Origin of the sequence: Sapientia aquatica (genome assembly GCF_004358105.1) — a bacterium.
GTDB lineage: Bacteria > Pseudomonadota > Gammaproteobacteria > Burkholderiales > Burkholderiaceae_D > Solimicrobium > Solimicrobium aquaticum.
The window spans coordinates 230,685-288,355 of sequence record NZ_SMYL01000005.1 but is presented as its reverse complement, the minus strand read 5'-3'; the positions used below and the strand labels follow the sequence as shown (position 1 = coordinate 288,355).

Below are 57,671 nucleotides of genomic sequence, written 5' to 3'. Positions count from 1 at the left end.
GCCTATAACGGCTACATTGATCGTTATCAGGCAACGCCTGGCACGGAAACCGTTGCAGTTGCCACGGCACGCGGCTGGACAACCAATGCCAACGGCGTTAGCCCGTTAGTGTTAACACCCGCAACTACTTTCGCACCAGCGGGAAGTCAACCCGCATTTTGGCAAGTGTTAAGAGCCGCTGGCTTTTTTACTGGCGCGTCCACCTCAGTCACTAACCCACCATCTGCCACGGGCGGATTAATTGGTGTCGCACTGACTCCGTACACCGGTATTCCGGGAATATCGGTTTGCTTATCTGGCTTAACCGGTGTGCAAGCCGAAGGTGTGGATGTGATTTTAGACGGTCCATTACCAGCGACCAATATTGGCTCTAACATAGGCAGCGTGCGCGGTGCATCGGCGGTTGCCAATCCACTAGAACCAACTGGCGGTGCAGCTCCGGCAACCGCTTTCAACGAAAACTTAGGTACATTCTGGACTTTGTGCCGCGTTTTGTAAGGAGCGCTATTCGTTAGACGGGTAATAATTCATCATTCCCCGCACTCCCGACTTGGCAAAGTATAAAAGGGCATCCACTTCACTGTGCGGATGCCCTTATTTTTTCCCTCCTCAGTCCTGACAAGGCGCGCAGCCAGCCCAATAGCGCCAAATCACACTGGCAGCGATCGTCCCCTTGCTCATCTCCCTATTGAAATTCCCTCGGCCCTGTGCCAACCAAAACGTGTAGCCGATTTAGCGCTAGCGACTTTGGTACAACACCCTCAATAATCAAATCTGTGGGACTTTTGCGCGGTTTATGCAAAAATAACAAAATATTTGCTTTTCAGACACAATTAAGTCACGTTACCGCTGGTATGCGTATCGTTTCTAACAATGCTTTAACTGAACGCGCTTCGCTGAGCCAACCATTTTTACTTTCACTTTAAAGACTATTTATGATCTATCCGGTTATTCTGTCAGGCGGTTCAGGTACGCGGTTGTGGCCTTTGTCGCGCGAAGCACTACCTAAACAATTTCTCAAGCTAACTTCCGAAAACACACTTTTTCAGGAATCGCTGCTACGCCTAAACGGCCTACCGGATATTGCCCAGCCTATCGTTGTTTGCAATAACGGTCATCGATTTTTAGTGGCAGAGCAATTACTGGAAATCAATAAGCCGCCATTAATTGAGATCCTCGAACCAGTCGGCCGAAACACCGCACCAGCGGTGGCCATCGCCGCCTTTGCCGCGCAAGAAAAAGACGCCGAAGCGGTGCTCTTAGTTTTACCTGCCGATCACCTCATCAGTGATGTGCCCGCGTTCCATAAAGCGATTCAAGCAGCAGAAAAATTAGCGCAGCAAGACATGCTGGTCACGTTTGGAATTGAACCGCATGAACCAGCGACTGGTTTTGGTTATATCGAACGTGGCGCGGCATTGAATGTTGACCACGCCGCTTTTGGCGTTGCGCGTTTTGTCGAAAAGCCCAATTTAGAAACGGCTAAATCGTTTCTCGAATCGGGCAATTTTTTCTGGAATAGCGGCATGTTTGTGTTTAAGGCGTCGGTCTATCTTAGCGAGCTAAAAGCCTTGCGCCCCGAAATCTACCAAGCCTCACAACAAGCGTGGCTTAACAGCACACGCGATCTCGATTTTTGCCGCTTGGATGAAAAATCCTTTAACGCCTGCCCGTCCGAATCCATCGATTACGCCGTCATGGAACACACCCGCTCCGCAGCAATGGTGACGGTCAATATGGGTTGGAGCGATATCGGCTCGTGGTCATCCTTGGCGCAGTCTAGTGCCTTTGACAGCAAAGGTAATTCGCTCCGTGGCGACGTGTACGCCGACCAAACTAGCAACTCCTATATTCGCGCTGAATCGCGCATGGTGGCGGTCATCGGTGTGAGCGATTTGGTGGTAGTAGAAACCTCGGACGCGGTGCTGGTGATGCATAAAGATCAGGCGCAAGAAGTGAAACACACCGTGGATTATTTGAAGAAAGCCAAACGCTCCGAGCATCTGGTGCATCCGCGGGTTTATCGGCCTTGGGGCTATTACGAAGGCATCGATTCGGGCGAGCGCTTTCAGGTCAAACGCATCATGGTAAAACCGGGCGCTAAGCTGTCGTTACAGATGCACTATCACCGCGCCGAACATTGGATTGTCGTATCGGGTACCGCAAAAATCACTTGCGGCGATCAAATCAAATTACTGCACGAAAACGAATCCACTTACATTCCCATCGGCCAAACACATCGACTCGAAAATGTTGGCAAGCTGCCGTTATTTTTAATTGAAGTGCAATCCGGCAGCTATTTGGGTGAAGATGACATCGTGCGCTTTGACGATGATTACAAGCGGGTTTAGCAGGTTTAAGCCTGCTTAATTGACGGCTTTATCCGTCAATCTCGGATGCCGAAATTGAATCAGCATCAACAGCAAATAAAAAATCATGCTCATACGGGGAAAATCGAACAGGCTGTCGATTACCCCAATCAACAGGAATCCAGTTAATGCCGCCGCATAAAGTGGCGCAGGATAATCCGCTTCATTACGCCGCCGAATCAAAGTAGCAAAGCTATAAATTAGCGCGGCTAACATCAATCCTAAGCCAAACACGCCCTGCTCAAAATACAGCTGCAATAACAGATTTTTGAAATGCCACGGCAAATGATTGTCGGTCGAAAAAAACCAATAGCGCGAGCCCTGGGCAAAGTCGCCATTACGCACCAATTCGCGCTGATCCGCTCCTTTGAGCGATACCGAGGCAACGTCCACTGTAGTACCGTCTTGATCATTTTCTAGCGCCAGCTTGATATCTGGCCGCACGTACCACGGCGCGGGTTTAATCCGATTCAAGTTCACATTAAACGCATAGGTTTGCCAGCTTGCTGATGGATTTAAATTTATCCGAAACCAATCGCATTGCGACGGATACAACATCCATTTTCGGCAGATCGACAGGTACATTTCCGACGCACTGGTTTTATTCCGCGCGACGACTTCAATCTGATACGTCTGGCTAGGCTGCAAGTCCACAACCTGTTCGTAATACAGCGGGTCACCGCCAGTTAGCTGAAAATAATTTTTACCCTGCTCGGTCACAAACTGATATTCCGATTGTTGCTCTCCCTTTGCGCGGGTGGCGTACATGGCCGGCAAACGACCTAGGCCTTGGCCAAATAACTTCACTGGCCAACCTTGGTCCATGATTCCGATTATTTTTCCCCAATGCTGCACACGCAGCGATTTATCGTAGCCGAGTTGATTAAAGCGCTTATGCATGGGCGTAGCTTGGTAAGCAAAAATCAGCCACGCGAACGAGATTAAGGCCACAATGGCGGCGCTGCGAACATGGGCTTTTTTAACACTAGCCCAATTGCGTGCTAACAAGCCCAAAAACAAAACCAAACAAGACAACATAAATGCGACATAACCGCCCCGCGCATAGGTCACCAACAAAGCGTAACAACCGAGCAAAAAAATCACCATCGCGGCCAATTTATTGAGCCAATGTTTGCTTTGAATTTCCCACCAGATTACAAACGGCAAAGCGGTGACCAAATAGCCTTCCACATAGGCACCACCGGTATGCATGCCAGAAAACAATCCCACGACGCGGTAGCCAGAGTCGAAATTGAATAGCCCCGTAGAACTTAGCCTTTCCCACACCACACCCAAGCTCGCTCCCAGCACGCCCAAGGTCATGCCCAGCGTTAGCCTACGCAGTGTTTTGTGCGCGTCGTGGGCCATGTCAAGCACCAACAGGAGTAATAACAAGTAGGCAAAAACTACGCCTTTGGCAACCCGCAAGGCGTTGTACGGACTCAGATAATTGTTAAACGAATTAACGTCGATGGCAGGAAATGGATACGCGCCAAGCAGCGCCGAGACCAGCACGGAAAACCCAAGGCCAGAAACCAACAAGAGTGAAGTACGCGACCAACCGGTCTGTACTCGCGTCCAAAATTGTGACCTGCGTTGCAGTAATACGGTAACAATTGTTAGACATAATAAACCGTCGTACTCGTCGAAAAAGAATTGTCCGGTCCACGGAGCAAAGTCCAAGATCGGCAGCAACGCCAAGATCACTGTCAACCAAGAATTAGGAAATCGATATAGCAGCAGCGCATAGGCAATGCCAATCATGAAAAGCCAAAACATCACGCTCTGGGGCGTTGCGGAGATCATCGAAATCATTAACGGATACCTGCCTCTGGCTGCGGAACTGTCTTGAAGGTGGAAATAATACTTTGTAACAACTATATCGCCACGCTTTATAAAAAATAAATAAAGCAGCGAATTAAATTTAGCTAGATGTGTTGTCAATTATTAACATTAAATTATTGTTTATTCACATTTCAATAACTTAACCATTTGGAATAATGCACACAATCAATTCGATGTGGTATAAAAGCAATCAATTTACTTACAATCAACATTAACTAGGGTCAACAACGCGATGGATATTACTGTAGGTATCGTTGGTTTAGGTTACGTCGGACTGCCTTTGGCAGTCGAATTTGGCAAAAAAGTCCGCACCGTAGGATTTGATGTTTCCAAGAAAAAAGTCGCGAGTTACCAAGATTTTATCGACCCGACTGGCGAGATTTCTGGCGAAGAACTGCGTAGCGCCATCCATCTGACCACCAGCACCGACCCACACATTTTGGCGCAAGCCGATTTCATCATTGTCGCCGTCCCCACGCCGGTCGATATTGCCCACAACCCCGATTTCAAACCGCTCATCAGCGCCAGTGAAACCGTCGGCAAAGCGATGAAGCGCGGGGCGATTGTGGTGTACGAATCCACTGTCTATCCCGGCGCGACCGAAGAAGTCTGCATTCCGGTTTTAGAAAAATTATCTGGCTACAAATGGAAGCAAGACTTCCATGTGGGCTTTTCTCCCGAGCGTATTAATCCGGGTGACAAAGAACATACTTTGACGACAATTCTTAAAGTGGTCTCGGGCGACGATGCTCAAACCTTAGACCAAATCGCCAAACTGTACGAAACCATCGTCACCAAAGGCGTCTATCGCGCCTCCAGCATCAAAGTCGCGGAAGCCGCCAAAGTGATCGAAAACACCCAGCGTGATTTAAACATCGCGTTGATGAATGAATTAGCCATCATCTTCGACATGATCGGCATCGATACCTTGGAAGTACTCAAAGCCGCTGGCACCAAGTGGAACTTTCTCAACTTCCGCCCCGGTTTAGTCGGCGGCCACTGCATCGGCGTTGATCCGTATTACCTAACCCACAAAGCCGAAATGATCGGTTATCACCCGCAAGTCATTTTGGCCGGTCGCCGCATTAACGATGGCATGGCCAAATTCATTGCGGAGAAAACCGTCAAAGAAATCATCCGCGCCAATCATCACGTCAAAGGCTGCGTGGTCAACGTCATGGGAATTACTTTTAAAGAAAATTGCCCCGATATTCGCAATTCCAAAGTGGCAGACATGATTACCGAATTGCAGTCTTTTGGCCTTGATGTGCACATTCACGACCCGTTGGCCGACGCCGACGAAACCCAGCACGAATACGGCTTTAAATTAGATAGTTGGGAAGAATTACCAAAGGCGCAAGTCACGATCGCCGCCGTGTCACATAAAGAATTGATCGCGCGTCCACTGTCGGACTACCAATCCAAATCGTTACCTAACGCCTGCTTTATCGATATCAAATCCCAGTACAACCCCGATGAATTAACCGCAGCTGGTTTCCAACTTTGGCGTCTGTAAACTTCCACCAAGAATAACCAAGAGCACACATGAAAAACTTTAGCGAACTGCAGTTGCAACTCAACGAACAACAATCCAACTGGGTCATTACCGGTGTGGCGGGTTTTATCGGCTCCAATCTGCTGGAATTTTTACTTAAGCACAATCAAAAAGTCGTTGGCCTTGATAATTTTTCGACCGGCTATCAACACAACTTAGATCAAGTGCGAGAAATCGTCGGCTCGCAAAAATGGGCTAACTTCAGCTTTGTCCAAGGTGACATTCGCGATTTGGACACCTGTCAACAAGTATGCAAAGGCGCCGATTATGTCTTGCACCACGCTGCTATCGGCTCGGTACCGCGCTCCATTGAAGATCCCTTATTGAGTAATGCCAATAACGTCACCGGCTACCTCAATATGCTCGTCGCTGCGCGCGATCAAAAGGTGCGTCGCTTTGTGTACGCCGCCTCTAGCTCAACCTATGGCGATCATCCCGATTTGCCTAAGGTCGAATCGGTGATCGGTAAACCGCTCTCCCCTTACGCGGTCACTAAGTATGTCAATGAATTGTATGCCGACGTATTCCACCGCTGCTACGGTTTGTCGTCGATTGGTCTGCGCTATTTCAACGTATTTGGCCCGCGCCAAGATCCTAACGGCGCGTATGCCGCAGTGATCCCCATTTGGATTGCCGCGTTAATCCGCAATCAAGAACTCAAAATCAACGGCGACGGTTCGATCACGCGTGACTTTTGCTACGTTGAGAATGTCATTCAGGCCAATGTGTTGGCAGCATTGTCCACCAATGAGCACGCCGATAATCAAATCTTTAATGTGGCGCTCAGCGACCGAACCAGTTTGCTCGATTTGTACAAAATGATCCGCGATGTCTTGGTCAATGACTATCCGCACTTGCAACAGCATCAACCGACTTTTTTGCCCTTCCGCACCGGCGATATCCCGCACTCGCAAGCCGATATTTCCAAGGCTCAAACACTGCTGGCGTATGCGCCGCAGTACAAAGTCGATCAGGGTTTGCAAAAAGCGATTAACTGGTACAAGCAAGACTTAACATAATGGGCTTAGCTGGCGCTGACTCGATCAATTCCAAAGCCTTGGTTCGCGTTTATTCCAGTTTCGATAAACTGCCCTCAGGCTACGCCACATTATTTCAAGAGTCAGGTCAGCAGCGCAGTTTTTTCTTAAGTCAGCCGTGGTTTACGCATTTGCATCAAGCAGGTTTGGATGCGGCAGTTGAGCAGCATATTTATGGCCTTGAATTCGAGGAAGCCGCTTTGGCAGCGCTTCCGATGTGGCATCGCCCTTCCCCGTTTGCCGCACTGCGACCAAAAGTATTAACGGCTGCTGCCAATTTTTATTCCGCCTTGTTTGGCCCAGTGCTCAGTGCCCACCATGCCCAGACCGCGCAGTTGCAACTCGATGTATTGATTCAGGCAATGGCCAGCGCCAAGCCACGTTGGGACGTCATTGATTTGCATCCGCTAGAAAAGGAATCGGAACATTACGCAATGTTGCTCAAAGCGTTCGCTCATGCGGGCATGCCAACAACGAGTTATTTTTGTGCTGGAAACTGGTTTTTAAAAGTCAACAACCGCTCGTATCAAGAATACTTTAGTAGTCTGCCGTCACAGCTTAAGAACACCGTCAAACGCAAATCAGAAGCACTACGCAAGTCAGATCGGCTGCAACTAGTGATAGCTAAAAAACCGGACGACGTAGCCGCGCTGATTGAGAGCTACCAACAGATTTATCGCAAGAGTTGGAAGCAGCCAGAACCGTTTCCTGAATTTGTACCGGGATGGATTGCACAAAGCGCTAAACAAGGTTGGTTGAGGCTAGGAATTGCCACCATAGACGGGCAGCCAGCGGCGGCGCAAATTTGGTTGGTGCATCAAAACAAAGCATCGATTTATAAGCTCGCTTATGACGAACAATTTGCTCACTTTTCCATCGGCTCGATTCTCACGGCGCATTTATTCGCCCATGTCATCGACAATGATCGGGTCAGCGAAGTCGATTTTCTCAACGGCGACGAACGCTACAAACAAGATTGGATGTCGGACCGCAGAGAGTATTGGGGCATTGTTGCTTACAACACCCAGACGTGGAAAGGCCGCTCGGCGTACCTGATTGAGAAGTCAGCCGACTACGCAAAACGAATAATTAGACAATCAAAACGCATCACAACTCGCAGTACCTAGTGTTACGAATCAGTACTTCTTTATCCGATTACGCTTACCGAACAGGGAAAAAATATGGCTCCGAATAAAACAAACCAAGGCCGCGTCAAATTAACGTTGACGGCATTAATGCTATGCACGGGCTTAATTGCCTGCACCCGCTTTTATTCGGCGGATAAATTCGTTGAAGAAGCTAAGAGCTACATCGCCAAAGGCGACGATAAATCGGCCTTAATCCAACTCAAAAACGCGTTACAAAAAGATCCTCAGCACAAAGAAGCGCGTATTTTGATGGGCAATATTTATTTAGAAACCGAAGATGGTACGTCGGCGGAGAACGAATTTAGAAAAGCGCTAAGTGCCGGCGCGTCAAAAGAGCAAATCCAAACCAAACTGGCTAAATCGTTGCTCCTAGAAGGCAAATTTAAAAAATTAATCGAAGAAACCGAAGCCAATGGCGCACCGGTTTCGGCTGAGATTCTCGCCATGCGCGGTGATGCCTTTTTAGGTTTGCGCGACAAAGATCAAGCAAAGATCGCATTCGATCAGGCGCTAAAAAGTGAGCCAAATAATTCTGCTGCCTTGATCGGCCTAGCTCGATTGTCTTTAGCGGATAACGACTTAACCACCGCTAAGGATTATGTCAACCAAGCCACGAGCGCCAATCCAAAAGATCACAAAGTCTGGTTATTCAAGGGCCAATTGGCAGCGGCGCAATCGGATACGACTGGCGCGATGACGGCGTTTGATACCGCCTTGCAGCTCCATCCAGCCGATATTGCAGCCCATCTGGAAAAAGCCAATCTGGAAATCAAACTAAAAAAATTCACCGAAGCGCAGGCAGATATTAAAGCTGCCACAGATCTACGCCCACAAAACCTGAACGCGATTTTTGCTCAAGCAGTGCTCTACATGAGCCAAGAAAAAAACCAAGAGGCATTAACGGCACTAGCTCCGATTCTGAAAAACGCGCCGAATTATTTACCTGCCGTTTTATTGTCAGGCGTGGCAAATTTCGCGCTCGGTTCAACCAAGCAATCGGAAGTAATCCTAACCAAATATTTGCAAGAAGTGCCAGACAACTTGTACGCACAAAAATTACTGGCGCAGTCGCAACTCAAAAATGGTAAGCCGAAATTAGCGTTGGAATCCGTCGAGAAAATACTCAGCACGGGCAAAGTAAAAGATGCCCAATTATTAGGTTTGGCGGGCGAAGCAGCCTTGGCAGCAAAAGAATTTAATAAGGCTAATTCGTATTTTGAAAGCGCGGCGGCAGCAACTCCGCAAAACTCGGCTTACCTGACCCAAATGGCGATCAGCAAATTAAACATGGGTAATACCGGCGCTGCAATTTCTGAACTTGAAAAAGCAATTAGCCAAGGCGACAAAACTACTTCGTTGAAGTCTGGCGTTATTTTGGCGATGACTTACGCCAATAACAATCAATACGATCAAGCCTTGTCCACGCTGCAGTCCATTGAAAAGCAACAAGCGCCAAATCCATTGCTGCACAATTTAAAGGGCTATATTTATCTCAAGAAGAATGACGTAGCGAGTGCCAAAGCGAGTTTTAATGAAGCGCTGAAATTACAAGCAAACTACTTCCCTGCTATTTCCAATTTAGCTCACTTGGATATTCAAGATAAAAAGTTTGACCAAGCTAGAGATCGCTACATGGCCTTGCTCAAGGACGACAAGAAGAACCTGGAAGCCGAACTTGCCTTGGCTAATTTAGCCGAGATTCAAGGCAATAAAAAAGACACCGAAAAATGGCTGCAACAAGCCTACAGTGATCATCCAGAAAACGCCGTTACCGCGCAAAATTTGATCGCCTTCTATTTCAAATCGAATGAAGCTCCTAAGGCGCTGACATTAGCGAAAAATGCACACAACAGCTTGCCAGATAATGTTGATTTTTTACAGTTACTTGCACGCACGCAGCAAGCAGTTAAGGACTGGCCGGGCGCTATCGACAGTTACGCCAAGTTAGCGGCCTTGCACCCTGAATCGCCGGATGAGCAATTCCAACTTGCGCTGACCTATTTGAGTGCCAACGATAATGACAGCGCCGTTGACGCATTGAAAAAAACCTTAATCATTGCGCCAACCTATGCCAAAGCGGCAATTGCGCTGGCTGATCTGGAATCAAAGAAATCGAATTTTACCGATGCTTTACAAGTGGCCAAACAATTGCAAATTCATGACCCTAAAAATGGTCAGGGCCTTTTGTTGGAAGGCGATGTGTTAGCGCGTCAAGGCAAGCTTGATCTGGCAGTGAAAGCCTATGATGCGGCCTTCCGTCTACAAGAAATCGGCGTCGTAATTAAACGGATACACGCGACGTTAATTAAGGACAAAAAAGAAAAAGAAGCCAACGAGCGGTTAAACAACTGGTTAGCCAAACATCCCGATGACACTGGCACGCGCATCTACTATGCCGAATATTTGTTAGCGCAACCACAAGCGAGATCACAGGCTATTGGGCAGTTCTTGACCATTTTAAAAACCGAGCCAGCGAACCCTATCGTGCTCAATAATTTGGCGTGGGCCTACTCGCAAGACAAAAATCCAGCCGCTAAAGGTTATGCAGAAAAAGCCTACCAAATCGCTGGAGAATCACCGCAAATCTTAGATACCTACGGCTGGATTTTGGCAGAACAAGGCGAATATCAAAAAGCCCTGCCGCTGCTGCAAAAAGCCGACAAGCTCAAACCAGCCGACGCCGAGATTCACGCGCATTTGGTCAGTGTCATGGGCAAAGCCGGCACTGGTCAATCGGCCGTTAAGTAATGGCGAAAGAGGTAATTTTGAAGCGTGGGATAGGTTCAGGGGATTGACCGCGCATGCCAACACGGCGGAAATGAAAAGGAATCTTAAAAAGCGACTAGCTTCATTGCTTTTTAAGATTCCATCAAGTCAAACGAGCGTTCGTTCGAAGCAAAGCGCTAAACTGCACAACGAGTACCAAGCGCTTTCAAACCACACTTAAGATCAGAACAAACTTTGCGGGATAACCAAAATATCGCCAGGTTTTACTGGGATATTGGCCGTGATGTCGCCTTCTTTGAGTAAGGAGTTCAAGCGAACGTTGATTTTGACTTGTTGACCGTTGACTTCACGAATGATGTTGGCTTTGTTACCCGCAGCGAAATCGGTCATGCCACCCACCGCAATAATGACATCCATCAACGTCATGCCTTGGCGATACGCCAGAGCCGAAGGTTTGGCGGCTTGACCAATGACGCGCACTTGCTCTTGATACGGGCCAGAAAAGGACGTGACCACGACGGTAACGACCGGCGCTTGGATAAATTTGGATAATCTGGTTTCAATTTCGCGCGCCAGCACCGAAGGTGATTTGCCGTCAGCGACCAAATCTTCCACCAATGGTGTGGAGATTTTTCCATCTGGGCGCACAGTCACGAGCATCGATACCTCTGGATTGCGCCATACGATCACATTAAGTGTGTCGCCAGCACCGATCAAATAATCGGTTGTGGCAACCGGTGCAGCACCAGCGGCTTGTGTAGCAGCATCGGTGGTTGCACAGCCGCTGAGCACGGTCAGGCAACTGGTTGCCAAGAGCAGAAAGCAGTAACGCATTTTGTTTGAAATTGATTTTTTCACTTAGATTCCCTATACGAGTTAGCGATGCTTTTAGGAACACACTGACGTCCTAAAAACGGTTTGAATGAATCGAAAAACGGGCCCGTCAGACCGTAAATTGTAAATAACACTTCTTAAAATTTACAATTTACGTTGTTTGCGATAGTACAACACGGACGATGACAGTTTCACGACTTTATTGATTTATTTGCCTAAAAAACAATGACTAAAGATTAATTGTGTTGCTTTTTAGTCTGCACTGAAATGCCACACAATTGCCCAAAAGTAATAATTTAAAGTAAATATCGTAACAAGTACGACCATTCGTAACAAATATGTAACACTTATACCGCAATATGTGGAAATTCAAGTTTTTTTTTAAAATTTTGTTAAATTACTTAGAAATTTACTTGTAGAATCGTCAAAGTTTTACAAAAAAAATTAACTATAAATCGCGCTAAGGGAAAAAAAGATGGAAGAAATGCTCAAGCAGATACAGTCTGTTTTCCGTGGAGCCTGGAAGTATCGCTGGCACGCAATTAATATCGCTTGGTTAGTGTCGGCGATCGGATTTGTGATTATTCTCAAGCTTCCGGATGAGTACCAATCGTCGGCCCGAGTCTTCGTTGACGCGCAAAGCATTTTGAAGCCGCTGTTATCCGGAATGACCAGTGTTCCTAACGTCGAACAGCAAGTTTCCATCATGAGCCGCACCTTAGTCAGTCGCCCTAACGTTGAACGCGTTATGCGGATGGTCGATATGGATTTGCTGGCGTCGAGCGATAAAAACAAGGAAAAATTGATTGACTCCTTAATCGCCAACATCAAAATTTCTGGCACCACGCAAAACGATATCTACAGCATTACCTACACCGACAATTCACCTAAGACTGCCAAAAACGTGGTGCAGTCACTGCTGACGATTTTCGTCGAAGGCAGCATCGGCGATGAACGGCAAGATTCGGCCAAGGCCATCGTGTTCATCAATAACCAGATCAAAATCTACGAAGAAAAGCTAGCCACGGCTGAAAATGCGTTAAAAGATTTCAAAATGAAGAATATTGGCCTGTTACCACGCGAAGGCGGTGATTTTGGTAGCAAGTTAAATGAGATTTCTGAGAGCTTGAGCCAAGCAAAACTCGAATACGCCGAAGCTGTCCAGGGCCGCGATGCCATCAAACGTCAAATCGCTAGCATCGAATCTCCGCAAGCTAATGGCGATCAACCCGCTCTGGCATTGACTCCTGAACTCGATGAGCGCATCAATATTGTCTCCAAAAATTTAGACAATCTGCGCTTGCAATACACGGAAGATCATCCTGACATCGTGGCGACGAAACGGTTGCTTGCTCAACTCCAAGCGAAAAAGCAGTCCGAAGAAAAAACCAGAAAACCAACCGTCGCCAATCTGTCCAACAATCCGATGTACCAGCAAATGAAAGTGTCGCTCACCGATGCCGAATCCAAAGTGGCATCGATGCGCGCCAGAGTGGACGAATTCAGCGGGCGCTATGCCAAGATCAAAGAAATGAGCACCGCCGCGCCTGAAATTGAATCGCAGTTAGCCCAGCTCAATCGTGATTACGCCATCAATAAAGAAAACTACGAAAAGCTCGTCGCCAGCCGCGAGTCAGCCAAAATATCGAGCGACCTCAACGCCAGCACCCAAATGATGACGTTCCGCGTGATTGATCCACCAACTACGCCAAGCTCCCCAATCGGCCCAAATCGTTATCGCCTGTTCTCGCTCGTGTTTTTAGGTGGCTTAGTTTTGGGCGCATTAGTGGCTATCGCGCTGAGCAAAATCAGACCTGCTTTCTACTCGCAATATGAACTGGTCGAAGCGACTGGACTGCCCATCATCGGTACTGTGGCGATGAATTGGACTGCCGCTGAGCAAATCAGACGGCGCCGCGGGCTGCATGCTTTCGCCCTCACCTCAATCTTGCTGCTGGTGTTTTATGTAGCCATGATGGTCGTTATTTACACCACAAATTAATTTGGCCGACATCAGCCAATCACAGAGCCAGAATGAATTTCATCACTCAAACCAAAGTTTGGAGCTAGCGTGAGTATTATTGAAAAAGCGATCAGTAAACTGGATCAGAATAAGAATTCAGCAACCGAAGTCCATGCAGCACCGGCCAGCACCATTGCCCACCCATCAGCGCCGCCAGCAACACCAGTAACACCGATCGAGTCGCCACGCGCGCCTATCGAAGCAGTAAAGGCGCAGCCTAGTGCACGCCAATTAGAGCAGCCACATAGCAAAAAAGTAGAAATCGATTTAGAACAATTGGTCAAGCTTGGTATGGTGTCGCCGCATACCGATCGTAGCAATATTTCAGAAGAATTCCGGCGCATTAAACGTCCGTTGCTGGATAAAATTTTTAAAGACAACAATAACGACGCCAAGCACAAAAATCTGATCATGGTCACGAGTTCATTGCCCGGCGAAGGCAAGACGTTTTGCGCGGTCAATTTGGCTATCAGCATTGCATTGGAACTTGACCATACTGTTTTACTAGTCGATGCTGATGTTGCCAAACCATCGGTCGGTCGCTACTTAAAAACCACCAATGAGCTGGAAGAAAATAAAGCCGGGTTGATGGATATTTTGCTCGACAAAAATCTCGATTTATCGGACGTGATGCTACGCACTAACATCGATAAGCTGACTTTGTTGCGCTCTGGTCGCAACCATAAACACGCAACCGAACTGCTTGCCAGTCACGCCATGAGTACGCTCTTAGACGAGATAGCCACCCGCTATCCAGATCGCGTCATTATTTTTGATTCTCCGCCACTTTTATTGAGCACCGAAGCGCGCGCCCTTGCCTCAAAAATGGGACAAATCGCCTTGGTGGTGGAAGCCGGATCGACCACTCAAAATGCCGTTAAAGATTTGTTGAGTCAGCTCAAAACCAATAACAATGTTTCGCTGATTTATAACAAGGCGCAACCGCACGAAGGCACTGGTTTTTATGGTGACTACTATGGTTAAGAACGCCACAGTTCGCAACCATCCGCGCAAGCCCTGCCAGTCGGATTTGGTTGGGATTATTGGTATTCCATTGATGTTGGCTTTGTCGTCCAATGTGTGGTCAGACGAACTCACCGTTAGTCCATCAATCGTGACCAAAGAGACCTATAACGACAACGTCTTTTTGTCGCAACCAGGCTTTACGACTAGCTCATGGATTACCGAATTGACGCCGCAGTTGGTGATCAAAGCGAGTGAGCCTTCGTTTAAATTGAATTTCAATTACGAACTGCAAAATCTGCACTACGCTGGGGATGCACACGCTGAACGCACTAACCAAATGCTGGACCTTAACTCGACCAGCTCATTCGTTAAAAATTTACTGTACTTAGATGCTAGTGCAGCGATTAATCAGCAAAACTCAACACCTTTTGCTGGCATCACAAACAGCAATGCAACTTTGTCTGCCAACCGTTTAGAGCTGCGTACTTACAGTGTCGCCCCCTATTTAAAAACCAATTTTGCCCAAGAAGCGACTGGCGAACTGCGGTTTTCGCGTGACTCGGTCAACACCAGTCTTGGTAGCCTCTATAACAGCAACGCCAATACTGTCAAAGCCAATTTGAAAAGTGGTCCGAGTTTTGCCACGGTTGATTGGAATGTGCAGTATTTGAACGAGAAGATTTTGTATGAGGCCGAACCCGCCGTAACTCTGCAAAATGGCAGCTTTGGCAGCGGTTACCATTTTTCCTCCGAATTCGCCATTAACGGCAGCGTCGGCTACGAGAAAAATAATTACCCAACGACCAACGGCACAGCGCCCCAAGGTAACACGTGGTCAGCGGGATTTACGTGGACACCGACTGACAGAACATCGCTCTCGGTCACCGGCACCAAACATTATTATGGCGACACGTACACCGTCGCGGCCTCGGAGCGCACCTTTGCTAGCGTTTGGTCGCTAGGCTACAACGAAGGCTTAATCACCAGCCGTGATCAGTTTTTAATTCCTGCCACCACCAATACGTCGGACTTTTTAAATAGCCTGTGGCAGTCCAGCATCACCAATCCAGAACAACGCCAGCAAGCCATTGATGCATTCATTCACAGCACCGGATTGCCGAACACGTTAACGACACCAGTCAATACCGTTACGAATCAGGTTTTTTTGCAAAAGAGTTTGCAAGCTTCCGTCGCCGTGACTGGTGCTCAAAATACCGTGATTTTTAGCTTGTTCGACATTACCCGCGACGAAGAATCGTTGAATACCGCCGCTAACAGCACTACCAATTTGGGCTTACTCAGTAACACCAAGCAAACTGGCGGCAATATTTTATGGACGCTCAATTTTAGCCCGCGTACCAGCGCTGTTTTTATGGATGGCTATAACAAGGCAAAGTCGGCCAGCAATGGAATTACTTACACCAACAATAACTTTACAACGACATTGAATCATCAATTGGATCCGAAATTACGCGTATCGTTGGAATTCCAGCATCTCAACAATTCCGCCAATTTCAACACCGGTAATTTCAGAGATAACCTGGTGTCGTTCACCTTATTATTTAGCCTATAACAGGATTGCGATGTACGAAAAATTTTACGGTTTATCATCCAAACCTTTCCAACTAAAACCCGATGCGCGGTTTTTTTATGGAAGCAAGGGTCATAAACGTGCCATGTCTTATCTGGAATACGGGATTTCGCAGGGCGAGGGATTTATCGTTATCACTGGTGAAATTGGGGCCGGTAAAACTACCCTGATGCGCAATCTGTTCCTCGAACTCGTCACCGACAACATCGTCGCCGCACAAATCGTCAACACCCACGTTGGGTCGGAAGATATTTTGCGCTTAGTCGCAGCGGCGTTTGGTTTGGAATACGAAAACCTCAGCAAAGCAAGCTTGCTGCGCAAGATCGAAGAATTTTTGATTAACGTTGATCGGCAAGGCAAACGTGCTTTGCTGGTGGTGGATGAAGCGCAGAATTTAACGCCTCGTGCGCTGGAAGAATTGCGGATGCTGTCCAATTTCCAGACCGCTGACAAATGCTTGCTCCAAACCTTTTTGCTCGGTCAACCTGAATTTCGGCAAGTCATTCACACGCCAGAAATGCAGCAACTGTATCAGCGCATCATTGCCAGCTACCATTTGGGGCCGCTCGATGTAATCGAAACTCGATCCTACATTGAGCATCGTCTAACCACTGTTGGTTGGAAGAATAGTCCAGAGATCAATCGTGAAGCCTTCATCGCGATTCATGACTATACCGGCGGGATTCCACGCAAGATCAACTCGTTCTGTGACCGCATGTTACTGATGGGCTTTTTGGACGAGATCTTGGTATTCACGGACGCAGAAATCAAAAAAGTCATCAACGATATTCAGCAAGAAAGCGCCGTACCAGTTCAAACGCCGGTAGTCAGCTTGCCCGATCAAATCGACGACCTAGTCGACAATTATTCCGATGCTGCGATGGTCGATGAGCGTTTAACGCGGGTAGAGAAAGCCTTGATCTCAGTCATCGGCGCGGTAAAAAAAATAGTCCCAACATTAAAGACGTCCAATCTTCCGGATTGACCTTGGTTAATCGAAGGTGCGAGTGAATGGTGCAACTAATTCGTGCAGGTAAACAGGTGCAGTAATTTTTCAGACTTTTAGCAGGCAAATTTATGCTCGGATCTAATAAACATCGGCTTAGCAATGCGATGACGATAGACGTGGAAGATTATTTTCAAGTGTCCGCCTTAGCGCCCTACATCAGCCGCGCAAGCTGGCCAGATCAGGATTGTCGGGTTGAGAATAATATTGAGCGCATACTCGCCCTGTTAGAAACCAAGCAAGTTAAAGCGACTTTTTTTACCCTCGGTTGGATTGCTGAACGCTATCCGGCAATGGTCAAAAAAATTCATGCCAATGGACACGAAATCGCCTCGCATGGCTACGGCCATTTGCGCGTGACAGATCAAACACCAGCGGAATTCGCCGACGATGTTTCCCGCAGCAAGCACATTTTGGAAGACTTAATCGGTAACCCAGTGCTGGGCTACCGTGCACCGAGTTTTTCGATTGGTCGCGATTCGATGTGGGCGCTCGATACATTATTCGAAGCAGGCTACAAATACAGCTCCAGCATTTACCCGATTGAACACGATCATTACGGCATCAGCGATGCGCCGCGGTTTCCCTACTACCCCAAAGGCCCTGAAGGCATCTTAGAAATTCCGATTTCCACCGTGCGCGTGTTTGGTAAAAATTATCCAGCGGGTGGTGGCGGCTATTTTCGCTTACTGCCCTACTCGCTTTCGCACCGCTTAATTAATCGCGTCAATCAAGTTGACCAGCGCCCTGGGATTTTTTATTTCCATCCTTGGGAAATCGATCCAGGTCAGCCGGTTCAGCCAGCGCTCAATTTTAAAACGCGCTTCCGGCATTACGTGAACCTAGCCAAAAACGAAGCAAAATTAAAGCAGCTCATCGCCGATTTTGAATGGGATCGCATGGATAACATTTTTCTCAATAACGGCAACGAACAGAAACGGTATGCATAGCGTGAATGTGGAACTGAATGCGGATAAGAGTCAGCAAATGAGTGAGCCGGTGATAACAATTGGACTAATGCAGCAGCAAGACCAATCGCGCTGGGATAATTTCGTCAACACCTGTTCCGACGCGACCTTCTTTCATAAGGCTGGCTGGAAAACAGTTATTGAGCGTGCATTCGGTCATAAGACTTGGTTTTTCTATGCCGAATCCGAAGGCGAAATCATTGGCGTTTTGCCACTCGCGCAAGTCAAAAGTGCCATATTTGGTCACTCGCTAAGTGCCCTCCCTTTCTGCGTGTACGGTGGTGTGGCAAGTCATTCGGCAGCGGCCAAAATAGCGCTGACCAATAAGGCGCAGGAACTCGCTGCTGAGTTAAAAGCCGGTCATCTAGAACTACGTAACCGCGAGCCACAAAATCCAGACTGGATTAGCAAAGATTTGTACGTCACGTTTAGAAAAGAGATTGATCCAGACGAAGAAAAAAACATGCTGGCGATTCCGCGCAAACAGCGCGCCATGGTACGCAAGGGAATTAAAGAAAACCTGGTCAGCGAGATCGACCAGAATGTTGATCGCTTTTTTTTCGCCTATTCCAGCAGCGTGCACAATTTAGGTACACCGGTTTTCTCTAAAAAATACTTTCAAATTTTAAAAGACGTATTTAAAGACGATTGTGAAATTTTAACCATCGTGCAAGGTAAGGAAGTCATCGCCAGCGTATTGAGTTTTTATTTCAAAGACGAGGTTTTGCCGTATTACGGCGGTGGCACCAGTCGTGCACGCGCTGTTGCTGGTAACGACATGATGTACTGGGAGTTAATGCGGCGCGCTTGTGCCAGAGGCTATAAGATATTTGATTTCGGGCGCAGCAAACGCGGAACCGGTGCCTTTGATTTCAAAAAGAATTGGGGCTTTGAACCGCAGCAATTGCACTACGAATATCAGCTGCACGCCAGCACCGAGCTACCGGAGAACAATCCGCTCAACCCGCGCTATCAACGTTTTATCCAAATGTGGCGCCGCATGCCTTTGCCGTTGGCTAATTTCATCGGACCATTCATCGTGAAGAATCTAGGATGATGACGCCAGCAAAACCCCATTTATTATTCTTAGTGCACCGCATCCCTTTTCCGCCGAATAAGGGCGACAAAATCCGCTCGTTCCATTTATTAAAGCATTTGGCAAGCCGCTACACGGTTCATTTAGCTTGCTTTATCGACGACCAAAACGATGTGCAATATATCGATACGGTCAAATCGTATTGTGGCGATACGCATTTCTCAATCCTAAATCCTTTGCTCGCCAAATTACGTAGCTTAAAGGCGCTGGTTCTCAGACGCCCGCTTTCGCTCGATTACTACTTTAATTCAGCCATGCAGAACTGGGTGAATGAGACCGTGGCGCGCCATCAGATTGAGCGTGTAATGATTTTTTCTTCGCCCATGGGGCAATACACCGAGCATTTGCTGGACGCTCAGCGGATTATCGATTTTGTCGATATTGATTCGGATAAGTGGTTGCAATATTCGAACAATAAAGCTTGGCCGATGAGCTGGCTGTATCACTTAGAAGGTACACGTTTATTAGGCTATGAACGCAAATTGGCCGCTGAATCCGATTATTCCTTTTTTGTCTCGCAAGCTGAATCGGATTTATTCAAAACTTTAGCGCCAGAGAGCATCGACAAAATCAGCTTCTTTAATAACGGCGTGGATACCGATTATTTTGCACCCGACGCTGCGATGCCAAATCCATTTCCCGCGCAATCGGCAACCATCGTATTTACCGGTGCGATGGATTATTGGCCAAACTGCGAAGCGGTGAGCTGGTTTGCACGCGATATTTTCCCGTTAATCAAAGCGCGTCATGCGAACGCGGTATTTTTTATTGTCGGCTCGCGCCCAAGCGATTTGGTGCTTGAATTGGGCAAGCTCGACGGTGTGCATGTAACGGGTAGCGTGCCCGATATTCGACCTTATTTACAGCACGCTGACGCGGTGGTCGCGCCGCTGCGTACTGCTCGCGGCGTGCAAAACAAAGTACTGGAAGCGATGGCGATGGCGAAGACGGTGTTGGTATCGGCCCAAGCATTGGAAGGCATTAGCGCCACTCCGGGTACGGAGCTGCTATTAGCCCAGAGCGAGCAAGAATTCGCCGATCAAACATGCGCGATTTTTAACGGCCAACAAATCAATCTTGGTTCGGCCGCACGCGACAAGGTGTTGGCGCGCTATAACTGGGAAGCCAATCTATCGGTGCTTGATCCAATGCTGGCAACACCTACCTCGGACGCTCAATAACATGGACACGGCTAACATCAGCAGCAAACATTGGAGCGCGATTCAGGTTTATAAAACCTTGGCGGTGGTCGCTGTATTGTTATTCCCTTTTATCCTTTATTTCAGCACGGCTTATTCGCTGGTTGAGATTTGGAATAGCTCTGAAACCTTCGCCCATGGCTATATCATTCTTCCAATTAGCCTGTGGCTAATCTGGCGCAAAAGAGCGGCGCTAAGCGTAGCAACCGTAACACCGTTTTGGCCGGGATTGGTGCTTATGGTTATGGCTGGCGGCGCGTGGATACTGGCCGATTTGGGTGATGTGCAGGTGATTCGACAATATAGTTTTGTGGCGTTTATCCCCCTGCTTGTGCTGACCGTATTTGGTTTGGAAGTCTTCCAATTAATTATTTTTCCGCTGTTCTTCCTGTTGTTTGCGGTGCCGTTTGGTGATGTGTTGTTGCAACCATTGATTAATTTTACGGCTGACTTTACCGTTTCTGCGTTGCAGATCACCGGTATTCCGGTCTTGCGTAACGGTAGCACTTTCGTAATTCCATCGGGCACATGGTCAGTGGTGGATGCCTGCAGCGGATTACGCTATTTAATTTCTTCGGTAACGCTCGGCTGCTTGTACGCTTATCTGTCCTACAACCATTGGAAAAAGCGTGTGCTATTTGTTATCGCCGCGACCATCATGCCGATTTTAGCCAATGGCATGCGAGCTTATATGATCGTAATGATCGGGCATTTGAGCAGCATGCGATTAGCTGTTGGCGTTGATCATTTGATTTACGGTTGGTTGTTCTTTGGCTTGGTGATTTACGTCTTGTTTTGGGTGGGTAATTTTTGGCGCGACCCAGTTGTGCAAGATGATCCTTCAACGTCCACCCCAGTGGCGACAGTTTTGCCGTTCTCTGCACAAGCCAAGTGGATACATGCGGCAATAGCTACGCTAATTTGCCTTAGCATTTTTCCCGCATTAGTGCACAAAATTGATCAAGCCAACTTTAACCCACAAGTTCCTAACTTGGCGAGTTTTGAGTCCACCTGGGCCAGCACACCAGCGTTTTTGGACTGGCATCCGCTTTATCAGCCTGCCGCATCGGAATTGAATACATCCTTGACCAAAGAGGGTATGCGGATTCAACTAGCGATCAAGTATTACCGCAATCAAGTGCATGGCTCATCGTTAATCAGCAGTGCCAACACCATGACTGAAGATAACGAAACGCATTGGAATAAAACGGTACAGTCAGACCATGTGGAACTCCTTGCCGGCACAGGCAATGATGCGGCGATCAATTTGCCGATACATGAAACCCAGCTAACAGACCATCAAAGTCAAATCATGATTTGGTCGTTTAATTGGATTAATGGGCAGTTCCCGTCCAGTCAGATCAATGGGAAAATTATCCAAACATTAGGCAAATTAACCCTGCAAGGCGACGACGGCGCTGCGGTCATTCTGGCCGTGCCATTTACCGACAATCCTGAGCAAGCGCGCCACACATTGCGCCAATTTTTGAGCACAGATTTTGAGCGGATTCAATCCACCTTAAACGTCAATCGGACACAAAAATAATATGCCGCAAGACACGTTCCCCGATTCTCCGCTCATCGTGCATTTGATTTACCGCTTGGATTTCGGCGGACTCGAATCATTGGTGGTGGATTGCGTGAATCGGATTCCGCCCGATAAGTACCACCATGCGATTGTATGTTTAACGGACTACACCGATTTCGCCAAAAAAATCACGCAGCCGAATGTGCAAATCATTGCCTTACATAAGCCACCCGGCTTGGGACTTTCTATTCATTTCAAACTGTGGAAATTATTTAGAACGCTGCGCCCTGCCATTCTGCACACTTACAATATCGCCGCGCTGGAATATGCTTTTTCCGCTAAGTTGGCTGGCGTTCCTATTTGCGTGCATGCGGAACATGGGCGCGATATGTCGGACATGAAAGGCACTAACTCGCGCCACAATTTTTTACGCCGACATTTAGTGCGCTTTGTGGATCGCTACGTGTCAGTGTCCGCCGACTTGCATGACTGGCTGCATGATATTGTTGGCATTCCATCCTCCAAACAGAGCTTAATCATCAATGGCGTCGATACCGACAAATTTAGTCCACAGCGGGTAGCGCAAAAATCACTGTTGCCTTGGTCGGGCGAGCACTTCGTCATTGGCACCGTCGGGCAAATTCGTGACATCAAAAATCACACTGGACTGATTAAAGCGTTTGCGCTGCTGGTAGAGCAACATCCGCAGTATCTAGACAAATTCCGTTTATGCATTATTGGCGACGGCGGCCTGCTTGCCTCATTAAAGCAGCAAGTCGCTGACGCCGGTTTGACGGACTTGGTTTGGCTGTCAGGAGTACGCAGCGACATCGCCGAATTGATGAGTACTTTTTCAGTATTCACCCTGCCCTCCTTAGCCGAAGGCACGCCAGTCGCGCTGCTAGAAGCGATGGCAACCGGTTTGCCGATAGTTGCTTCCAACGTGGGCGGGATTCCCGAAGTCATCACCGATGGCGTGCAGGGCAGCCTAGTGCCAGTGAACGATTTACAAGCGCTAGCCGATGCCTACTTGCGTTATTTTGAACAGCCTACGTTAGCGGCACAACACGGCGCAGCGGCGCGCCAGCAGGTCGAGAATAAATATAGCTTGAATACGATGATCAGCAGCTACCAACAGTTATACGGCCAACTCTGCCATGACCAACAACACTAATCATTCGGGAAACCAGTCAACATGTGCGGAATAACAGGTCTATTTGATACGTCGGGAAAACGCGCAATCGACCGCGACGTGCTGCACCGCATGAACGAAAGCCTGCATCATCGCGGCCCAGATCAAGGCGATCTGTATTTAGAAACCGGCATTGGGCTTGGACACCGTCGTTTGTCCATTATTGATCTGGCCGCGGGACGTCAGCCGCTTTTTAACGAAGATGGCAGCGTGGCGATTGTGTTTAACGGTGAAATCTATAACTACCGCGAATTGATGGCCGAGTTAATCGGCTTGGGACACGTTTTCCGAACCCGCTCAGATACCGAAGTTATCGTGCATGCTTGGGAACAATGGGGCGTCGATTGCTTAAAGCGGCTGCGTGGCATGTTTGCCTTCGGCTTGTGGGATAGAAATCAGCAATCGTTATTTTTAGCACGCGATCATATCGGTGTTAAGCCGCTGTTTTACTCCTTGCAGCCGGATGGTTATTTTCTGTTTGGCTCCGAACTCAAATCCATCATGACCGTGCCGACGGTCGAGCGCAAATTTGACCCGACTGCCATTGAAGACTATTTCGCTTTTGGTTATATTCCCGACCCAAAAACAATATACAGCCAGGTCAAAAAACTTTGCCCTGGACATTATCTGCTCATCAAAGTTGGTGACACTAAGCTTACGCAAATTCAATATTGGGACATTCCATTCGCGCCCACTGTGCTTAAAAGTGAAGCTGATATTGAGCGGGAATTGATTGAGCGCTTGACTGAATCGGTCAAAAGCCAAATGGTCTCCGAAGTGCCACTTGGAGCATTTTTATCGGGCGGTGTCGATTCCAGCGCGGTGGTAGCTTTAATGGCGCAAAACAATCCCGACCCGATCACGACTTGTTCAATTGCCTTCGACGATCCAGCCTACGACGAATCGGCCTTCGCGCAACAAGTTGCGCAACGTTATAACACCCAGCACCACACCCAAACCGTACGCGATGATAGCCATGCGTTGACGGATTTGCTGGCAAATTTGTACGACGAACCGTTTGCCGATAGCTCGGCCATTCCGACTTACCGCGTGTGTCAGTTAGCGCGTGAAAAAGTCACGGTTGCACTTTCGGGCGATGGCGGCGATGAAAACTTCGCCGGCTATCGCCGCTACCGATATGCCATGGCGGAACAACAGTTACGTTCAAAAATCCCCTCGGCAATCCGCGCTCCAGTATTTGGCGCGCTCGGCAAACTTTATCCCAAACTCGATTGGGCACCGCAGTTTTTGCGGGCCAAAACCACGTTCGAAGCCTTGTCCAAAGATTTAGTCGAAGGCTATTTTCACGGCGTCTCGATCATGGCCGATCGCGAACGGCAAAAACTGTTTAGCAAAGCCTTCCGCGCCGAATTACAAGGCTATGCCGCCGTCGATGTCATGCGCGCACATGCGGATAACGCACCAGTGGAAGATCCGCTCTCGTTAATCCAATATCTGGATTTTAAAACCTACCTACCGGGCGACATCTTGACCAAGGTTGACCGCGCCAGCATGGCACATTCGCTCGAAGTGCGCGTACCGCTGCTCGATCATCAATTTGTCGAGTGGGTGTGGGGCTTGCCATCGTCGCTGAAACTCAATGGCTCGGAAGGCAAATACATTCTTAAGAAGTCGCTCAAGCCGTATTTATCGGATGACATTCTGTATCGCAGCAAAAAGGGGTTTTCCGTGCCGTTGGCGGCTTGGTTTCGCGGCCCATTGAAGCAGTTAGTGCGCGATACCGTTTTGCATCCGCGCATGACGGACTCCAATATCTTCAACCTCGATTACTTGCAGCACGTCGTCGAACAACATGAATCTGGACGCAAGGATTACAGCACTACCCTGTGGGCGCTGCTGATGTTTGCTGCTTTTTTACGGACTAACGCATGAGCGACCCGCAAGCAACGCCAGCCAAAATTAGGCTGCTGACCTTAACCACTCTGTATCCAAATGCCGAGCAAATCAATCACGGCATTTTTGTGGAAACACGTTTGCGCTTTTTGCTCACTAGCGGCCAAGTCGAGGCCAAAGTGATGGCGCCGGTGCCTTGGTTCCCGCTGAAAAATAAGCGCTTTGGGCGCTATGCCAGTTTTGCCCGCGTGCCAGCCAGCGACCAACGATCAGACATTTCAATCACGCATCCGCGCTACGCCTTAATTCCTAAGATCGGCATGTATTTAACGCCGTTTTTAATGGCGCAATCCTTAAAGGGCAAGATCGCAAAACTGATCGAATCCGGTCATGATTTCGATCTGATCGATGCGCATTATTTTTATCCCGATGGCGTGGCGGCGATGTTGCTTGGTAAGCACTTCAACAAACCGGTCGTCATTACTGCGCGCGGAACCGATATCAACGTTATCGCGCAAACCGGCTTAGCCAAGAAAATGGTGTTATGGGCGGTGAAAAACGCCAGTGCCGTCATTACCGTGTGTCAAGCGCTAAAAGACGAATTGGTGAAGTTGGGCGCCTCGGCCGATAAAATTACCCCGCTACGCAACGGCGTTGATTTAAGCCGTTTTTACCCTGCTGAGCGCGACCAGATCAGAGCGGAATTAGGTTTAACCGACTTCACGTTACTCACCGTAGGTTCGCTCACCACCCACAAGGGCCATGATTTAGTCATTCAAGCGCTGGCGTTATTACCGGGCGTTCATTTGATGATCGCTGGCAGCGGGCCCGAAGACCAAAATCTGCGCCAATTGGCCGCTCAACTCGGTGTTACAGATCGTATCAAATTTCTAGGATCCGTTGCTCAAAAAGAATTATTTCGGTATTACAATGCGGCAGATGTCATGGTATTAGCATCGTCACGGGAAGGTTGGGCCAACGTCTTATTAGAATCAATGGCCTGCGGAACTCCAGTTATATCAAGCAATGTCGGCGGCTCCTCCGAGGTCATTACGGCACCGGACGCGGGTGTGTTATTAGCCGAGCGATCAGCGCAGCATATCGCAGCAGCAGTCCAGCATTTACAAAGCAGAAGCCCGACCCGCGCAGCGACGCGCGCGTATGCGGAAAAGTTTAGTTGGGATGATACGACCGAAGGACAGTTACGCTTATTTAAGGCCATATTACATGGTGATTCCACATGCTAAAAATACTGTATCACCATCGCACTAGCTCGAAAGATGGACAGGCCGTGCATATCGAAGAAATGATCGCCGCCTTTAAGGCGCAAGGTCATGAAGTCATCATCGTTGCGCCGGCTGGTCGGGAGAACACAGAATTTGGTGTGGACGATAAACGAGTGGCTTTTCTAAAACGCTACATGCCGCGCTTTTGCTATGAGTTGATGGAATTAGCCTACAACTGGGTGGCTTATCGGGAACTAGTCAAAGCGATTAAATTGCATCAACCTGATTGCATTTATGAGCGCTACAACTTATTTTTATTGTCCGGCATTTGGGTAAAAAATCGCTTTAACCTGCCGCTGATATTAGAAGTCAATTCACCGATTTTTGAAGAGCGCCTGCGCTACGACGGATTCTCGCTACACCGCATCGCCAAATGGTGCCAAAGCTACATCTGGAAGTCAGCCGATTTCTTGCTTCCGGTCACGCAAGTCATGGCTGACATCGTGCATCAGTACGGCATCGATTCGCGCAAAACCTTGGTGATTCATAACGGTATTAATCTACATCAGTTTGAGCAAGCCGCCCCTTCCGAAGCGGCCAAAGCGGCCTTGGGCTTGAACAATAAATTGGTGCTGGGCTTTACCGGTTTTATCCGCAAATGGCACGGCTTGGATAAGGTGATCGACATGCTGGCCAACGATGCGCCGAATTCAGCACGTCATTTGTTAGTCGTGGGCGACGGACCAGAACGCAGCAACCTAGAACAGCAAGCCAAGTCGCTCAATATCGAAGATCGGGTGAGTTTTACCGGCGTGGTGGAACGCAACCAGATTCCCGCTTATGTAGCCTTGTTTGATATCGCATTGCAACCGGCTGTAGTGCCCTATGCCTCACCGTTGAAATTGATTGAATACTTGGCCGCTGGCAAAGCGATTGTCGCGCCGGATCAGCCCAATATCGGTGAGCTATTGACCGATCAAGAAAATGCGTTGCTGTTTAATCCTGACCAAGCCAACAGCATGCCAGAGACGATTAATCGCCTATGCAAAGATCAAGCTCTGATTGAACGTTTGCAAAAAAATGCCCGTGACACGATTGTGCGTAAGCAGTTAACCTGGGATGAGAATGCCCAAAAGATTACTCGCTTGATAGAAGGATTTAAACATCATGCGTGACATTGTCCTGTTCTGTTTCATTCTTGGGCTGTTGCCTCTGGTGCTTAAGCGACCGTTTATTGGCGTGCTGATGTTCACCTGGGTCAGCTTGATGAATCCGCATCGTCTGACCTACGGCGCGGCCTACGCTTTTCCGTTTGAAGCCATTATTGTTGGCGTGACGTTAATCGGGATTGTGATTTCCAAAGAGAAGATGCGCTTTCCCCCCACCACCTGCGTTTTGGTTTTGGGTGCGCTGTGTTTGTGGATGACGCTGACGACTTTTTTTGGCCTAGAGCCCGATCGGGCGTGGGCGGAATGGAATCGGGTCATGAAAACCATGACCTTGTTCGTCATCATTATCTGCTGCGTCAATACCAAAAAAGAGATTCAGCAATTTGCCGCTATTGTTGCGCTGTCGATTGGTTTTTTTGGAATTAAGGGCGGTATTTTTACTGTGCTCACTGCCGGTAACAGCCATGTGTACGGCCCAGAGGGAAGCTACATCAGCGACAATAATGCGCTTGCTTTGGCGTTACTAATGGCACTGCCTATCATTTGGTATTTATGGCTAGAGAGTCGGCAAAAATTTATTAAAATGGCCTTGCTGGCGCTGGTGATTCTGGCCTCCATTTCAGTGGTCGGATCGTATTCACGCGGCGCGATCTTGGGTGGTGCGGCGATTGGTCTGTTCCTGGTGATTAAAAGCAAACATCGCTTCAGCACCGGCTTAATCTTGTTGCTCATCATTCCAATCTGCGCGGCCATCATGCCGGCCCAATGGTTCGATCGCATGCACAGCATCGATAACTACTCCGCCGATACATCCGCCTTGGGCCGCATCAACGCTTGGGGCTTTGCGGTCAACGTCGCCAACTCGCATATTTTAGGCGGCGGATTCGATTGCTTTACCAATCGACAGTTTTTTGTTTTCGCACCCGACCCGCACAATCAACATGCAGCGCACAGTATTTATTTCCAAGTTTTGGGTGAACATGGTTATGTGGGATTGAGTTTATTCCTACTCTTTATGTTTCTAGCATGGCGCACTGGCACTCGCGTCATCAAGCATTGCAAAGGTCGACCTGAGGATGAATGGGCTTCCAATTTGGCCGCTATGTGTCAGGTCAGTATGATCGGTTTTGCGGTGGGCGGGGCATTTTTGACGATGGCGTATTACGACCTTTTTTACGATGTCGTGGCACTGTTGGTGCTATTAGAAAAATTGCTGTTAAGTCCAAAAAGTATCGCGCGTACTTCCAACTTAACGACTCAATCTGAGTTACAAGAGGGATAAAACAGACTATGGGTGTATCACTAAAATATCGGTTGGAGTCGTCGTTGCTTCGACTGTTTGGCGATCAGTTGGGATTGCGTAAAGTCGGTAACGAACGACTGTTTATCTTGATTTATCACCGCATTCTCGATAAGCCAGACCAAATGCTGACTTCCGAACCCAATGTCGATACATTCCGTTGGCAAATGGAAGCATTGGTGCGCAACTTCAATGTAATTCCGCTAAGCAGCGCCTTGGAGCAACTGCAAAATGGCACGCTCCCGCCGCGCGCGGTCAGCATCACGTTTGACGATGGTTACCGCTCAACCCACGATTTGGCGCTGCCAATAGTCAAGGAACTCAATTTAAGCGCTACCGTTTTTATTGCGACTAGCCACCTCGATGGCAGCAATATGTGGAATGACCGCATTATCGAAGCCATCCGTCACATCCAACCTAGCACCATCGATCTGAGCGTAATTGGCCTTGGCGTGCACACGATTAATAATCAGTCTGATCGAGTTACTGTGGCAGACCAATTAGTGCAGGCGGTTAAGTACCAAACTTCCGAACAACGTCTGGCGCTGACTCATCGCTTAGAACAACTCGCGGGCGCGGCGCCTCACGAAGAATTAATGCTCTCGGAAGCGATGATTAAAAATCTTGCTAATAACGGCTTTGAGATCGGCGGCCACACCGTCACCCATCCGATTCTGCTCAATATCTCCGAAGAAGAAGGCAAAAAAGAAATGATCCAGTGTAAGCAAACACTGGAGGCCATCACTGGCAAGCCAGTTAATCTGTTCGCCTACCCGAACGGCAAGGTTGGTTTGGATTACGACCAACGGCATGCACAGATGGCTAAAGAAGTTGGATACAGCGCAGCATTTAATACCTCGATTGATGCGGTATCGAAAAATACCGATCCTTACCAGATTCCGCGCGGCTGTCCTTGGGATAAATCCCCTTTGATGTTCCAGTTGCGGCTGTTGCGCTGGTTGGGACAATAATTGAAAAAGATCAGGGTTTATGACTAGTACAAAAAAATCGATCGGCATTAATTTTGTGACCCAATATCTTGAATTGACCATTCAATTTATTGGCGTCCTGATTCTTGCCCGACTCTTGACACCAGCCGATACCGGGGTGTTTTCGGTCGCTGCATTTTTAATGGTGTTGTTGCACATGTTCCGCGATTTTGGCGTGGTCAACTACATCATTTCCGAAGTCGATTTAACCTCAGAAAAAATTCAATCGGCGTTCGGCGTGGCGATTATTTTGGCTTTACTAGTCGCGGCGATCATGTTGATTTCCAGCGATGCGGTAGCGCATTTCTATGATAATCCAGCGCTCAAAAGTATTTTGCATGTGATGGCATTGAGCTTCGCCGTCTCGCCCTTTGGCTCGCTCTTGTTCGGGCTGTACCGACGCGAGATGAAGTTCAAGACCATCTTCTTTATTAAGATTGCCAGCGCACTGTGCCATGTAGCAGTTGCAACGACCTTGGCTTACCAAGGTTTTGGCGCACTCAGTTTGGCGTGGGCTAATTTTGCTGGCATCTTGTCGTTTGGCGTGGTCGCAAATTTATTCCGCCCCAAGAATCTACCGTTTTTGCCACGCTTCTCTAACATCGGAACGATTCTTTCTTTCGGCGGAATATCGAGCGTCGGTAACGCCGCCAACGCGATCGGCACGAACAGTCCCGACTTGGTCATCGCGAAAACGATCGACATGGCAGCAGTCGGTTATTTCAGTCGCGGTAATGGCTTGGTTCAACTATTTGCCAAATTAATTGCCTCGGCTTTAACGCCTATCGTTCTGCCCTATTTTTCGCAACTCAAGCGCGAAGGCGCGGAACTGAAGCAACCGTATTTATTGGCTGTCAATTATTTGACTTTGCTGGCGTGGCCGTTTTTTGCGGTCATGGCGATCATGGCGTTTCAGATTATTAATGTGCTGTATGGCTCGCAATGGAATGCGTCGGTACCCGTGGTGCAAATGCTGTGCTTGGCGGGCGCAATTACGGCATTATCGATTTTTGCGGGGCATGTGATGATAGCCAATGGTCAGGTGCGCCAAGCAACTTACGCGCAATTGTTATCGCAACCGATTAAAGTAGTTGCGATTGTGGCGGCCTCGCAATTTGGGCTGACCGGCATTTCTATTTCCATTATTGTTGGTGAGTGCATTACTTTTTTTATTATTAATCGATATTTGCAGCTCACCATTGGCGTGACCTTGGGTGAGTTAATCGTGACCTGCTGGCATAGCGCTATTGTCACGCTGTTTAGCATCGTCGGGCCGCTCGCTATCGCATTATTTTGGAGCACCACAAGCGGTAATCAAACGGTGCAATTATTGGTCGCTGTCGCCACTGCTTTCAGCGGTTGGTTGATCGGCATAGTGGTGACCAAACACCCGCTGTACGATCAACTGGCGCAGTTTTTAACGGCGGGCTACTTCCCTCCTCCAGCAACTTTCCACGGCAAATGGAGTTCGGCTGATCTGGCAAAATCGTGCGTCAAATTTTTGCTCTACCAAGTCGGCATCCTGAGCCTGTACCACCGGATTCGCAATAAAGATGCACTCACGGTTGCGATGTTTCATCGCGTGCTGCCGGCTAATCAAATCGCTGACTTAGGCGCTGATCCGGTTTGGACCATGAGCACCGAGACGTTCCGCCAATGTCTGAGATTTTTCCAAAAGAACTATCACGTCATCACGCTCGATCAACTTGCTCAGGCTCATAAAAATGGTCAACAACTTCCGCCACGCAGCTTGTTAATCACCTTCGATGATGGATGGGCCGACACTGCACAATTTGCCCAACCAATACTCGACAACTTTAAAATGCATAGCGTGGTTTTTGTGGCTGGTTCGGTCATCGATCAAGCAGCACCGTTTTGGCAGGAAGCCATTTATAGTTTGTTGATTACAGATTTGGGCAATATCAACACATTAAATTCTGCCTTGAGCACGTTGGGAATCGACATTGCATTTTCGGCCGATCTGCTCAAACAGCCGGATGGTATTCGTGCTGTTATCAAACAATTAGAACCGCTGGCGCTCGATCAACTGAATCGTCTGGCCTCGCTCCTGCATACTCAATCGAACATGTCGCCCGCCATGTTGAGCCAAGCAGAATTCATCCAACTCGCTGGCACGCAAACCATCGGCAGCCACGGGCACACGCACCAACCACTGACCAAGGTAGTTGATCCAGCAACGGAAGTTAGCACTGCCCTCAACAGCTTATTAGCGCATCTGAAGGGAAATGTAGCGACAAATGGCAGCAATGCGTCGATCAACTCGATGTCGTTCCCGCATGGCAGTTATAACCCAACTGTGATTGAAGCCTGTCGCGCTGCTGGTTATGAATTTTTGTTCAGCAGTGATGCCGTGCTCAATCGCACGAATGAACAAAATCCGGATGAATTAATCTTTGGCCGGATCGCCATTAGCGAACTAGAAATCACCGATGAACAGCGCCGTTTTCATCCCTTCATGTTAGCGTTCAGCTTATTTTTGCGCCCCATCAATGCGATCCGCTATGCGAGGGCCGTCTTATGAGCCAAAAGCAATTGACCGCTCGCATTGCCCGACCTAGCGAATTAACCGCGGCTGAAATTGCCGTTTGGGATAATTTATCCAGCAGTCAGTCTAAAGTCGCCTCGCCTTTTTTAAGCTATCAATACGCCTATGCAGTTGAGAAGACAGGCACCAACGTCAAAGTGTGCGTCCTAATGCAAGATGGGCGCAGTTGCGGTTTTTTCCCCTTTCAGTTTGCCAATCCAGTATTACAACTGTTCAAATCGGCTGCACCGGTCGGTGGTCAAATGACCGATTATTTCGGCCTGATTGCCGACCAATCATTGCACATTACGCCGGAACAATTATTAACTCTGGCCGGATTAAATCATGTGAGCTTTTCGCATTTGGACGAATCGCAATTGGCTTTTGGTTTGACGGGTGAACGACCACGTTCCGGGTTGAAAATCGCCTGCCGACAAATCGAGCCGGGTAACGTCCAAACCGATATTTTCAGCAAAAAGCAGGTTAAGGAAAACCAACGCCGCGAACATCATCTGATTGAGGACATTGGGCCAATCCGATTCATTTTCGACCAACAACAACATCGCACCGTGCACCTGCACCATTTAGTCGAGCAAAAGCGCCGTCAATATTCGCGCACCGAAGTGCCGGATGCGCTGGCCGACAAATGGAAGCTGAAGCTATTAGAGCAACTGCTGTACACCGAATCGGCAACGTGCACGGGAATCCTCTCCCAGCTCTACGCCGGTGATCAATGGGTCGCCAGTCACTTTGGGATTTTGGGCAATGGAGTGCTGCAATACTGGCTGCCGGTCTATAACCCCGCAATGGCTAAATATGCGCCCGGTAAACTACTGCTAAAACATATTTATGCCGCTGCACCGCTCAACAATATTCACACCATAGATCGTGGCGAAGGCATTACCAACGGGAAGTCAGAAATTCGTAGCGAAGAACATCGGTTTTACCGCGGCGTTTGGCACAACCATGCGCCATCGGCTTTTATTGTGCGTAGTTTTCAAAGTCTGGCTTGGCGCCTAAACAAATAACATGATGAACCAAGTAAATACTAATCCTGATGAGCAAGACAGCGAATCCGATTTCGGCCTCGATGTGAGCGTTGACGTCAGCGTCATCATCCCCGCTTTTAACGCCGCTAGCACGATCGCGCGCGCGATCGATTCGGTCACGCAGCAAAAAATCGACTCGCTAGAAATCATCATCATTGATGACGGCAGCTCAGATGGCACCGTTGATTTATGCATCGCATTGGCCAATAACAACCCTGCTATTCGGCTGCTTAGAATGCCCCGCAATGGCGGCGTGTCCGCTGCACGGAATATGGGCATACGCGCTGCCAAGGGAAAATATCTCGCGTTTCTGGATGCTGACGATATTTGGTTAGAAGGAAAACTGAGCAAGCAACTGGCCGCAATCACAAGCGACGATTCTATCGCGCTGGTTTCTTGCAATAGTAAGTTTGTCTCGGAATCGGGAGATTTTCTCAAAGAAGGCCATATCAACCGCCCTCCCGTTGAAGGCACTGATGCGTGGAAGACGCTGCTGATTTATAACTTTTTACCGACGCCGACCGTGCTCACACGACGTAATTTGGTGGTTGATTTAGGTGGATTTGATGAAAGCTTGCAGGTTGGCGAAGACTTAGATTTGTGGATTAAATTAGCCTTAATCGGCAAGGTGCGCGTGTTAAAAGACATTCTGATTCACTACTACGACAGCGCCGGCAGCTTAATGAAACGCCACCACGCGCAATCGCAATCCATTGTTTTTCCTATGCTAGAAAAACATCTAATCGCGCAGCAAGATAAATTATCGACCAAAGAAATCCGCAATATTCGCGGCCAACATTCATTCCAAACTGGCTGTAATTTATTTTTCTCGGACGAATACTTAGCCAGTATTCCAGTGTTTTTTAACGCGCTAACCCAAGGCACGCGTCCGATAAAAAGCTTTCTCTATATTCCTAGAGCGTTGTTAATGCTGGTCTATAGCAAACTTAGATCATGAGTTCGCTGGTTTTTAAGCGCTTTTCGATGAATGAGTTGTCGCCAGAATTATTGGCGGCCTGGCAATCCATTAGCAGCACACTTCCGGCGTTGCACAGCCCATTCTTTTCGCCTTATTTTGCCAAGGCCGTCGCTCAGGCTTTGCCGCAGCAGTGCTTTGTGACAGTCACTTTTAAAGACCAGCAGCCAAGCGGTTTTTTCCCGTTTCAATTCACTAATCGGCTATTAGGCCGAGCTGAGCGCGTCGGTCATTATTTTTCCGATTACAACGGCTACATAGCGCATCACGCATTAGATCAAGCTCAGATTCAGAAATTATTGCGCGTCTCGGGCATACACCAATATGCCTTTGATCATCTGCACCAATTGCAACCCCAGCTAGGTTTTAATGCAGAATTCGTGCGCGATGGAACCGCCACCAAGTTAGACGCAGGTTTTGACAATTATTGGAAAGAGCGCGAGCAAGTTGTGCCTAAAGTCGCTAAAGACACGCTGCGTTGCCTCAATAAAATCAGCAAAGAAGTTGGCCCGTTAAGGCTGCAATTTCATTCCAGCGACAGCAACGATTTGAACCAACTCATCGCCAATAAGCGCCGCCAATATCAACAAACCGGGGTAAATGATGGGATGGCAGGCCAGTGGCAACAGCAATTGCTGCACCATTTACACGCCACCCAGCACAATGATTTCAAAGGTGTGCTGTCGCAGCTGTACGCCGGTGAGCATCTCATTAGCGCGCATTTCGGCATCGCCGCAAATGGGATTTTGCATTATTGGTTTCCAGTCTATGAACCGAGTTATTCTTCTTATTCCCCAGGGCGCTTACTGTTTTATTTTTTAGCCCAACAGGCCGCCGACAATGGAATCCACACCATCGACAACGGTATGGGCGCACAGCGTCACAAGGCGGACTTTTCCAACCATCTGTACAAATTAGGCGTAGGCGCAATACGGCGACCTAGTTTGCGATCTTTGATATTGCGGCTTGAGGATTATGCGCAGTTTCGGCTGAATGCAAATAATGATGTTGGAACGAGCTAAATTCTTGCGTTAAAACCGAACTCCTCATTCGCCGTTTTCTTCATTGCAGACAATCGCGCGTGTCTGATTTGGATGAGGTGTAAATGTAGGCGCCTCGAATGCCCATCGCTATGGACCGCTAATTTAGCTGGCACTGTGCTGCGCTTAAATCAGCATTGAACGACGTAAATTTTAAGCGGAAATTTGTCGGTTATTTTTACACTCACAGAATAACAAATCCCTAACCGACTGATTTTAAATAGCATTTATTGCGGGCGCGCAAATTGCTTGATACGACGTCGGATTTACAGACACTCCCCGATATTCCAATCTCAGCTCAACAATAGGCAGACCCAAAATGATAAAAACAATTTTACGTACGATGTTTATAGCAGCTTCATTGCTAGCACTAGCATCAACGGCAAACGCCGCGCCAATCGATCAATCTCAATTATCCTTTAACACTGGCGTACCCTTTGAATTCAGCTTCGCCACTGTAACCAACTATCCATTGGGGCAATCGTTTACAGCCGGTAAAACGGGTTTGCTGACCGATATTTATTTGGGTTCAAACGGCGGCATACAGAACGGCGGAGATACATTGACTATGGATATCCATAGCGGCAATGGTATTGGCGGCGCTTTGCTGGGTCATTCCACCGTTAATGTTTCCTCGATCTGGACGCCAAGCGTTAATCAATGGTTAATCACCATCGACACGACCGCTCTCGGTATCAACGTGGTCGCCGGTAATCAATATACGTTTGACTTTACTGCTGTCACTGGCCCCGGTGATTTGGCTTATCGCGGCATATTAGGTAATACGAATAATCCTTATGCTGGTGGTCGTATCTACACTGGCGCAGGCTACGGCAATCAGCCTAATTGGGACTTGGTATTTGAAACTGCTGTCGATACAAACAATGTTCCAGAACCAGCACCATATGCACTGTTATTGGTCGGCGCGTTGGCCTTAATTGGATTCGCAGCACGTAAACGTCAAGCAAATTAATTGCCATGATCACCTTCGCCTTGGGGCGATTAATCGACTAGCCAGTCAATTTAATCGAACCCAAAGGCGATGGAAATTCAGCGACCGAGCGCATTGATCCAATAGTGGATACCAATCTGCAATCCCGCCGCTGTAAGCCAACTATCTTCAATCACGCCTTTGTTCCAACGTACACCACAATCGGAACCGAATACACGATTTTGTTCTCGACCCGACGCACGTTAATTCCCAGATTATTCAACTCTACGTCTTCCGTAATCCTATTTCTGACGATCTCTTCGTCTCCCGGATTGGGAAAAGATGCATTCATGATTGCGTCTAAGCTAATATCGACCGGATAGCTAGTGCATGCGCAGTTGCGCAAGCCGGATTGCCTGATGAGTTGGTCGAATTCGGTTTCAGTCAATGCGTGCACGTGGGATGGATCGCGTAGCGTTTCGAGCTCATCGAAGTAAGCTGACTTTTGATCTGCTATCGCAATATCAGCCACCAACACGACCCCATGGGGCTTACATACTCTCATCATTTCACCCAACGCAGCGGCAGGATTGAGCAGATGATGAAAGCTATACCGGGTGACTACAACGTCAAACGATTCATCGTCAAATGGCAGTTGATTAGCATCCCCAAGGTGCCACTCTAAATTGCTAAGATGTTGTTCAACTTGCCGTTGCTGGGCAACCTCAAGCATAGCAGGCGTGACGTCTATCCCGACCGCCCTAGAGGCTTGCTGGGCAAAGGCGCACGTTACTATTCCAGGTCCGCACGCAACATCGAGTACCACATCAGTTTTCTTCACCTTACTCAACGCTACCAAGGTCTCGACCGCATCAAAATGGCCACCCACTTTGGTAAACGGAATCGATTGCTTGGTAAATTGATCGACAATGCGTTCGTTATGGCTATCACTGTTACTGCTCATCTCATTCTCCGTGTTAATTCCCCATGCGCGACATGGGCCAATAATACTCGGATAAAATGTGGCAAAATATCTGCATTACGCCAATTTATAACGAAAAAACGACAATCTTAAAGCCGGTTACCGTCGGTTTCCGTAATGAACCCGACTTGCCGGTCATCCCCCTAAAAATGCAGGTCGAGCGTGCAGCTTCGCCGGCAGCGCACGCGCATCCGCGAGGTCAACTTGTTTATGCCAGCGTGGGAATAGTTAGAGTCGTCACCTCAGAAGGTACGTGGTTATCGCCTTCGACACAGGCGGTGTGGATTCCACCGGATGTGCAGCATGAAACCTATTTTCAATCCAAAGTTACTTTGTACAGCTTGTTTGTCTCTGCGGCTGAAAGTGCGCGCTTCCCGCAAAAATGTCGGGTGTTGCAAGTGTCAAATCTTTTGCGCGAAATGATTTTCCGTTCGCTGGCATGGGGCGATCAATATCAACCCGGTGATGATGGATTTCGGTTTATGCAGGTATTGCTGGACGAAATTTTGCGCGCTGAACCGACGGACATTCACTTACCATCGGCCAAGGATCCACGGCTCATTAAGGTAACCAACCGGTTAATTGAACAAATCAATCCGATGCCCAACACCGCCGACTTAGCCGCGCTAGCCTGTGTCAGCGCAAGAACTTTGGCTCGACTGTTTGCCAAGGAAACCGGATTGACCCTAGGCGATTGGAATCGACGCCTACTCGTTCAAATTGCATTGGATGAGCTCAACAAAGGCGCATCGGTGCAAATGGTTACTGCCAACTTAGGCTACAAAAACCCGAGCGCATTTATCGACATGTTTAAATCTGTCGTCGGCGCATCACCAATGAAATACATTAGAGGCGAAACCAACTAGCAGCTTCAAACAAACAGGGGCCTGCTTGGGAACCGCAGCGTTTGAAAGCGAGTTGAGATCCTCAGTTACTGCAAGTTGGGTTAAGTCGGCTAGCAACACCCGCCTCTGCCACCTCTATACCCGACGCCACAACCGAGAACTTAGTCGAAAAAAAGCCCGCACAAGGCGGGCTCGGATAACGATAGAGGAGACCTACGCGTTATTTACTTGCTTTACGGCGGATTGCTGTCAAACCTAACAAACCGAGTGCTAACAATGCGATCGATGTTGGCTCTGGAACTACGGTACCTTCAAAGTTTGCGGCTTCGAACGATGGTGAAGAAGACTGAAATGCCAGCTTAACGATTGGTGAGCCGGTTTCAGAAAGATTGACGTAGCCTTGACCATTCAACGAAAACATTGATGAGAACAAATTGGTGATAGCGCCGTTTGCTTGAGTAACGATCAATGTGTTGTAGCCGTCAGGAGTACCCCACAAGAAACTGACGTCCGAATAGCCGTAAATTCCCTTGTCCAAATTTACCAGATCCAAAACGGCTGTACCGCCGATATTGTTTGGTTGACCTGCTAACCAATTACCAACGACACCATTTGGTCGAGTTGCACCGTTGAACTTAGCAACATTACTTGCCACCAAGTTGCCACCGGTGACGTCTTGATTAGTGAGATTAATCACAACACCGTCAGTATTTTTGCCGTTATCGCTTGAGAGCGAAGACGCATTAGCTGAAACACACGACATTGCCACTACGGTAGCAGCAACGAGAGACAAAGATTTAAGAGTGTTCATTTTTTCCATCCCGAGAATTAAGTTAATCTGTCCAATAAAAATTTCACTTCGCATCAATATAAGCAAATGCTGTGCCAGAAATTAAATACATATTAAATCAATGACTTACACTTATTTAATTAACGCCCAACAATAATGTGTAAAAAAAACTGACAGGAAAATTTCTTTTTTTATAAGGATTAACTAGCTTTTTGATATGGCGTTAGCTGCGTCAGCGGCTGAGAATGATCGGCCAAGCCCCGAGCGCGCTGATGTGCCAGTTCACCTAAATCCCGCAAAATAGCTTGCATCGCTAAGTCAAGTTCCGCCTTGCGCGCCGCTAATTGCGCCTTGAGCGCGACGCGCTGTTGAATGAGCTTGGTCATCTTTTCGATTAGATTTTCTTGCGTCACAGCGTAAGCGCTAATGCAAAATTCCTGCATACCGATCAAATCATTAAAACCAATATTCTTTGAATCATAGGCAATGTTGAGAGCGGGTACGCCCGCGCAAAAACTGAGAATATTGGAATGCATCATTTGGCACAGCAGTACATCCACTTGGCAATAAGCACCGGCCAAATCATTGGCAGGCACATCGACAACCGTAAGTTTTATTCCAGCCGCCTTCAGTATTTGTGCCACCAAAAATTCTTCGTCAGAATGAATGAAATAATAAAATTCCGATTTAAATTGCTGCGCTATCGTTTTTAGAAAAGCGATATACAGCGCAATATTTTGCTCAAACAAGCGCTCCACAAATTTGCCATGAAAGGCCAGATTAATGCCGATGGCCAGCACATCGTGTTGGGTTGGCACTAGGTCGGGAGTGATCGCTTTGAACACCGCAGGATCGCAAACCAAACGCGCTTTTTGCATGCCAATCGCGTTAAAAAATTCAAACGTTGAGCGACAGCGCACCGCCAATAAATCTACGCGCCGATCAAACCGCAACAGTGCCGAACGTAATTCCGGTTCAATATCCACATCGATCACCGAGTCGGATTTAGGCATATTGAAATTCACACCAGAACCCAGCACCGTCACAGGACAAGTTATTTGCTCAAAATAAGGCAGGTCAGCTAAGAAAGACGGACTCATGCGCTTGGCGCGGTCAAACACCCAATAACCGCCGCCAGCGACCACAAACAACGCGGCCTGCGCGTTAATCTCACGCACTGTAAGGTCGCTTAAGTTGCCCCACTCGCTTTCGGTAAACGTCACATCAGCTTCAGCGAACTGGGCGCGCAACAATTCTTTAATCGCTAATTTAATCGCGATATCGCCGCGGTTACTGTATTCACGACGCGCGTAGTTGTAGCCTTTAAATTGAAACTTCCCAAGCACTAACCACGCCGACCAATCTAGCAGTCGGTGCAGCGCGATTTTTGCTCTTGCCAACGCCGATATTGCGACTAGGCGATTTTCCTTAATGCTTGGAATGGCCACGTGCAGGTGGATAAGCAAACTTGGCTTACCTACCTTGTTAGCGTGTTCGGGATGCTTCATTAATGAGGCTAACTCCATATCAATTTCTAGGAATAATGGCAAACTGCGGCGCAACCGAGTAATCCGGCTTCACCGAGCGCGAATCAAAACGCTGCCACGCCTGCTGCGCGCCCGGAACGCCAGAATGTACGCTCAAGGCCAGCGCTGGTTGCATGTTGGACGGAAAACCTTCTGGCTCATCCGAATGACCAATCATTTCGTTGGTTTTTAATTTAAGTGCAGACGCCATCGCTGAACTGGCACAAGGGAGCGCGGTGATGTCGCTTGGATTGCTGGCCAGGTACGCGCTCGACATATCGGTGTAAAACGGAGCGCCGTTGTGGTCAGTTACTTTAAAGGTGTATACCGCTGCTGCAATCCAGCAATAGCCCGGATCGGTCATGCGCTTGATCGGGAATTGCGCCTTCCATGCCAGCAATGGTTTAGCCTTATCAAATCCAAGTTCCATAGCACGTCCAACAGCCGAGGTAAAAAAGTCGTCTTGCCACGGTGAGATCGCGGTTTGATCGAGGTATTCGCGCGCATTCGCATCGATCAACGCACCGAACACATTGGCCTGACTTCCTTTAGGTTGATAAGTCGCGTTATACCAATCTAGGTTGTCCGATAAAAATTGCTCGAATTGTTTTTTAAATGGGTCGGCATCCGGCGTGATGTAAGCGGCATAAGTCAAATCACGCAAACTCCACGCTTGCGCCCGCACTTGGGTTTGATGGAACAAGCCCTTTATATTGGCGCGATAACCGGGGTTGCTCTGGAACAGATCGTACATCGTCCAAAACTGCAGCTCTTCCAAATAATAGTAGTCGCCCGTGACTAGATAAGGCAGATAAGTCAGCGCCGGTTCATGCGCAGTGTCAGCGCTATAAGGCGTAGCGCAATCGCCGCCGCAGGGCGGGAAAGCCTCACTTTTCTTGGTCTTAGGATTGTAAGTATCCGAAGCACTTCCGACCAAAGTCATATAGGGGAAATCTATCAAGCTCACTGGCCGATCAGTGATTTGATTCCGGTAATGCATTGACCACGTGCCCGACATATCCGCTGTGCCCAAGGTCACTTTGCGGGTAATTTCATTCATGCTCAGCAAGTAACTCACCGCCCATCCCGGCAGCAAACCGATATCGCTGCGCCCGCCGGTCGTCGGCATGTACGGAACAGCTAAGCCGTTGCCCATCGGCTCGGTCGCTGCACCAACAAAACGCGCATCCATTTTTTGAATGGCAAGCGGCGCAATCCGAATCGATTGATCGTAGTTCGGCACCGCCTTTGTCGCGATCAAATAAGCGGTGTCGTGTTGAATCGCAACGGTATTATCACTACCCCACCAGAACACTTTACGCCAGCGTGCATGGTGAAAATGGGTTAAGGCTGATTTCGAATACACCGCTTTGCCCGCCACCGAGACGACCACGTCATAGATCAAGTTTTGCGGCGCTGGGGCATAGGCCCAATTGTTTTCAATCACCACATCCACCGTCGCGCTGTGCATGCCGGTGTAGGAGCGAATCGCGAAACGCGCAGTCAAGTGCGGATGTGCTTGGCCTTTGTCGCTTTTTAGCGGCGCCGAAACGTGCCATTCGTTGACCAACGGACCGGATAACCAAACGCTTGGTTTGCTCGTACTGCGCAACAATTCATCGGCGGACGCCGTGTAGGTTTCGCCGTTCAGCTTAATTTGCACATCGGCTTTGAAACCATTCGACAGCAACTCAGCGGGGCCAGCTCCTTGGGAGATGGCTGGTGCGCTTGCATTACGGTTTAATAACAGCGTCGTTTTGCCGTAACGATCAAACGGAACTAGCGCGGTGATGACCGCGTGGCGGATAGAACCATCCGGATTGCTCGCTTTAGGATCGACCTGTAAGCGGACTGCGGTGCCATCGTCCAAACTGGCACTCAGCGAGCCAGATTTAGGTAAATCGCCTTGGGCAAAAACCTGTCCAAAGGTTACCGGGGCAGTCGCTGAAGTAGGTGAACTGCCGCTCGGCCCACTGGCGCGTTGGATTTTAACCCGCGTAATCGTGGCCGATTGACTAGGGGAAGTTCCGGAACTGGTCTGCGCTTGCGCTACATTACCTAGGCCGACATCAAGCAACAACAGCGTTAAAACGACAATACGTTTGGCTAGCATGTGACACCCCTGATTGAAGAAACATTGCAACAAAAGACCAGTACGACTCTGCCTACACCAACACTTCAACTGCCGCGGGACGCGATAAAAAATTGGCCGGGCTCGCACTCGCTCCGTACGCCCCGGATTGAAACACAACAATGAAATCCCCTACTTCGGCATGCGACAACGGCATTTGATCGGCCAGCAAATCTAATGGCGTGCACAACGGGCCGACCACTGAGGCTGGCTGTTCGGACTCTACCTTAACTTTATTACCAACGATTACCGGATAGTTTTTACGAATGACTTGCCCCAGATTTCCCGATGCCGCCAAATGATGATTCATGCCGCCATCGGTGACCAAGAAACATTGTCCACGCGAGAATTTTTTATCTATTACACGCGTGACGTAAATCCCCGCTTCGCCGACTAAATAGCGCCCTAATTCGATTTCAGTCTCAACATGGGGAATAGTCTTCTGTAACTTCGCCACGCAATCCTGTAAATGCTGTCCAATCGCAGCGATGTCGAGCGGCGTATCGCCGGGAAAATACGGAATCCCAAAGCCGCCACCAAGATTGATACGCCGCACCCAGTGGCGCTGTGCGCCAATGGCGATTTGGGCTAACGAGATCGCCAGCTCGCAGCTTTTGGTCAAGGTCTCGTTGATCGCAGCAGCGTTTAAATTTTGCGAACCTGCATAGATATGAAACCCAACGCATTGGATAGTCATGTCTGCCAGCGCTTTTAACACAGCGGGAATTTGCTCCACGTCGATACCGAATTGCTTAGCCCCACCTGCCATTTTGAGCCCCGACGATTTCAATTCAAAGTCGGGATTGATGCGCAGCATGACTTGTGCAAGGTAGCCTAGCTCGCGCGAAAGTTGATCGATTCGGCGCAATTCATTGGTCGATTCCACATGAATCATCACGCCTGCGGCGATGGCTTGGCGCAGCTCAGCATCGGTTTTGCCCGGACCGGTGAAACTGATGTGACCAGCATCGATTCCAGTGGAAAGTGCGGTTTGCATTTCAGCGGATGAGGCCACATCAAAGCCATCTACCAAGCTCGCCATGTGCTGAACTAGCGCTGGATACGGATTGGCCTTGAGCGAATAATTAATGCGTAACTCAGTCGGACAGACTTGTTTCAAGACCTGTACTCGGGCACTGAGTAAAGCGCGGTCATAGGCATATAACGGCGTTGCGCCAGCGCGATGCACCACCCTTGGCAAAGGTATGCCGCCGACTAACAAACAATTATCGGCCACAGCAAACTGAGTTTGCGGCGCGTGTTCAGGTTTCTTGGTTTGCATTAATGGGCTGCTGGAAAAAAGTGGCGAACTGTTGTCCGATGGCTAGGCGGTTAATCTTACCGTTAGCGTTGCGTGGCAAAGCGGAATGTTCTAATACGAAATGCTTGGGCTGCATGTAGGCGGGCAAATGCCGTTGACAATGCTTTCGCAGTACATCCACGGTCAATGTCTGTTGCGGGTTTTGTAACACAACGGCGATCAAGGCTTGCTCGAATTCTGGATGCGGCACGCCGACCACGGCCAGCTCGGTCACACCCGGCACGTTGAACAAAACTTCTTCGATCTCAACAGTACTGATGCGGTAGCCCGAAATTTTGATCAGGTCGTTATTGCGCCCCACGTAATACAAATAACCTTCGCTATCTTTACGCACCAAATCGCCCGACCACACCGCCATTTCAGGCAAACGCCATGCGCCTACTGGTGGAGTCAGTGGTTTGAATCGTTGCGCCGTAGCCGCAACATCGTTCCAATAACCGAGCGAAACCACCGCGCCGCGATGTACTAGTTCACCGACTTCATCCACATCGCATTCGGTGCCATCGGCGCGCAATACCAACACTTCGTTGTTTGGAATTGCTTTACCAATCGAATCGGGGCGCACATCCACTTGTGCAGGGTCCAAATAGGTAGAGCGGAATGCTTCGGTTAATCCATACATGAGATAAATCGACGTGCTGGGCAAATTACGCCGCAAGGCGCTTAATACCGGACGCGGCATCACGCCACCCGAATTGGTGATGTAGCGCATACTGCCAATGCCCGACCAATCCAGTTGCGCCAATTGCCCCCATAACGGCGGGATAGCCGCCAAGCCAGTAATTTTCTCAGCGCGCACGGTTTGCAGCACATCATTGGGCAGCAAATAATTGAGCAATACCGCCGTGCCGCCGGTTAAAAATACTGTTGTTAGCTGACTCAAACCATAATCAAAGCTAAACGGTAAAACGCATAGCACACGGTCCTCAGCGCTGTTGCCAAGGTAGGTCGCCACGCTGCGCGCCCCCGCAACTAAATTGCGATGCGAACACACCACGCCTTTGGGTTTGCCTGTGCTGCCAGACGTGTACAAAATCGCCGCCATATCCATATCAATGGCGCGAGGCGTGGCTAATACTGGCCGCGCACTGAGCGCCTCATCCCAACGAATTACGGTGAAAGGAAACTCCACCTCATGTTCAACCGAACTTCCTAGCACAAGCACATACCGCAACGATGCACAGTGACGCAACGCCGCAGCATTCGCCGCAAAACGCTCGGAAGAAGTAATCAGCAGCGCAGCCTGACTATCGTTGAGTTGGTAGCTCAGTTGCTCTTGCTTTAGCAGCGGATTAATCGGAACCATCACCGCGCCCGCTTGCCAAGTGCCGAACATGGCCACCACGTTTTCAAAACGCTTTTCCAAATAAACGGCCACACGCTCAGCGCGTTGCACACCACATGCCAATAATGACTGGGCCAACAAATTAACTTGTGCATCCAACGCTGCATAGCTCAGCGATTGCTCTTGAAAGCGCAACGCCACCGCATCGGGCTGTCGTTTTGCCGTCTCTGAAAGTAGCTGATGAACAAGTTCAGTCATTGTGTTTTAAGTAGAAATTCACGCCAAAACTATTTAATCGAATGACGATTCATCACGTCGTACATGGTCGGGCGGCTGATACCTAATAACTCCGCCGCTTTGGCGATATTTCCATCGACATAGGACAACGCTTTCAAGACCGCTTTGTATTCAGCTTCTTCGCGTACTTGACGTAAATTGATGCGCTCGACCACACCATCGCCCTGTATTAAACCCAAATCTTCCGGCAAAATTTGCGGGCCTTCGGCCATGATGACGGCGCGTTTAATGCAGTTTTCCATCTCGCGCACATTGCCTAGCCACGGGTGATTTTCAATTAAGGTTAAGGCTTCGGGACTAAATTTCAGTCCTGGGCGGCCTTCTTGCGAATTGAATTTATTTTTGAAATGGTGCGCTAACAAAGCAGGATCGCCTACCCGCTCCGCTAACGGCGGAATGGTGATAACGATTTCGCTCAAACGGTAATACAAATCTTCACGGAAACGCCCCGATTCAGCCAGCGCTTTTAAGTTTTGATGGGTCGCGCAAATGATGCGCACATCCACGGGAATTTCTTTATGACCGCCAATCCGCTCAATCACGCGTTCCTGCAAAAAGCGTAATAACTTGGCTTGCAAAGCCATCGGCAAATCACCGATTTCATCGAGGAAAAAACTACCTTCGTGCGATAACTCGATCTTGCCAATATTCTGTTTTACCGCACCGGTGAACGCACCTTTTTCGTAGCCGAACAATTCGCTCTCTAGCAAATTCTCGGGAATCGCCGCGCAATTAATCGCGGTGAAGCGTTTATCTTTACGCGGACTGAGTTGGTGCAACGCTTTGGCTAACACTTCTTTACCGGTTCCACTACCGCCCAATAACATCACTGACGCAGACGATGGGCCAACTTTTTCTATACTGCGGCACACCTTTAACATGGCCGGATCGCGCGTGATGACACCCGCTAGTGGCGTGGCATTGCGTTCTTGCACCATGCGCCGATTTTCAGTTTGCAGCTCGTGCAGATAAAAAGCCCGTTGAATCACCAAGCCCAATACTTCTGGATCGCACGGTTTTTGATGAAAATCGTAAGCGCCCATGGCAATTGCTTGGACGGCGTTTTTGCGGTCTTGATTACCAGAGATGACGATGACTTTGGTGTCCGGTAATAAAGTCAAAATTTGTTTCAGCAGCGACAATCCTTCGGACGCGCCATCGGGGTCCGGCGGCAAGCCCAAATCCATTGTGACCACGGCGGGTTCATGTCGGCGCAATAGCGCAATCGCGCTTTGGGCATCGGCGGCCAACAGCACTTCGTAGGCGTCTAAACTCCATTTGAGCTGCTTTTGCAGGCCAATGTCGTCTTCCACCACCAATAGCTTTTTCTTATCCTGATCCAACTTAGCTCCCCTTCTATTACGCAAGCTTGGCGATTGCGAAGTCCTGATTATTGTTATCTGGCAAGATGATTGTAAAGCAGGTTCCGACCTGTGGTTCACTAGTTACTTCAAGTCGGCCACCTAATTGTTGTATATATTCCCGAGTCTCAAACACACCAATCCCCATGCCAGCGACCTTGGTCGAGACAAAGGGCGAGAATAATTTTTCTTTAATGAAGTCTTCGCTCATGCCAGCGCCGTTATCTTTAATTTGAATCACCACAGTCTGGTTGCTGTGGGTCAGTTTGACGTTGACCGAACCTTCGCGCGGCGTAGCGTCGATCGCGTTCTGTATTAAATGCCCAATCACGCGCTCTAGTCGATCGCGATTGGCGTACACCACGATGCCCGACTGAGCAACTTCCAACACTGGCTTAGGCTCATAAGGCGATTTGGTTTCCAGCACACGGCGCAGTAATTCATCCAACTCTAACGGTGTGACGTAATCCGCTTCCACACCGCGCGCGAGCTTTTGCAACAAGGTTTTCATTTTTTGGATGGAATGATCGATGGTTTGCAGCATGTCTTCTTGGAACTCTGGATTGTGTTTATGCTTTTCGGCATTCACCATCATCAAGGACAACTGCGCCACCATGTTCTTTAAATCGTGCACGATAAAAGTGGACATGCGATTGAACGATTCAAACTGGCGCGCGATCATCAACGCATCCGCAGATTCTTGCTGAGCTAAATAACTCGCGGCTTGGCTGGCGGCGATTTTAAGCACGTCGAGAATTTCCCAATTCAATTCGATTTTGCTACGCGCTTGTTCGAGCAAAATAAAACCGAGCAAGCGTCCCTGAAAAAATAAAGGAATCAGTAACCAAGCACCAGGCAAATTCACCAGCCACGATTCGATTTCAACATCGTCGTACTTGGCTGGGTCGCTGCGGTAATCGTGCAAGTCGATAATCCACTGTTTTTCTTGCATGAACTGGCTTAAGTCGCTATCGACGGCGACGGCTTGGCACACGATATTAGTATTCCATTGCGCGGTCACTTGGAACTCGTTGTTTTGCCGATTCAGAAATAAAGTACCCGCGCCGCTTTCCACCAACTGGGCCACGGCCGCAATGGCACGTTCCCCCAAACCGGGGCCTTCGGCGGATAAAACACGGGTAAAGCAAATCCACTCTTCGCGGTAATCGTAGCTATATTGGTAGAAGTGTTTGCTGATAAACACGCGCAATTTGGAGCGCATCGAACCGGAAAACAGCACCACAAACAGCAAAATAAACGCGCCGCACAGAAACGCCATTTGCAAAACGCCGCCCCACTGGCCGCCAAAAAAACGTAAATAGTAGCCAGCGGCAGCCATGATGAGCAGATACACCGCCGAGCCGATTAAGGTCGCGGATTGGAACAGAATACGCCGCGATACCGCGATGCCAGTCGTCCATTCCAAATTGCGATTAAGCGAAATAATAAATAGCGGAATCAATAGCGCATTCACAAATCCACGAGCCGCTAAGATTTCTCCGTTAAGCACATGGAATAACATCGCGTCGGAATACAAATAAAAGTCGAACACGAATAAGCCAGCCAAGGCCAAGCAGGCAAACTTCATGCTCCAGCGATCATGTTCCGTAGAACTGCGGAATAACTGCTCCACCAGCAGCATGCCGATCACCGCCATGATTGCCCGACCCGAGATGGCGACTAAGCCAACCAAGCTCGGTATCAATTTGAGGTTGACTAGAATGGTGCCGACAAACAAGACCAATAAATAGGTCAAGATGGTAATAATAAAGGGGCGTGTATTGACCAGTTTTCTGCCAGCGTTAGTACTCGCTGGGCGCATTAGCATGAGGAGGAAAACAATCCACCCAACGCTGCGCAATACTTCCACTATTTGCGCCGCCGAACCGACATTAAGTCCGTAACCAAACAAGGCCACGAATAGCGCAGCCCAGATCGCCGAGACGACTGATGACGCAAAAAACATGCCCCACTGCCACTGCTTTTTCCACTTTAAGGCTAAGGTTCCCGCCAAAAGCACATAGCCTAGCGCGGCGCTGCCGTAGCTATAGATGGCAATGTTATTTGGCATAGTGTTTCACTTCCACTCAACGCGCCCCTTTACCGAACAACACCACTTGTATGGTTTCCAGCATGATGAGTAAATCGAGGAACAAACTGTTGTTCTTCACGTAGTAAAGGTCGTATTGCAGCTTTTGAATGGTGTCTTCTTTGGTCGCGGTGTAACCGTAACGCACTTGCGCCATGCCGGTAATGCCCGGTTTGATGCTATGACGCATGTTGTAAAAGGGGATTTCTTCGATCAACTTATCGACAAAAAACGGACGTTCAGGACGCGGACCAACAAAGCTCATATCGCCGCGAATCACGTTAAGAATTTGTGGCAACTCGTCGATACGCAGCAAGCGAATCACCTTGCCCACGCGCGTCACACGCTGATCATTGCTACTAGCCCATTGCGGCTTGCCGCTGGCTTCTGCATCAGTACGCATACTGCGAAATTTAAGTACGTTATACGTTTTACCGTTTAGCCCTACGCGCTCCTGCTTATAAAACACCGGCCCGAAGTCTTCCAACACGATCAACAGCGCAGTGACCACCATAATCCCTGCGGTGAGCACTAATAGAATCAAGCTAGCGATCAGATCGAAGCAGCGCTTAACCGCAGCACGCAAAAACGATTGGTTAAACCCTTCGCCAAACACCAGCCAACCTGGTTGCATGGTGTTGACGCGAATTTGGCAGGTTTCACGCTCGAAAAAAGCGGTCGCATCAATGACTTTAATTCCCGCCAATTTGCAGGCCAATAATTCTTGCAACGGGAACTGCTGCCCGCGCCGATTGCTGACTGCCACGATGACTTCGACCACTTTATTTTTTTGAAAAAAACTAGCGAGTCCGCCTTCACTAACTAAGATTTTGTCTTGCGGCACAGTCGATTCTTCGCCCTCCATTGGCACAAAGCCAACCACCGAATAACGGTTGTAGGAGGTACTGTTTAAGGCCAGTCGGTAGCATTCTTTGGCTAACTCGCCAGAACCCAGAAAAGCCACACGCGATTTGATCAAGGCTGAATCCGATGATTTGTAAATCAAGATGCGCGCAATAAAAATAAATACGGTCGCATTAATCATCATCAAAAACAAAATACCGCGGCCCATATACAGATCAGGAAACAAATAAAAACCTAAAATCAAGAGGATGAACGTTAGCAACAAGGCAGGCAGCAAGCGTAAAAACGTGCCGCGTAAATCCTTGTGAAAATTGATGTGGTACATCCCCAGCGCGCTCATGCTAAAAATTAAAATCACCGCGAAAATGACGGCGGTGAGAAAGAAATTATCGTGAGTTTGGATGTAGTGAATAAACTCCGGTGGAAAGCGCAAATACGCCGCGAGATAAACAGCCAGAATTGCGAACGAAGTCTCTAACAACAGAAAAAGCACCGTGAACTGTGGAACGTGATGATTGGCAATTCGCATAATCTAAAAATTTCCGCATTAAAAATGACCGCAGGTACATCTCAAGCCATCGAGAGCCTTCGGGTCCCGACGCATTTCATAGAAAATTTATTAAGTTTGTAAATTAATTGAACTAAAACCAGATTATTTCGTCACGGCGCGCATAGTGTAGTCGATAATTTGCATTTCAGAAACAAATTGCTAACAATTTGCGCCCGAAATTCCTCAACCGATTCGCTTTGTGTTGTATTGCCGCATTGATTTTTATTGCTGGTTTTTACGTTCAAAATTTGCTGCTGTAATGCACAACGACCAAGCCACTTTGCAACGATATTTTTTCCCTGAGCTGGTTTTGTCGCTATTCTCACGATTCAAATCGGCACACAATCCGCCGCACATTGACGATTTAAAAGTTGAGAATTTAACAAAAGCAAATTTTGTGCCAAATTGTTAAATTCAATAAAATCAATGAGTTAAAAATGACTTTTTAAATTAAATAAAAAAGTGTAAGAAAGTCCGACAGATTTGTCGGATTAGGCTACTCGACTGAGGTGGGTACAAAATTGAAGCGGCGGCTGATGTGGCAAACGACGCGTGATCTAGCAAACCTAGATCGAGGCGAACAAACCGAAGTTGAAATAAGGCCAGAAAATCTAGCGAGTGCAACATCACTGCGGCTTTGCAGCGACTGCTTCCCGTTTCGAGATAAAGGCTTTGTGGAATAAGTGGCGAACTAACAGTAAGGGCGGCATGCGCAACCAATTACCGCGTATGTAGAGTAAAAAATTAGCCAATTCTGAAAACTGATCTTGGCAACTAACATGATGCGGCAGCAATGCACGCTCGAATAATGGGTCCATCAACGCCAACAGCAGCGCATTCGGTCGCCCGACGTCGGCCTGCTGCATCACCTCGACCGGAATCGGCGTTTGGAAGAACAAACTAACGTACCGCAGGACATAAAACAAAGGCCGGGTCAATTCAAGCTCCACGGCACGCGGCACTAGTTGCATCCAGAATTGTGGCTGCTCGGAAAACTGGCGTAGCAAATTATGAATATCCGCCAAATCGCGGAAGCCATGCTCAAATTCGCCGTTGTAAAACAAATGCACTACGCTGTGCAGCACCATGTCGGTATTTGCCAAGGTGAACAAATGCGCGTGACCAGCGAGCGGCACAGCACTCCGTAACAGCTTATCGGAATCGGGTTGCAGACGGGCTGTGATCGGCAAAATCGCGTGGTGCACATCAATCATCGTGCCACGTTTGACGTGCGTCATCGGCGGCAACTCATGCATCCACACGCGGTAATAACGCTGATCGTACTCATCGTGATGGGATGAATGCCATCCGGCCATCATCAACGCTGATTCAACTTCGTCGATGTGTTCTTTGGCGACCAAAATATCGATGTCCGAAAAAATTCGTCCGGCAAAATTGGGCAACTGGGCCATGACATAAGCGGCACCTTTGAGTAGCACAATTTGAACGCCTGTGGACTCTAGCGCACGCCAAATCGCAGCCACTTCGTATTGCACCGAATTCCTGTGTCGCTCAGACAATTGCGCCGCCCAATTAAGATGACGCAAGGGTTGCGCGGGAATGGAATGCAATAGCCCGCGCGCGTCCATCAATTCATACAAACTGCTGGTCATATTAGCTTGGCGTAATTGACGCAATAACAAATCCCAGCGCCGTACATCCCAATCACACAGCACCGCTGGTTCGCGAAAAGCGCTGACAATGAGTGGAATGCCCATCATGCCGCCACCGCCAACGACAACTGATCGAACAGCACAATCGCCTGGTCCAATTCGCTATATTGAAAATCGTAGCTTTGGCACGATTGAATTAACTTGGCCAAGGCATGAAAGCCGTTTTGCCCTAACAATCCGTAATTAAACGCGTTCTCAGCCACCTGCATCATGGCGCGTGACGGTGCGACCGAAGTCAACGAGGTTGCTGAGCCAGCGACATATTTCGGGAAAATAATCCACGCAGGCGTAGCCACGTCATGCGCACGGGTGACACTTGAACTGGATGGTTTTAGATGGGCCACCGTGCCCTTGACCGTGTCATGCACCACTGGACTAAATACGGAATCGGGGGCGAACTGCTTGATAACGTCGATCGAATTATTCTTCAAGCTCACCGGGCGCGGGAGCGGCTCAATTAATCCATCGCTCAAGCGCACCAAGGTAATTTCGTCCGACAACAAGCGCCAACCGCGCATCATCAAACCAGCGCACAACGTGCTTTTACCTGATCCGGGTGGCGCAGCTAGGATCACCGCGCGCCCGTTTTTCTCTAACACCGCGGCGTGGATACTTAAATAGGTATGCGCGTGATTGGTCACACACCAATTCATGCCCCATTCCAACATCGGAAAAGCTTGATCGTAAGGGAGTGGGCTAAACGGCGAAACACCTTCAAAACCAAACAGCACTTGCGGCTTGAAGTAGCGCCGCCACGTCGATGGCTGGGAAATGGTCACATGAAAATCGGCAAAGCTGTCTTCAATAATCGGATACTCGGCATATAGCAATGCAAGCCCACGAGCAACAGCAGGAATAGACGACTTGATCTTGACCACAAAGCTGCCGGTTTGCAGCGACAGGCCGCGCTGCAGTTGGTGATTCAAATTCGATTGGGAAAGTTCGGCAAGCTTCAATCAGGCACACTCAACGAGTTCCATCGCCCGCAACTCGTCGAGCACATCGGCAACTGCTTGCAAGATGTCAGGCGAAGAGGTTTCCTGCCATTGGGCAGCGAGCGTAGCGGTGAGTTTGGCCAAGTTGGATGGGGCTTGATATAGCTGCTGCAAAATCTCGCCCGCAACGTAACCGAGCAGATGGGTATTGCCCGAAACGGGTTCATAGACGACGAATTCTTCACTCATTGGGAGCAAATGCACGCCGCTCACAATGTGAGTTGACCAAGTCTTATCAGAGTCCATTTCTCAACCCGATTTCTCAGAGGTAAATCAAAATTAGACTTGCGTATTCTGAAAATAATTAATGATTTGAGCGCTGCTCCAGGTGACATTGGCGGTCGGTCGGAAGATGCCGGTGGTCAGCCATTCGTTGCCCATAATGACGCACTGCGAAGTGGTCAAATAATCTTCAGTCCATCCCATTGCGGCATTTAAATAGGCTGCCACCAAATACGGACCTACACCATTTGCTGTCGAGCCTTGATGACCACGCTTGCCTTCGATCACTTCAGCGCACGACATGTTGTGATAGGCCGAGCTATGGGAGCATTGATGAAAGATCTGATTGAATTTGGTGTCTTTGTCGATCGGCCAGTGGCTTGCAGTGGCCCAATATTGTGGGCGACGGGCACGGCTTTCTTGATGCGCGCCATGACGACTTTGATTGACTGAGACAAAACCTGATGGAGAAATTGCTTCCGCTGCTAACGCAGAACGGCTTGCCAAAGTGACGATCACGCCCGAAGCTGCGATACCCGCTTTGGTAAAGCGACGCCGCCCGCTGTTGACACCAGATTGAACGCTCGCTTGCTGCACAGCGTTGGGCAACGCTGAAGTTTCGTCTTTGTTGGTAGGTTGTTCGGCCGACATTGGTTTATCCCTGAGACTTTAATCAAAGTGCGAATAGGTCATTACTGAAAAAGTTGGCTTGAATTAACGTAATAGCAATTCAAACATTTAACGCAATACCTAAGCAACAAATATTCCAGCTTAGCGAATTATTAAAATAATCAATATTTTCAATGCGTTAGCAAGTCTCGAAAATACCCTAGCACAAATCAATTAATTTACTATAATTAATATGTAAAAATTCTCGACACTCATCGCCCTACAATTCTAGCCGGCTAATTTAACACGTTTTACTTCTGGTTCAACCGACCAACTTAAGATTTTTTAATAATTCCAAGAAACATTGTCTGGCGCAATTGTTGTCTGGAATTAACAACAAACTCACAGCAACTAGTGATAAAAATCTAAATCCGCTTCAGACTAGCGCTCTGCAAAAGTCAACGCCAAAACGGATAACCAGATGAATTCACTAAACGACGTCAAAGATATATTAATTTCCACTTTGCAACTCGAAGAACGCGCCGCCACGCTCAATGAACACACTTTTTTACTGGGCAGCTTGGCTGAACTGGACTCGGTCACTGTGATTAACGTCATCGTGCAAATCGAAGAACATTACGGACTCAAGTTTGACGACTCAGAAATCAATGGCAACGTCTTTGCCACGCTGGGCAGCCTTGCAGCCACGGTTGACCAAAAACTAGCGCACACCAATAAATGAAGGTAGCAAGCTTGGGCGCCGACACCGTTAGGCCTTTTCCCATCCCGTTTTTTCTTGCGCTTGAATCCGGTCAACGTTTCTGCTTGTATCACCCTGCAGCCTCAACCCGTTCGTCCTCGGATTGCGTTTTGCACATTCATGCGTTTGCAGAAGAAATGAATAAATGCCGCCGTAGCGCTGCACTCTTGGCTAGAAAGTTGGCTAACGAAGGAATTGCCGTATTGCAAATTGATTTATTGGGTTGCGGCGATAGCAGCGGCGAATTTGCCGACGCGGATTGGACAATCTGGCAGCAAGATTTGCTGGCCGCAATGCAGTACCTGCGCCAACGCCACGAAGGCAAACTCCACTTGTGGGCTGATCGCCTCGGCACATTGCTCGCAGCAGAACTAATTACCACGCACAACGCGCAAATCGATCAAATTTTGCTCTCCCAACCGGTTTTTGACGGCGACCAGTATATTCATCAGTTGCAGCGCAGCTTAGTTGCCCGCGCCATGCTTAACCCGCAAGGCAGCGATGCGGCGCTAGTCACAAAATTGCATACAGAAATCGCGGGCTACGAGCTGTCGGACGCCTTAATTCACGCCATTCGCAATCTATCAATTAGCAACAACGCACTAGCAGCTAGGCAAATTCATTGGATCGAGATCGTCAAACAATTACCAGCAACTCTGCCACCGGCCCGACAAAAGGTATTCGATCAATGGCGTGAAATCGGCAATCCGATACAACTACATTGCGTCCAAGGAGAACCGTTTTGGCAAACTCCGGAGGTGTGCACATCCGAGACGTGGCTTGCCGCATGCGCTGCTGTTTTTACGGATCAAGCTTGAGCGCGCCGACCGAAACAGCCGTGAGCTTTGTTTGCCAGGACGAACGTCTGACTGGCATCCTTCACCGCCCCGCCCAACCTGCCGCCGTCGGCGTTGTCATTGTGGTCGGCGGCCCGCAATATCGGATTGGCAGCCATCGCCAGTTTGTTTTGCTGGCGCGCCACTTAGCCCAACACGGCGTGGCCGTATTGCGCTTTGATTACCGCGGAATGGGTGACGCAAGCGGCGAACAACGTGATTTTGAACAGGTGAGCGACGATATTCGTTGCGCGGTTGATCTATTGATGACCGAACAACCGACGGTTAAGGAATGTATTCTGTGGGGCTTGTGCGACGGAGCCAGCGCGGCGACGTTTTACGCGCAACATGATAGTCGTGTCACGGGACTGGTTTTATTAAATCCATGGGTGCGAACGACCCAGACGCAAGCACAAACACATTTAAAACATTATTACCGCCAGCGATTGATGGACGCCGAATTTTGGCGCAAGCTATTTAATAATCGCTTGCAACTAGCGGCGGTTACACGCTCGCTGATCGAGCAATGCAAGCAAGCATTCAAAAAACCAACCGCAGGCCCACAATTGCCCGAGCGTGTATTAGATTCGCTGCAACTGTTTTCCGGAAATGTATTAATCATTTTGAGCGGCAACGATTTGACGGCAAAAGAGTTCATCGTTGTAGCCGATAGCTCCGATCAATGGCGTGCGCTCCTGAAGCAAGCGCGCGTTTGCCAAAAGGTACTGCCGCTGGCCGATCACACGTTTTCCAGCAAAGTATGGCGCGATCAAGTTGCAGGCTGGACTTCGGAATGGATATGTCTAAAAAAGATTAAGTAAATCCGCGTGCCAGACTAACAGTGAGCTCCGTATTGAATTGGATGCAATAGCGTCTGAATGCATCGCTACTGAACTAGTCGGCGCGCACCAGTGCATCGCTAAAGTCGATTTGCACAATTAAAACTGTCACTGCGTGGGCTTCACTGGTTGCTTGCTATTGAGTGACCACCCCACTCGGTATTGAGGATGCCTTTTACGTTCCTGTTCAATGTACCGTTGAAGGCCAAACTAGCACTGTCTAGACTGAATGTGCTGGTATACATTGCGCAGCGCCAACTACCCATATTCAGCGATTAATTCTACCTAGAATTGATTGTTGCTTCTGTTTAAGCAGATTTGATGAATACACCACTAGCAATGATCAGCCAGCCCGAAGGCGCGTGTATTTGGTAGGCATTCATAGGCACTTCCCTATCAATTTTGGCTCGAACCACATAAAACCATTATTCGCGCGCAATCCTATTCGCAATACTCCACCGATGTGTCTCAGACGGCCCGTCATAGATTTGAAATGCGCGCATATCGCGAAAAATTCGCGCTACGATGGTTTCGTCGGATACGCCGCTAGCTCCTAAAATTTGCACTGAACGATCTACCGTGCGCCATTGGGCTTCGGAGCAAAGCACCTTAGCGAGACTGGATTCGTGACGGCCTTGTTCGCCTTGATCTAACAGCCAGGCGCAATGCCAGATGACTAGGCGGGCGCTATGCAGATCGATTTGGTTATCGGCCAATTTAAAGCCAACGCCTTCGTGTTCAATCAGTGGCTTACCGAAACCGTATCGGGTGCGAGCGTAGTCTGCGGCAGTATCATGCGCGCGTCTTGCCGCGCCTTGCCAGCGCATGCAGTGGGTTAAGCGGGCTGGTGCTAAACGCACTTGGGCGTAGCGAAATCCCTCACCAACTTGGCCCAAAACATCAGTTGCGGGAACACGCAGATTATCCAGTTTGACCACGCAATGACCACCTACAAAACAGGTGTCGAGCGTATCGATTTGGCGTTCAATATTAAATCCCGCCTGATCGGTGTCGACTAAAAACATAGTGGCGGTGCCATCTTCCATACGCGCCATAATAATGGCACAGGAAGCACCGCTGGCACCGGTGATAAACCATTTGGTGCCATTGATCAGGTAGTCATCGCCAGCGCGCACCGCAGTGGTTCGCAACATTCCAGGATCAGATCCTGATCCCGGTGCAGGTTCGGTCATGCAAAAGCAAGAGCGGATAAATCCCAAAACTAGTGGGCGAAGCCAACGCTCTTTTTGCGCCTCGGTTGCCACGACTTCTAACAAATGAATATTGCCTTCATCCGGAGCATGGATGTTTAACGCGACCGGCCCGAGTGGGGAATATCCGGCTTCCTCAAATACGATGGCTTTAGCTAAGTGCGATAAGCCAAGTCCGCCGAATTCCTTATTAGCGTGCGGCGTGAGCAATTGGTGCTTGCGGGCTTTATCCACAAGCATTTCACGCAATCCTTCACTGGGCCCATGTGAACTCAAACGCGAGTCATGTTCGAATGGGATAACTTCTTCGCTAATAAAGCGA

Annotated in this window: 45 protein-coding genes (2 of these 45 cut by a window edge); 29 read left to right on the top strand and 16 right to left on the bottom strand. The window is 48.7% G+C overall.

The genetic code is table 11. The annotated features are described in order from the left end of the window. Both E2I14_RS12200 and E2I14_RS12195 read left to right on the top strand, forming a co-directional pair. Nucleotides 1-498, top strand: the 3' portion of a protein-coding gene (locus E2I14_RS12200) for a type II secretion system protein (protein ID WP_133328839.1). 162 nt of this gene lie to the left of the window's left edge; only the last 498 of its 660 coding nucleotides appear in the window; the start codon falls outside the window, past its left edge; the stop codon is at nt 496-498. Between the two features lie 437 nt (nt 499-935). Next, the gene (locus E2I14_RS12195; protein ID WP_133328838.1) at nt 936-2,351 is read left to right on the top strand and encodes a mannose-1-phosphate guanylyltransferase/mannose-6-phosphate isomerase; all 1,416 of its coding nucleotides are present in this window, start codon (nt 936-938) and stop codon (nt 2,349-2,351) included. Nucleotides 2,352-2,366: 15 nt separating this feature from the next. On the opposite strand, the gene E2I14_RS12190 is transcribed toward E2I14_RS12195, so the two are convergent. After that, complete coding sequence (locus E2I14_RS12190) at nt 2,367-4,184, bottom strand: O-antigen ligase family protein (protein WP_133328836.1); 1,818 nt, start codon at nt 4,182-4,184, stop codon at nt 2,367-2,369. A 262-nt stretch (nt 4,185-4,446) separates the two neighbouring features. On the opposite strand from E2I14_RS12190, the gene E2I14_RS12185 reads away from it, so the two are divergent. From E2I14_RS12185 to prsT, 4 genes are read left to right on the top strand one after another with little or no spacing between them, the layout of a single operon-like run. Then, entirely contained in the window at nt 4,447-5,730 is a 1,284-nt protein-coding gene (locus E2I14_RS12185; protein WP_133328834.1) for a nucleotide sugar dehydrogenase, read from the top strand. 29 nt (nt 5,731-5,759) lie between these two features. Beyond that, the gene (locus tag E2I14_RS12180) at nt 5,760-6,788 is read left to right on the top strand and encodes an SDR family oxidoreductase (RefSeq protein WP_133328832.1); all 1,029 of its coding nucleotides are present in this window, start codon (nt 5,760-5,762) and stop codon (nt 6,786-6,788) included. After that, a complete protein-coding gene (locus tag E2I14_RS12175; protein WP_133328830.1) occupies nt 6,788-7,933 on the top strand; it encodes a GNAT family N-acetyltransferase in 1,146 nt (381 codons plus the stop codon). The genes E2I14_RS12180 and E2I14_RS12175 overlap by 1 nt, the downstream gene beginning before the upstream one ends. A 54-nt stretch (nt 7,934-7,987) precedes the next feature. Continuing rightward, nucleotides 7,988-10,702, top strand: coding sequence for an XrtA/PEP-CTERM system TPR-repeat protein PrsT (gene prsT, locus E2I14_RS12170; RefSeq protein WP_133328828.1), 2,715 nt, complete (start codon nt 7,988-7,990; stop codon nt 10,700-10,702). A gap of 201 nt (nt 10,703-10,903) precedes the next feature. Here the strand turns inward: prsT and E2I14_RS12165 are convergent, their stop codons facing one another. Next, nucleotides 10,904-11,515, bottom strand: a complete 612-nt coding sequence (locus E2I14_RS12165; protein WP_133328941.1) for an XrtA/PEP-CTERM system exopolysaccharide export protein — start codon at nt 11,513-11,515, stop codon at nt 10,904-10,906. A gap of 475 nt (nt 11,516-11,990) precedes the next feature. On the opposite strand from E2I14_RS12165, the gene E2I14_RS12160 reads away from it, so the two are divergent. The 19 genes from E2I14_RS12160 to E2I14_RS12070 all read left to right on the top strand — a co-directional run bounded on the left by E2I14_RS12160 (nt 11,991) and on the right by E2I14_RS12070 (nt 36,205). Then, entirely contained in the window at nt 11,991-13,517 is a 1,527-nt protein-coding gene (locus tag E2I14_RS12160) for an XrtA system polysaccharide chain length determinant (protein WP_133328826.1), read from the top strand. 69 nt (nt 13,518-13,586) lie between these two features. Next, nucleotides 13,587-14,522 (top strand): XrtA-associated tyrosine autokinase, encoded by a 936-nt coding sequence (locus E2I14_RS12155; protein ID WP_133328824.1) that lies wholly within the window; start codon nt 13,587-13,589, stop codon nt 14,520-14,522. Further along, nucleotides 14,503-16,077: a TIGR03016 family PEP-CTERM system-associated outer membrane protein gene (locus E2I14_RS12150; protein ID WP_133328822.1), complete on the top strand. Its 1,575-nt coding sequence runs from the start codon at nt 14,503-14,505 to the stop codon at nt 16,075-16,077. The genes E2I14_RS12155 and E2I14_RS12150 overlap by 20 nt, the downstream gene beginning before the upstream one ends. Nucleotides 16,078-16,087: 10 nt before the next feature. Continuing rightward, nucleotides 16,088-17,080: an XrtA/PEP-CTERM system-associated ATPase gene (locus E2I14_RS12145; RefSeq protein WP_133328820.1), complete on the top strand. Its 993-nt coding sequence runs from the start codon at nt 16,088-16,090 to the stop codon at nt 17,078-17,080. A 92-nt stretch (nt 17,081-17,172) separates the two neighbouring features. Next, a complete protein-coding gene (locus E2I14_RS12140) occupies nt 17,173-18,051 on the top strand; it encodes an XrtA system polysaccharide deacetylase (protein ID WP_133328818.1) in 879 nt (292 codons plus the stop codon). Continuing rightward, nucleotides 18,044-19,126, top strand: coding sequence for a FemAB family XrtA/PEP-CTERM system-associated protein (locus E2I14_RS12135; RefSeq protein WP_319945932.1), 1,083 nt, complete (start codon nt 18,044-18,046; stop codon nt 19,124-19,126). The genes E2I14_RS12140 and E2I14_RS12135 overlap by 8 nt, the downstream gene beginning before the upstream one ends. After that, a complete protein-coding gene (locus E2I14_RS12130) occupies nt 19,123-20,346 on the top strand; it encodes a TIGR03087 family PEP-CTERM/XrtA system glycosyltransferase (RefSeq protein ID WP_227544722.1) in 1,224 nt (407 codons plus the stop codon). Before E2I14_RS12135 ends, E2I14_RS12130 begins: the two co-directional genes overlap by 4 nt. A 1-nt stretch (nt 20,347) precedes the next feature. Continuing rightward, nucleotides 20,348-21,910 (top strand): exosortase A, encoded by a 1,563-nt coding sequence (gene xrtA / locus E2I14_RS12125; protein WP_133328816.1) that lies wholly within the window; start codon nt 20,348-20,350, stop codon nt 21,908-21,910. 1 nt (nt 21,911) lies between these two features. Continuing rightward, complete coding sequence (locus E2I14_RS12120) at nt 21,912-23,066, top strand: TIGR03088 family PEP-CTERM/XrtA system glycosyltransferase (RefSeq protein WP_133328814.1); 1,155 nt, start codon at nt 21,912-21,914, stop codon at nt 23,064-23,066. Between the two features lie 21 nt (nt 23,067-23,087). After that, complete coding sequence (locus E2I14_RS12115) at nt 23,088-24,977, top strand: XrtA/PEP-CTERM system amidotransferase (protein WP_133328812.1); 1,890 nt, start codon at nt 23,088-23,090, stop codon at nt 24,975-24,977. Between the two features lie 26 nt (nt 24,978-25,003). Further along, nucleotides 25,004-26,185, top strand: a complete 1,182-nt coding sequence (locus E2I14_RS12110; RefSeq protein WP_133328935.1) for a glycosyltransferase family 4 protein — start codon at nt 25,004-25,006, stop codon at nt 26,183-26,185. After that, a complete protein-coding gene (locus E2I14_RS12105; protein ID WP_133328810.1) occupies nt 26,179-27,339 on the top strand; it encodes a glycosyltransferase family 4 protein in 1,161 nt (386 codons plus the stop codon). Before E2I14_RS12110 ends, E2I14_RS12105 begins: the two co-directional genes overlap by 7 nt. Next, entirely contained in the window at nt 27,332-28,615 is a 1,284-nt protein-coding gene (locus tag E2I14_RS12100) for a putative O-glycosylation ligase, exosortase A system-associated (protein WP_133328808.1), read from the top strand. Before E2I14_RS12105 ends, E2I14_RS12100 begins: the two co-directional genes overlap by 8 nt. A gap of 44 nt (nt 28,616-28,659) precedes the next feature. Further along, nucleotides 28,660-29,604, top strand: a complete 945-nt coding sequence (locus E2I14_RS12095; protein WP_165967820.1) for a polysaccharide deacetylase family protein — start codon at nt 28,660-28,662, stop codon at nt 29,602-29,604. Between the two features lie 19 nt (nt 29,605-29,623). Continuing rightward, nucleotides 29,624-32,164, top strand: a complete 2,541-nt coding sequence (locus E2I14_RS12090) for an oligosaccharide flippase family protein (protein WP_133328804.1) — start codon at nt 29,624-29,626, stop codon at nt 32,162-32,164. Continuing rightward, nucleotides 32,161-33,195 carry a GNAT family N-acetyltransferase gene (locus E2I14_RS12085; RefSeq protein WP_133328802.1) on the top strand — a complete coding sequence of 345 codons (1,035 nt, stop codon included), beginning with the start codon at nt 32,161-32,163 and terminating at the stop codon, nt 33,193-33,195. The genes E2I14_RS12090 and E2I14_RS12085 overlap by 4 nt, the downstream gene beginning before the upstream one ends. Before the next feature lies 1 nt (nt 33,196). Continuing rightward, a complete protein-coding gene (locus E2I14_RS12080; RefSeq protein ID WP_133328800.1) occupies nt 33,197-34,174 on the top strand; it encodes a glycosyltransferase family 2 protein in 978 nt (325 codons plus the stop codon). After that, complete coding sequence (locus E2I14_RS12075) at nt 34,171-35,214, top strand: GNAT family N-acetyltransferase (RefSeq protein ID WP_133328798.1); 1,044 nt, start codon at nt 34,171-34,173, stop codon at nt 35,212-35,214. The genes E2I14_RS12080 and E2I14_RS12075 overlap by 4 nt, the downstream gene beginning before the upstream one ends. 337 nt (nt 35,215-35,551) lie before the next feature. Beyond that, the gene (locus E2I14_RS12070; protein WP_133328796.1) at nt 35,552-36,205 is read left to right on the top strand and encodes a PEP-CTERM sorting domain-containing protein; all 654 of its coding nucleotides are present in this window, start codon (nt 35,552-35,554) and stop codon (nt 36,203-36,205) included. 151 nt (nt 36,206-36,356) lie between these two features. Here the strand turns inward: E2I14_RS12070 and E2I14_RS12065 are convergent, their stop codons facing one another. Beyond that, the gene (locus E2I14_RS12065; protein WP_133328794.1) at nt 36,357-37,127 is read right to left on the bottom strand and encodes a class I SAM-dependent methyltransferase; all 771 of its coding nucleotides are present in this window, start codon (nt 37,125-37,127) and stop codon (nt 36,357-36,359) included. A gap of 56 nt (nt 37,128-37,183) precedes the next feature. Here E2I14_RS12065 and E2I14_RS12060 point away from each other — a divergent pair, with 56 nt between their 5' ends. Further along, nucleotides 37,184-38,011: an AraC family transcriptional regulator gene (locus E2I14_RS12060; protein ID WP_133328792.1), complete on the top strand. Its 828-nt coding sequence runs from the start codon at nt 37,184-37,186 to the stop codon at nt 38,009-38,011. Between the two features lie 199 nt (nt 38,012-38,210). On the opposite strand, the gene E2I14_RS12055 is transcribed toward E2I14_RS12060, so the two are convergent. The 12 genes from E2I14_RS12055 to E2I14_RS12000 form a co-directional block, all read right to left on the bottom strand. Beyond that, nucleotides 38,211-38,801, bottom strand: coding sequence for a PEP-CTERM sorting domain-containing protein (locus tag E2I14_RS12055; protein ID WP_165967819.1), 591 nt, complete (start codon nt 38,799-38,801; stop codon nt 38,211-38,213). 179 nt (nt 38,802-38,980) lie between these two features. Next, complete coding sequence (locus E2I14_RS12050; protein WP_133328788.1) at nt 38,981-40,306, bottom strand: polysaccharide pyruvyl transferase family protein; 1,326 nt, start codon at nt 40,304-40,306, stop codon at nt 38,981-38,983. Between the two features lies 1 nt (nt 40,307). Next, nucleotides 40,308-42,419, bottom strand: a complete 2,112-nt coding sequence (locus tag E2I14_RS12045) for an RIFT barrel domain-containing protein (RefSeq protein WP_227544720.1) — start codon at nt 42,417-42,419, stop codon at nt 40,308-40,310. A 52-nt stretch (nt 42,420-42,471) separates the two neighbouring features. Continuing rightward, the gene (locus tag E2I14_RS12040; RefSeq protein WP_133328786.1) at nt 42,472-43,719 is read right to left on the bottom strand and encodes a pyridoxal-dependent decarboxylase, exosortase A system-associated; all 1,248 of its coding nucleotides are present in this window, start codon (nt 43,717-43,719) and stop codon (nt 42,472-42,474) included. Continuing rightward, nucleotides 43,700-45,301: an acyl-CoA ligase (AMP-forming), exosortase A system-associated gene (locus E2I14_RS12035; RefSeq protein ID WP_133328784.1), complete on the bottom strand. Its 1,602-nt coding sequence runs from the start codon at nt 45,299-45,301 to the stop codon at nt 43,700-43,702. Before E2I14_RS12035 ends, E2I14_RS12040 begins: the two co-directional genes overlap by 20 nt. A gap of 29 nt (nt 45,302-45,330) precedes the next feature. Next, the gene (gene prsR, locus E2I14_RS12030) at nt 45,331-46,683 is read right to left on the bottom strand and encodes a PEP-CTERM-box response regulator transcription factor (RefSeq protein ID WP_133328782.1); all 1,353 of its coding nucleotides are present in this window, start codon (nt 46,681-46,683) and stop codon (nt 45,331-45,333) included. Nucleotides 46,684-46,699: 16 nt separating this feature from the next. Next, nucleotides 46,700-48,772, bottom strand: a complete 2,073-nt coding sequence (gene prsK, locus E2I14_RS12025) for an XrtA/PEP-CTERM system histidine kinase PrsK (RefSeq protein ID WP_133328780.1) — start codon at nt 48,770-48,772, stop codon at nt 46,700-46,702. Between the two features lie 16 nt (nt 48,773-48,788). Then, complete coding sequence (locus E2I14_RS12020; RefSeq protein WP_227544719.1) at nt 48,789-50,183, bottom strand: TIGR03013 family XrtA/PEP-CTERM system glycosyltransferase; 1,395 nt, start codon at nt 50,181-50,183, stop codon at nt 48,789-48,791. 647 nt (nt 50,184-50,830) lie between these two features. Beyond that, entirely contained in the window at nt 50,831-51,925 is a 1,095-nt protein-coding gene (locus tag E2I14_RS12015) for a nucleotidyltransferase domain-containing protein (RefSeq protein ID WP_206105632.1), read from the bottom strand. After that, nucleotides 51,922-52,803 carry an HprK-related kinase A gene (locus E2I14_RS12010; protein ID WP_227544718.1) on the bottom strand — a complete coding sequence of 294 codons (882 nt, stop codon included), beginning with the start codon at nt 52,801-52,803 and terminating at the stop codon, nt 51,922-51,924. The genes E2I14_RS12015 and E2I14_RS12010 overlap by 4 nt, the downstream gene beginning before the upstream one ends. 30 nt (nt 52,804-52,833) lie before the next feature. Further along, nucleotides 52,834-53,118 (bottom strand): HPr-rel-A system PqqD family peptide chaperone, encoded by a 285-nt coding sequence (locus E2I14_RS12005; RefSeq protein ID WP_133328774.1) that lies wholly within the window; start codon nt 53,116-53,118, stop codon nt 52,834-52,836. A 33-nt stretch (nt 53,119-53,151) separates the two neighbouring features. Continuing rightward, complete coding sequence (locus E2I14_RS12000; RefSeq protein WP_133328772.1) at nt 53,152-53,745, bottom strand: hypothetical protein; 594 nt, start codon at nt 53,743-53,745, stop codon at nt 53,152-53,154. A 439-nt stretch (nt 53,746-54,184) separates the two neighbouring features. Between E2I14_RS12000 and E2I14_RS11995 the strand changes: the two genes are divergently transcribed. The 3 genes from E2I14_RS11995 to E2I14_RS11985 are packed head-to-tail and all read left to right on the top strand — an operon-like array spanning nt 54,185 to nt 56,120. After that, entirely contained in the window at nt 54,185-54,445 is a 261-nt protein-coding gene (locus E2I14_RS11995; RefSeq protein WP_133328770.1) for an acyl carrier protein, read from the top strand. Further along, entirely contained in the window at nt 54,442-55,281 is an 840-nt protein-coding gene (locus tag E2I14_RS11990) for a hydrolase 2, exosortase A system-associated (RefSeq protein WP_133328768.1), read from the top strand. The genes E2I14_RS11995 and E2I14_RS11990 overlap by 4 nt, the downstream gene beginning before the upstream one ends. After that, nucleotides 55,206-56,120, top strand: a complete 915-nt coding sequence (locus E2I14_RS11985) for a hydrolase 1, exosortase A system-associated (protein ID WP_227544717.1) — start codon at nt 55,206-55,208, stop codon at nt 56,118-56,120. Before E2I14_RS11990 ends, E2I14_RS11985 begins: the two co-directional genes overlap by 76 nt. A 443-nt stretch (nt 56,121-56,563) precedes the next feature. Here E2I14_RS11985 and E2I14_RS11980 read toward each other — a convergent pair whose 3' ends face one another. Further along, on the bottom strand, nt 56,564-57,671 hold the 3' portion of the coding sequence (locus E2I14_RS11980; RefSeq protein ID WP_133328927.1) for an acyl-CoA dehydrogenase family protein. 50 nt of this gene lie beyond the right edge of the window; 1,108 of the gene's 1,158 nt are visible here — the last part of the coding sequence; the start codon falls outside the window, past its right edge; it ends in the stop codon at nt 56,564-56,566.

Coding starts and splice junctions, on each gene's coding strand:
- E2I14_RS12195 (WP_133328838.1), top strand. CDS start 936: ATGATCTATCCGGTTATTCTGTCAGGCGGTTCAGGTACGCGGTTGTGG.
- E2I14_RS12190 (WP_133328836.1), bottom strand. CDS start 4,184: ATGATTTCGATGATCTCCGCAACGCCCCAGAGCGTGATGTTTTGGCTT.
- E2I14_RS12185 (WP_133328834.1), top strand. CDS start 4,447: ATGGATATTACTGTAGGTATCGTTGGTTTAGGTTACGTCGGACTGCCT.
- E2I14_RS12180 (WP_133328832.1), top strand. CDS start 5,760: ATGAAAAACTTTAGCGAACTGCAGTTGCAACTCAACGAACAACAATCC.
- E2I14_RS12175 (WP_133328830.1), top strand. CDS start 6,788: ATGGGCTTAGCTGGCGCTGACTCGATCAATTCCAAAGCCTTGGTTCGC.
- prsT (WP_133328828.1), top strand. CDS start 7,988: ATGGCTCCGAATAAAACAAACCAAGGCCGCGTCAAATTAACGTTGACG.
- E2I14_RS12165 (WP_133328941.1), bottom strand. CDS start 11,515: ATGCGTTACTGCTTTCTGCTCTTGGCAACCAGTTGCCTGACCGTGCTC.
- E2I14_RS12160 (WP_133328826.1), top strand. CDS start 11,991: ATGGAAGAAATGCTCAAGCAGATACAGTCTGTTTTCCGTGGAGCCTGG.
- E2I14_RS12150 (WP_133328822.1), top strand. CDS start 14,503: ATGGTGACTACTATGGTTAAGAACGCCACAGTTCGCAACCATCCGCGC.
- E2I14_RS12145 (WP_133328820.1), top strand. CDS start 16,088: ATGTACGAAAAATTTTACGGTTTATCATCCAAACCTTTCCAACTAAAA.
- E2I14_RS12140 (WP_133328818.1), top strand. CDS start 17,173: ATGCTCGGATCTAATAAACATCGGCTTAGCAATGCGATGACGATAGAC.
- E2I14_RS12135 (WP_319945932.1), top strand. CDS start 18,044: ATGCATAGCGTGAATGTGGAACTGAATGCGGATAAGAGTCAGCAAATG.
- E2I14_RS12130 (WP_227544722.1), top strand. CDS start 19,123: ATGATGACGCCAGCAAAACCCCATTTATTATTCTTAGTGCACCGCATC.
- xrtA (WP_133328816.1), top strand. CDS start 20,348: ATGGACACGGCTAACATCAGCAGCAAACATTGGAGCGCGATTCAGGTT.
- E2I14_RS12120 (WP_133328814.1), top strand. CDS start 21,912: ATGCCGCAAGACACGTTCCCCGATTCTCCGCTCATCGTGCATTTGATT.
- E2I14_RS12115 (WP_133328812.1), top strand. CDS start 23,088: ATGTGCGGAATAACAGGTCTATTTGATACGTCGGGAAAACGCGCAATC.
- E2I14_RS12105 (WP_133328810.1), top strand. CDS start 26,179: ATGCTAAAAATACTGTATCACCATCGCACTAGCTCGAAAGATGGACAG.
- E2I14_RS12100 (WP_133328808.1), top strand. CDS start 27,332: ATGCGTGACATTGTCCTGTTCTGTTTCATTCTTGGGCTGTTGCCTCTG.
- E2I14_RS12090 (WP_133328804.1), top strand. CDS start 29,624: ATGACTAGTACAAAAAAATCGATCGGCATTAATTTTGTGACCCAATAT.
- E2I14_RS12085 (WP_133328802.1), top strand. CDS start 32,161: ATGAGCCAAAAGCAATTGACCGCTCGCATTGCCCGACCTAGCGAATTA.
- E2I14_RS12080 (WP_133328800.1), top strand. CDS start 33,197: ATGATGAACCAAGTAAATACTAATCCTGATGAGCAAGACAGCGAATCC.
- E2I14_RS12075 (WP_133328798.1), top strand. CDS start 34,171: ATGAGTTCGCTGGTTTTTAAGCGCTTTTCGATGAATGAGTTGTCGCCA.
- E2I14_RS12070 (WP_133328796.1), top strand. CDS start 35,552: ATGATAAAAACAATTTTACGTACGATGTTTATAGCAGCTTCATTGCTA.
- E2I14_RS12065 (WP_133328794.1), bottom strand. CDS start 37,127: ATGAGCAGTAACAGTGATAGCCATAACGAACGCATTGTCGATCAATTT.
- E2I14_RS12060 (WP_133328792.1), top strand. CDS start 37,184: ATGTGGCAAAATATCTGCATTACGCCAATTTATAACGAAAAAACGACA.
- E2I14_RS12055 (WP_165967819.1), bottom strand. CDS start 38,801: ATGAACACTCTTAAATCTTTGTCTCTCGTTGCTGCTACCGTAGTGGCA.
- E2I14_RS12050 (WP_133328788.1), bottom strand. CDS start 40,306: ATGGAGTTAGCCTCATTAATGAAGCATCCCGAACACGCTAACAAGGTA.
- E2I14_RS12045 (WP_227544720.1), bottom strand. CDS start 42,419: ATGCTAGCCAAACGTATTGTCGTTTTAACGCTGTTGTTGCTTGATGTC.
- E2I14_RS12040 (WP_133328786.1), bottom strand. CDS start 43,719: ATGCAAACCAAGAAACCTGAACACGCGCCGCAAACTCAGTTTGCTGTG.
- E2I14_RS12035 (WP_133328784.1), bottom strand. CDS start 45,301: ATGACTGAACTTGTTCATCAGCTACTTTCAGAGACGGCAAAACGACAG.
- prsK (WP_133328780.1), bottom strand. CDS start 48,772: ATGCCAAATAACATTGCCATCTATAGCTACGGCAGCGCCGCGCTAGGC.
- E2I14_RS12020 (WP_227544719.1), bottom strand. CDS start 50,183: ATGCGAATTGCCAATCATCACGTTCCACAGTTCACGGTGCTTTTTCTG.
- E2I14_RS12015 (WP_206105632.1), bottom strand. CDS start 51,925: ATGATGGGCATTCCACTCATTGTCAGCGCTTTTCGCGAACCAGCGGTG.
- E2I14_RS12005 (WP_133328774.1), bottom strand. CDS start 53,118: ATGGACTCTGATAAGACTTGGTCAACTCACATTGTGAGCGGCGTGCAT.
- E2I14_RS12000 (WP_133328772.1), bottom strand. CDS start 53,745: ATGTCGGCCGAACAACCTACCAACAAAGACGAAACTTCAGCGTTGCCC.
- E2I14_RS11995 (WP_133328770.1), top strand. CDS start 54,185: ATGAATTCACTAAACGACGTCAAAGATATATTAATTTCCACTTTGCAA.
- E2I14_RS11990 (WP_133328768.1), top strand. CDS start 54,442: ATGAAGGTAGCAAGCTTGGGCGCCGACACCGTTAGGCCTTTTCCCATC.